The organism is Thermonema sp. (genome assembly GCF_026003375.1).
GTDB classification, from domain to species: domain Bacteria; phylum Bacteroidota; class Bacteroidia; order Cytophagales; family Thermonemataceae; genus Thermonema; species Thermonema rossianum.
This window is the reverse complement of record NZ_BPHD01000001.1, coordinates 987,818-1,045,488: the sequence shown is the minus strand read 5'-3', so window position 1 is coordinate 1,045,488 and position 57,671 is coordinate 987,818. Positions and strand designations below refer to the sequence as shown.

47 protein-coding genes and 1 tRNA gene (2 of these 48 running past the window's edge) are annotated in these 57,671 nt (G+C 49.2%); 19 read left to right on the top strand and 29 right to left on the bottom strand.

Going from position 1 to position 57,671, the window contains the following annotated elements; genetic code table 11:
• The 3 genes in view from QVE43_RS04405 to gldA are tightly spaced (at most 14 nt apart) and all read right to left on the bottom strand, a layout consistent with a single transcriptional unit that may run on beyond the window.
• Positions 1-295: the beginning of a VIT1/CCC1 transporter family protein gene (locus QVE43_RS04405; RefSeq protein WP_288004593.1), read on the bottom strand. 440 nt of this gene lie to the left of the window's left edge; 295 of the gene's 735 nt are visible here — the first part of the coding sequence; its start codon is at positions 293-295; its stop codon lies beyond the left edge, outside the window.
• Entirely contained in the window at positions 289-1,050 is a 762-nt protein-coding gene (gene gldF, locus QVE43_RS04400) for a gliding motility-associated ABC transporter permease subunit GldF (protein WP_288004591.1), read from the bottom strand. The genes QVE43_RS04405 and gldF overlap by 7 nt, the downstream gene beginning before the upstream one ends.
• Before the next feature lie 14 nt (positions 1,051-1,064).
• Positions 1,065-1,991 carry a gliding motility-associated ABC transporter ATP-binding subunit GldA gene (gldA, locus tag QVE43_RS04395; RefSeq protein ID WP_288004589.1) on the bottom strand — a complete coding sequence of 309 codons (927 nt, stop codon included), beginning with the start codon at positions 1,989-1,991 and terminating at the stop codon, positions 1,065-1,067.
• 147 nt (positions 1,992-2,138) lie between these two features.
• On the opposite strand from gldA, the gene mltG reads away from it, so the two are divergent.
• Positions 2,139-3,200: an endolytic transglycosylase MltG gene (gene mltG / locus QVE43_RS04390; RefSeq protein WP_288004587.1), complete on the top strand. Its 1,062-nt coding sequence runs from the start codon at positions 2,139-2,141 to the stop codon at positions 3,198-3,200.
• Positions 3,193-4,980, top strand: a complete 1,788-nt coding sequence (locus QVE43_RS04385; protein ID WP_288004586.1) for an OstA-like protein — start codon at positions 3,193-3,195, stop codon at positions 4,978-4,980. The genes mltG and QVE43_RS04385 overlap by 8 nt, the downstream gene beginning before the upstream one ends.
• Positions 4,981-5,051: 71 nt before the next feature.
• Here the strand turns inward: QVE43_RS04385 and QVE43_RS04380 are convergent, their stop codons facing one another.
• Positions 5,052-6,221, bottom strand: a complete 1,170-nt coding sequence (locus tag QVE43_RS04380; RefSeq protein WP_288004584.1) for an MFS transporter — start codon at positions 6,219-6,221, stop codon at positions 5,052-5,054.
• A gap of 188 nt (positions 6,222-6,409) precedes the next feature.
• On the opposite strand from QVE43_RS04380, the gene QVE43_RS04375 reads away from it, so the two are divergent.
• Positions 6,410-6,487 (top strand) — tRNA-Val (locus tag QVE43_RS04375).
• Positions 6,488-6,599: 112 nt separating this feature from the next.
• Here the strand turns inward: QVE43_RS04375 and QVE43_RS04370 are convergent.
• Together QVE43_RS04370 and QVE43_RS04365 are read right to left on the bottom strand one after the other, a co-directional pair.
• Entirely contained in the window at positions 6,600-7,088 is a 489-nt protein-coding gene (locus tag QVE43_RS04370) for a hypothetical protein (protein ID WP_288004582.1), read from the bottom strand.
• Between the two features lie 414 nt (positions 7,089-7,502).
• Positions 7,503-7,940, bottom strand: coding sequence for a hypothetical protein (locus tag QVE43_RS04365; protein WP_288004580.1), 438 nt, complete (start codon positions 7,938-7,940; stop codon positions 7,503-7,505).
• Positions 7,941-8,042: 102 nt separating this feature from the next.
• Between QVE43_RS04365 and QVE43_RS04360 the strand changes: the two genes are divergently transcribed.
• From QVE43_RS04360 to bioA, 3 genes are read left to right on the top strand one after another with little or no spacing between them, the layout of a single operon-like run.
• Positions 8,043-9,206, top strand: coding sequence for an 8-amino-7-oxononanoate synthase (locus QVE43_RS04360; protein WP_288004579.1), 1,164 nt, complete (start codon positions 8,043-8,045; stop codon positions 9,204-9,206).
• The gene (gene bioD, locus QVE43_RS04355) at positions 9,203-9,838 is read left to right on the top strand and encodes a dethiobiotin synthase (RefSeq protein ID WP_288004577.1); all 636 of its coding nucleotides are present in this window, start codon (positions 9,203-9,205) and stop codon (positions 9,836-9,838) included. The genes QVE43_RS04360 and bioD overlap by 4 nt, the downstream gene beginning before the upstream one ends.
• Complete coding sequence (bioA, locus tag QVE43_RS04350; RefSeq protein ID WP_288004575.1) at positions 9,816-11,183, top strand: adenosylmethionine--8-amino-7-oxononanoate transaminase; 1,368 nt, start codon at positions 9,816-9,818, stop codon at positions 11,181-11,183. The genes bioD and bioA overlap by 23 nt, the downstream gene beginning before the upstream one ends.
• Here the strand turns inward: bioA and QVE43_RS04345 are convergent.
• Positions 11,125-11,898, bottom strand: coding sequence for a sulfite exporter TauE/SafE family protein (locus QVE43_RS04345; RefSeq protein WP_288004574.1), 774 nt, complete (start codon positions 11,896-11,898; stop codon positions 11,125-11,127). The genes bioA and QVE43_RS04345 overlap by 59 nt on opposite strands.
• 38 nt (positions 11,899-11,936) lie before the next feature.
• On the bottom strand, positions 11,937-13,256 hold the full coding sequence (gene mtaB / locus QVE43_RS04340; RefSeq protein ID WP_288004573.1) for a tRNA (N(6)-L-threonylcarbamoyladenosine(37)-C(2))-methylthiotransferase MtaB: 1,320 nt from the start codon (positions 13,254-13,256) through the stop codon (positions 11,937-11,939).
• Positions 13,257-13,343: 87 nt separating this feature from the next.
• Here mtaB and gldG point away from each other — a divergent pair, with 87 nt between their 5' ends.
• Positions 13,344-15,047 carry a gliding motility-associated ABC transporter substrate-binding protein GldG gene (gene gldG, locus QVE43_RS04335; RefSeq protein ID WP_288004572.1) on the top strand — a complete coding sequence of 568 codons (1,704 nt, stop codon included), beginning with the start codon at positions 13,344-13,346 and terminating at the stop codon, positions 15,045-15,047.
• Positions 15,048-15,256: 209 nt separating this feature from the next.
• Positions 15,257-17,020, top strand: coding sequence for a 30S ribosomal protein S1 (rpsA, locus tag QVE43_RS04330; RefSeq protein ID WP_288004571.1), 1,764 nt, complete (start codon positions 15,257-15,259; stop codon positions 17,018-17,020).
• A gap of 685 nt (positions 17,021-17,705) precedes the next feature.
• On the opposite strand, the gene QVE43_RS04325 is transcribed toward rpsA, so the two are convergent.
• Both QVE43_RS04325 and QVE43_RS04320 read right to left on the bottom strand, forming a co-directional pair.
• Positions 17,706-18,164, bottom strand: a complete 459-nt coding sequence (locus tag QVE43_RS04325) for a DUF2141 domain-containing protein (protein WP_288004569.1) — start codon at positions 18,162-18,164, stop codon at positions 17,706-17,708.
• On the bottom strand, positions 18,161-18,589 hold the full coding sequence (locus QVE43_RS04320; protein ID WP_288004567.1) for a hypothetical protein: 429 nt from the start codon (positions 18,587-18,589) through the stop codon (positions 18,161-18,163). The genes QVE43_RS04325 and QVE43_RS04320 overlap by 4 nt, the downstream gene beginning before the upstream one ends.
• A gap of 121 nt (positions 18,590-18,710) precedes the next feature.
• Between QVE43_RS04320 and lysS the strand changes: the two genes are divergently transcribed.
• Positions 18,711-20,486 carry a lysine--tRNA ligase gene (gene lysS, locus QVE43_RS04315; protein ID WP_288004565.1) on the top strand — a complete coding sequence of 592 codons (1,776 nt, stop codon included), beginning with the start codon at positions 18,711-18,713 and terminating at the stop codon, positions 20,484-20,486.
• A gap of 79 nt (positions 20,487-20,565) precedes the next feature.
• Here the strand turns inward: lysS and QVE43_RS04310 are convergent, their stop codons facing one another.
• Genes QVE43_RS04310 through QVE43_RS04300 form a run of 3 tightly spaced genes read right to left on the bottom strand, consistent with a single transcriptional unit; the run spans position 20,566 to position 22,675 of the window.
• A complete protein-coding gene (locus tag QVE43_RS04310) occupies positions 20,566-21,504 on the bottom strand; it encodes a hypothetical protein (RefSeq protein WP_288004563.1) in 939 nt (312 codons plus the stop codon).
• Positions 21,505-21,561: 57 nt separating this feature from the next.
• A complete protein-coding gene (locus QVE43_RS04305) occupies positions 21,562-22,239 on the bottom strand; it encodes a DUF6048 family protein (RefSeq protein ID WP_288004561.1) in 678 nt (225 codons plus the stop codon).
• Positions 22,193-22,675 carry a hypothetical protein gene (locus QVE43_RS04300; protein ID WP_038032813.1) on the bottom strand — a complete coding sequence of 161 codons (483 nt, stop codon included), beginning with the start codon at positions 22,673-22,675 and terminating at the stop codon, positions 22,193-22,195. The genes QVE43_RS04305 and QVE43_RS04300 overlap by 47 nt, the downstream gene beginning before the upstream one ends.
• Positions 22,676-22,844: 169 nt before the next feature.
• Here QVE43_RS04300 and dnaK point away from each other — a divergent pair, with 169 nt between their 5' ends.
• Positions 22,845-24,743: a molecular chaperone DnaK gene (gene dnaK, locus QVE43_RS04295; RefSeq protein WP_288004559.1), complete on the top strand. Its 1,899-nt coding sequence runs from the start codon at positions 22,845-22,847 to the stop codon at positions 24,741-24,743.
• Positions 24,744-24,979: 236 nt separating this feature from the next.
• Here dnaK and carB read toward each other — a convergent pair whose 3' ends face one another.
• From carB to meaB, 9 genes are all read right to left on the bottom strand, one after another.
• The gene (gene carB, locus QVE43_RS04290; RefSeq protein WP_288004557.1) at positions 24,980-27,826 is read right to left on the bottom strand and encodes a carbamoyl-phosphate synthase large subunit; all 2,847 of its coding nucleotides are present in this window, start codon (positions 27,824-27,826) and stop codon (positions 24,980-24,982) included.
• A gap of 94 nt (positions 27,827-27,920) precedes the next feature.
• Positions 27,921-28,442 (bottom strand): YcxB family protein, encoded by a 522-nt coding sequence (locus QVE43_RS04285; protein WP_288004555.1) that lies wholly within the window; start codon positions 28,440-28,442, stop codon positions 27,921-27,923.
• 9 nt (positions 28,443-28,451) lie between these two features.
• Positions 28,452-29,315 (bottom strand): carboxylating nicotinate-nucleotide diphosphorylase, encoded by an 864-nt coding sequence (nadC, locus tag QVE43_RS04280; protein ID WP_288004553.1) that lies wholly within the window; start codon positions 29,313-29,315, stop codon positions 28,452-28,454.
• Between the two features lie 177 nt (positions 29,316-29,492).
• Positions 29,493-30,341, bottom strand: coding sequence for a mechanosensitive ion channel domain-containing protein (locus tag QVE43_RS04275; protein WP_288004551.1), 849 nt, complete (start codon positions 30,339-30,341; stop codon positions 29,493-29,495).
• A 66-nt stretch (positions 30,342-30,407) separates the two neighbouring features.
• Entirely contained in the window at positions 30,408-30,662 is a 255-nt protein-coding gene (locus QVE43_RS04270) for a hypothetical protein (protein ID WP_288004549.1), read from the bottom strand.
• The gene (locus QVE43_RS04265) at positions 30,634-31,224 is read right to left on the bottom strand and encodes an RNA polymerase sigma factor (RefSeq protein ID WP_288004547.1); all 591 of its coding nucleotides are present in this window, start codon (positions 31,222-31,224) and stop codon (positions 30,634-30,636) included. The genes QVE43_RS04270 and QVE43_RS04265 overlap by 29 nt, the downstream gene beginning before the upstream one ends.
• Positions 31,225-31,507: 283 nt before the next feature.
• Complete coding sequence (locus tag QVE43_RS04260) at positions 31,508-32,020, bottom strand: DUF4199 domain-containing protein (protein ID WP_288004545.1); 513 nt, start codon at positions 32,018-32,020, stop codon at positions 31,508-31,510.
• Positions 32,017-33,279, bottom strand: coding sequence for a dihydroorotase family protein (locus QVE43_RS04255; RefSeq protein WP_288004543.1), 1,263 nt, complete (start codon positions 33,277-33,279; stop codon positions 32,017-32,019). The genes QVE43_RS04260 and QVE43_RS04255 overlap by 4 nt, the downstream gene beginning before the upstream one ends.
• A 57-nt stretch (positions 33,280-33,336) precedes the next feature.
• Complete coding sequence (meaB, locus tag QVE43_RS04250; RefSeq protein WP_288004541.1) at positions 33,337-34,335, bottom strand: methylmalonyl Co-A mutase-associated GTPase MeaB; 999 nt, start codon at positions 34,333-34,335, stop codon at positions 33,337-33,339.
• 101 nt (positions 34,336-34,436) lie between these two features.
• Here meaB and QVE43_RS04245 point away from each other — a divergent pair, with 101 nt between their 5' ends.
• Together QVE43_RS04245 and QVE43_RS04240 are read left to right on the top strand one after the other, a co-directional pair.
• Positions 34,437-35,768: a CHASE2 domain-containing protein gene (locus QVE43_RS04245; protein WP_288004539.1), complete on the top strand. Its 1,332-nt coding sequence runs from the start codon at positions 34,437-34,439 to the stop codon at positions 35,766-35,768.
• A 115-nt stretch (positions 35,769-35,883) separates the two neighbouring features.
• Positions 35,884-36,885, top strand: a complete 1,002-nt coding sequence (locus QVE43_RS04240; protein ID WP_288004537.1) for a tetratricopeptide repeat protein — start codon at positions 35,884-35,886, stop codon at positions 36,883-36,885.
• Positions 36,886-37,273: 388 nt separating this feature from the next.
• On the opposite strand, the gene QVE43_RS04235 is transcribed toward QVE43_RS04240, so the two are convergent.
• The 5 genes from QVE43_RS04235 to gap form a co-directional block, all read right to left on the bottom strand.
• The gene (locus QVE43_RS04235; RefSeq protein WP_288004535.1) at positions 37,274-39,136 is read right to left on the bottom strand and encodes an amidophosphoribosyltransferase; all 1,863 of its coding nucleotides are present in this window, start codon (positions 39,134-39,136) and stop codon (positions 37,274-37,276) included.
• A gap of 76 nt (positions 39,137-39,212) precedes the next feature.
• Complete coding sequence (gene recQ, locus QVE43_RS04230; RefSeq protein ID WP_288004533.1) at positions 39,213-41,417, bottom strand: DNA helicase RecQ; 2,205 nt, start codon at positions 41,415-41,417, stop codon at positions 39,213-39,215.
• Positions 41,418-41,578: 161 nt separating this feature from the next.
• Positions 41,579-43,108 carry a 2-oxoglutarate dehydrogenase complex dihydrolipoyllysine-residue succinyltransferase gene (gene odhB, locus QVE43_RS04225; RefSeq protein ID WP_288004531.1) on the bottom strand — a complete coding sequence of 510 codons (1,530 nt, stop codon included), beginning with the start codon at positions 43,106-43,108 and terminating at the stop codon, positions 41,579-41,581.
• Between the two features lie 87 nt (positions 43,109-43,195).
• Complete coding sequence (locus QVE43_RS04220; RefSeq protein WP_288004529.1) at positions 43,196-45,922, bottom strand: 2-oxoglutarate dehydrogenase E1 component; 2,727 nt, start codon at positions 45,920-45,922, stop codon at positions 43,196-43,198.
• A gap of 212 nt (positions 45,923-46,134) precedes the next feature.
• Positions 46,135-47,163: a type I glyceraldehyde-3-phosphate dehydrogenase gene (gene gap / locus QVE43_RS04215; RefSeq protein WP_288004527.1), complete on the bottom strand. Its 1,029-nt coding sequence runs from the start codon at positions 47,161-47,163 to the stop codon at positions 46,135-46,137.
• Positions 47,164-47,394: 231 nt separating this feature from the next.
• Here gap and QVE43_RS04210 point away from each other — a divergent pair, with 231 nt between their 5' ends.
• From QVE43_RS04210 to QVE43_RS04185, 6 genes are all read left to right on the top strand, one after another.
• Complete coding sequence (locus tag QVE43_RS04210) at positions 47,395-48,915, top strand: hypothetical protein (RefSeq protein ID WP_288004525.1); 1,521 nt, start codon at positions 47,395-47,397, stop codon at positions 48,913-48,915.
• A gap of 154 nt (positions 48,916-49,069) precedes the next feature.
• A complete protein-coding gene (locus QVE43_RS04205) occupies positions 49,070-50,989 on the top strand; it encodes an ABC transporter ATP-binding protein (RefSeq protein WP_288004523.1) in 1,920 nt (639 codons plus the stop codon).
• A gap of 11 nt (positions 50,990-51,000) precedes the next feature.
• Complete coding sequence (locus QVE43_RS04200) at positions 51,001-51,123, top strand: hypothetical protein (protein ID WP_288004522.1); 123 nt, start codon at positions 51,001-51,003, stop codon at positions 51,121-51,123.
• Positions 51,104-53,296, top strand: coding sequence for a ribonuclease R (gene rnr, locus QVE43_RS04195; protein ID WP_288004521.1), 2,193 nt, complete (start codon positions 51,104-51,106; stop codon positions 53,294-53,296). The genes QVE43_RS04200 and rnr overlap by 20 nt, the downstream gene beginning before the upstream one ends.
• Positions 53,297-53,404: 108 nt before the next feature.
• Positions 53,405-54,889 (top strand): RNA polymerase factor sigma-54, encoded by a 1,485-nt coding sequence (gene rpoN / locus QVE43_RS04190; protein WP_288004519.1) that lies wholly within the window; start codon positions 53,405-53,407, stop codon positions 54,887-54,889.
• 5 nt (positions 54,890-54,894) lie between these two features.
• Positions 54,895-55,524: a hypothetical protein gene (locus QVE43_RS04185; protein ID WP_288004517.1), complete on the top strand. Its 630-nt coding sequence runs from the start codon at positions 54,895-54,897 to the stop codon at positions 55,522-55,524.
• A gap of 88 nt (positions 55,525-55,612) precedes the next feature.
• Here the strand turns inward: QVE43_RS04185 and QVE43_RS04180 are convergent, their stop codons facing one another.
• Both QVE43_RS04180 and QVE43_RS04175 read right to left on the bottom strand, forming a co-directional pair.
• Positions 55,613-56,629: an OmpA family protein gene (locus QVE43_RS04180; RefSeq protein WP_288004515.1), complete on the bottom strand. Its 1,017-nt coding sequence runs from the start codon at positions 56,627-56,629 to the stop codon at positions 55,613-55,615.
• 31 nt (positions 56,630-56,660) lie between these two features.
• Positions 56,661-57,473 carry a hypothetical protein gene (locus QVE43_RS04175; RefSeq protein ID WP_288004513.1) on the bottom strand — a complete coding sequence of 271 codons (813 nt, stop codon included), beginning with the start codon at positions 57,471-57,473 and terminating at the stop codon, positions 56,661-56,663.
• 69 nt (positions 57,474-57,542) lie between these two features.
• Between QVE43_RS04175 and QVE43_RS04170 the strand changes: the two genes are divergently transcribed.
• Positions 57,543-57,671, top strand: partial view of a CHAT domain-containing protein gene (locus tag QVE43_RS04170; RefSeq protein WP_288004511.1) — the start only. Its footprint extends 4,047 nt past the window's final position; the window shows 129 of its 4,176 coding nt (coding positions 1-129); the start codon lies at positions 57,543-57,545; the stop codon falls past the right edge of the window.

Here is a 57,671-nt window from a genome sequence, read left to right as displayed (position 1 = left end):
TATGTTCTACTTCCCAATATTCTATGCGTTCGTGCTTTTTATACTCTTCCTTTTCGGTTTTGGCAGACAAATAAGCGCCTACAGACATGGAAAAACCATCGGCGATGAGGTTGGCCAAGCCCAAGATAATGACCACGGAGCTGTCGAGGTGTGCCCCGGCGGCGCCGGCTACCACAGCAAAGGTAGTAATGCTGCCATCGATGCCCCCATAAACAAACTCGGCAATATAGTCACGCCACTTGCCATCGTTTTGATGCAGCCGGCGCTCTATGTGCTGTATTTTTTTATCTACCATTTTCTGCTGTTGATAATGAGTTTTGTAAAGAAAAGCATGAGTGCAGCCACCGACAAGAGGTAGGCAGCACTGCGCAGGTCTATGAGTCCTTTGCTCATGCCGTAGTAATGATAATCGATGCCCATCTGCATGACATAGAATGCCCAGTCGGCGGTTTCGCGTATTTTGGCAATAGAAGAGAAGCCGATAAAAAGGGTAAAGCAGAGAAACACCCCAATAACGAAGGCGGTGATTTGGTCACGGCTCAGCGAAGAGCTCAACAAACCGATGGCACAAAATACACCACCCAGCAACAACAATCCTATATAGGAAGCAAAGATGCCCGCTGCATCTATATTTTTCGACAACAACACTTCCCCCTGTGGCGAACGTATGGGGACGGTCCCCAGCACGTCCAGGCTGTAATAATACACCAAGGTAGGCAGCAGTGTAAGCCACACCAGAGCCCAGGCAGCAAAGAACTTGCCCAAAATGATTTCCCACTCGCGCAAGGGCTTGGTAAGCAACAATTCCAGTGTGCCGTTCTTTTTTTCTTCGGCAAAGGAACGCATTGTGATGGCCGGAATCAAAAACATAAACACATAGGGCGCAAAGTAAAAGAAAGTGCTCATGTCGGCAAAGCCGTAATCCAACACGTTGGTATCAGGAAAAACCCACAGCAACAAGCCCATGGCCGTAAGAAAAGCAGCCATGACGATATAGGCAATCAGGCTGTTGAGAAAAGCAGTTACTTCACGCAAAAAGATAGTGAACATGGCATCGAGTTTTTTTAAATCGCTTCGTTTGTGTTTTGAGTGAGTTGGCGAAAAATATCTTCCAGGCGGTTGCTTTCGTTTTGCAAGCTGAGCATGTTCCAGCCGTTTTGTTGAATGAGCGCAAGCAGAGCCGGCCGCAGCTTGTTGCTGTCTTCACAGCTGATTCGGTAGGCAAAACCGGCGCTTTGCTGCACCTGGTGCACCCCGGGCAGGGCTTCCAGCAGCGTGCTTTCAACAGCGTGCCCAAACTCTACACACACCACCCGGTGTTGCATCATGCGGCGCAGTTCGGTCATGGAAGCATCGGCGACCAGCCGCCCACGGTTAATGATAATGACGCGGTCGCAAAGCATTTCTACTTCTTGTAAAATATGCGTGGAAAAAATAATGGTTTTATTGGCAGCAGCTTCTTTAATCACCTGCCTTATTTCCGCTATCTGATTGGGGTCCAGCCCCGAAGTGGGCTCGTCTAAGATAAGTACCGGTGGGTCGTGAATGAGTGCCTGTGCCAAACCCACCCTTTGGCGGTACCCTTTCGAAAGTGCCCCTATCTTTTTGTGCTGTTCTCGTTCCAGACCACAAAGCGCCACCATCTCTTCGACACGCCGGCTCAAGCGCTGGTCCCTGATGCCGTGTATATGCCCTATGAAACGTAAGAACTCGCGCACATACATGTCGGTGTAGAGCGGATTGTGCTCGGGCAGGTAGCCGATACGCCGGCGCACTTCCATGCTTTGTGTGCCCACTTCATAGCCACACACACGCACATGGCCGGCATTGGGTGTCAAATAACCGCAAATCATTTTCATGGTTGTGGATTTTCCGGCACCGTTCGGACCCAAAAAACCTACGATTTGCCCGGTTTGTGCTTCAAAAGAAATATCATCTACGGCGCGTTGCGAGCCGTATAGCTTACTTAAATGCTCTACCACTACTGACATAAGCGTATGCTCTTGTTTTCAAGCGAAAATAACACAAATAAATGATATGAAAAGCTTGCAGGGGCACTGCCGGCAAACATTGAAATCCTATATTTTAACGTAAATTGCAAACCGGAAAGATATAAAGCTCTTTTTAAAGCGAAAACTATGAGAATGACGCGCACCAAAGTGGTAGTGTTTGTAACCGCGATGATTTTTCTTTCTACCTTTTCTTTTTACGGTTATCAAATGTTGAATGCGCCCAACATATTGAGCACGCACAACGGCAGAATCAGTCGTTCCATTGTTTACCTTTACATACCCAAAGGGGCTACTTTCAAAACGGTGCTCGACTCGCTCGAGCGTCACGATGCGCTCGAAGACAAACTGTCATTTGCTTTTTTGGCAAAATTGATGGGCTATCAGGAAAACGTGAAAACGGGGCGTTACAAGCTGCATCCCGACATGAGCAACAAAGAACTGCTGTATATGCTGCGCGCCGGACGGCAAGAGCCCATACAGCTGGTCGTTCCACCCCTGCGAAAGATTGACAACATATTGCGATGGCTCGACAAACAATTGATGATAAGTGCTGAAGAAATAGAGCAGGCCATGCAGCAGTGGCAAGATACTCTGCGGAGCGAAGGCTTGGATTCCACCTCTTACTGGTGCATCTTTTTGCCCAACACCTATGAAGTCTATTGGGATGTACCCGCCCCCCGCCTGATAGAACGCATGCTGCGCGAGTATCGTCGTTTTTGGAATGAAGAACGCCGCCAAAAAGCAAAAGCCATAGGCATGACCCCGCACGAAGTGATGACCTTGGCGTCGATAGTGCAGGCAGAAACCAACAAAGCCGACGAAATGCCCCGCATCGCCGGCGTGTATATTAACCGCCTGCGTCACAACATGTTTTTACAAGCCGACCCGACGGTGGTGCATGCCGTTGGAGACTATTCCATACGCCGTGTGTTGAAAGAGCACCTAACAGTAGATTCGCCCTACAATACCTATAAATACAAGGGCTTGCCCCCCGGACCTATCGGCATACCCACGCCGCAGGCCATCGATGCCGTTTTGAATTACGAGCTTCACGACTATTTGTATTTTTGCGCCAAAGATGACTTTTCCGGCTATCATCTTTTTGCCAAGAATTACAACGAGCATCTGCGCAATGCTCGACGCTATCAAAGAGCTGTGAGCCAATTACTAAGAAAAAAGAATGAATAGACACATCCTGTTTTTATTGTTTGCTTTTCTTTTCTTGGGCACGCCGGCTGCTACGGCACAGAAAGACAAGCGCCCAAAGCCCAAAGCCCGCAAGCTGCAGGTCATTGAAAATGACACGCTGCGCTATCAAAAGCTGCCTTATGACACCGTCACCTATGAAAAAGGGGGGAAAGTAGAGCTCTTGGGCGGTGCCGACAAGCTGGTGGCGCTGCGCACCGACAGCACCCAGCTCATTAAGCTTGTTGGGCGTGGCATCCGTTTCCGCCAAGACGAAGTGCTGCTGTGGTGCGATTCTGCCTATAAGTTCGAAGAAAAGAACATAGTGGAAGCCTTCGGCAATGTGCGCGTGGTGCAAAACGATACCATCACGCTCACTTGCCGCCATTTGATTTACGACGGCAACAGCCGCCTGTTGCAGGCACGTCAAGAAGTGGTGCTGCGCGACCCGCAAATGACCCTCAACACCGATTTCTTGGACTACAACCTCAACTCAAAAATAGGCTATTACTACAACGGCGGACAAATCCGCGACGCCCAAAACCGCCTCTACAGCCGTTCGGGTTCTTATGATGCCAACGCCCGCTTTTTCTTCTTCAAGGACTCTGTGCGGGTGCTTAGTTATCGCGAAGGCGACACCTACCGCATCGAGTCCGACACCTTGCAGTACAATACCGTATCCAAGGTGGCTTACTTCTTTGGTCCTACCTATGTGTATTCAAGCGATGGCTCGTTGTATGCCGAAAAGGGCGTGTATGAGACCCAAACCAAAATATCGCGTTTTTCGGGCAGGGCGCGTGCCGAAAACAAAGAGTACATACTCAAAGGCGACAGCCTTTATTTCGATGACGTGAAGAAAGAAGGCTTTGCCCAAGGCAATGCCGAAGTATATACCAAAAAAGACAGCACCTTCGTAAATGGCGATATTGGATATTTTTGGGGCAAAAAAGGGCTGACCCACATCTACCGGAATGCTTATATACGCAACATATCGTCGGGCGACACGCTTTTCATCAGTGCCGATACGCTCATTTCCTACAACCGCAAAATAGGGGTGAAGCCGGCAGAAGAGCCGGACAGTGCACGGCAGCATAAGATTTTGGCATTTCACAATATTAAAATCTATCGCAGCGACATTCAGGCAGTTTGTGATTCTTTGGTGTATCATTTCAGCGATTCGGCTATTTACTTTTACCGCCACCCCGTCTTGTGGAATGAAGGCAATCAGGTGCTGGCCGATTCCGTGCGTTTATGCTTGAAAAACAACAAGCCCTACAAGATGGAGCTGCGCGACAATTGCTTTTCCGCTTCGCGCGACAGCCTCGGTAATTTCAACCAAGTGAAGGGGCGGCGCATGGATGCTTACTTTAAAGATGGCAGTATAGAAAGGGTAGAAGTTGATGGAAACACCGAAATTATCTTTTTTCAGCTGGAAGGCGATACGTCCCTCGTAGGCATGTATTACGCCGAATCAGCGGCTTTAAAAGCCTTTTTCAATGAAGGAAAACTCAAGCGCATCCGTTTGGAAGGCGACATCAACGGCAAGATGATTCCCCCGCAGCTCTTACAAGAGTCCGACAAACGCCTGCCCGGTTTCCGTTGGCTCGAACACCTGCGCCCGACCCGCGAAAATGTATTGAGCCGGGAACCCAATCGCTCGGCTACGCCCGACGACCAAAGCCCCTTGCCGGATGCCAAATCCGGCACACCCAAAAAAAGCAAAGAAGAGCGTTTGCGCGAAAAGCTGAATGGTGCCGGGCGACAAAAAAATCCCCCGCCATAAATGATGACCGGGGAAGTACACATGCAGGAGGACGGCATTGTATAGGGAAAACGGTGCCGTCCTGTTATTTTTTAGCTCCAGTACAAGCCATTCATATAAGCCACCAGCAGAATGGCTGCCGATGCCAAAGCCACGCCGCCGAAGGCAAAGCCGATACCGCGCCCGCTATTGCCCCCGGGCGCCTTATGCAGGGCGCGTGTAAGCAAGGCAATATGCAGGGCAGCATAAGTAGCACCGCCCACTATCGCCAATACGAAGTATGCCCAGGCGGGTAGAGGCTTGCCTGCCAACAGTGCCCACAGCAGCGACAGCAAGAAGGCCACTATATAAGTCTTTTGCTCGCCATAGCGTTTTACCACTTGGGCTATGGGCAAAGAGGTCAGTGCTGCAAACAACAAAAGCAAGGACAGATAGACCTCACCGCTGTTGATGAAAGGAATGGCAGCTTGGATAGCGGCAATATCTACTTTATTGGGCACATAGTAGAACAGCAATGCCTGCCCGGTGCCCACCAGCACACCCACAGCAAAAAGATAAAACAGCGTGCCGGAAGATACCACCGCACTTTCCTGTTCGCTTTTGGTTTTCAGCGGAAAAGAAGCAATGCTTCGAATAGCCAATACCCCCACCATGACCAACACACCGCCCAAGACGAAAGTAGCCGTCAGCCCAATGGCATCTAAAATAGGAACCACCAGCGGTTCCAAGGCATAAATCAAACCGAAAGCAATGGTCAGCTTGGCGGCGGCTTGCGGGAAGCGCTCGACCGGCACAAAGTGGTCAATCAGGGAAACAGCCGGGCTATGAAACAAACTCATGGCAGCAAGCCATAAAATTACCATGAAAGGCAATGCCTTGGTAATGCCTGTGCCCGGTTGATTGAGCAGGATAATGGCGACGGTAAGAAACACCAGCGCTGCAAAGGTGCCACCGGCAAGGATGATTCCGAACTTAGAGGCGTTCTTACGCATGAGCCGGTCGGCTATAGTCCCCGATATGGGGTGCAATAGAGCACCCAGCACCCCTTGAGCAATAATAAGCACCGAGGCAAGCGTCGCAAAGCCATACTTCTGCAGAATGACCGGTTGGTATTCTTCGTATGCCAGCCATCCTACTGTAATGATGGCTTCGAACAAAGCAATGAGCAGCAGGGCTTTGCTTATCTCCGAACGTATGGATCCTTGACTTTTCTCAATAACTTCGGTAGAAGTTTTTTGCTTGGCAAACTTTGTCTCTTCCATAAGAATAAAGCTTTAATTTACAGTAAATAAATGAGGATGATTATTTAATGTGTGTAGTAAAATAAAAAAAATTGTTTTTGCAAACAAGTGTTTATCCACTTTTTTTGGACTCGACCTGCTTCTTAAAAAGTAAGAGCATCCCGTTGCCTGTTTATGGCACTTTTTATATATTTGCCATCGACATATAAGGAACGTTAGCTCAGTTGGTTTAGAGCGCCGTCTTGACAGGGCGGAGGTCACCGGTTCGAATCCGGTACGTTCCACCAAATCAACCCCCCGGCTTGGAAAGAAGCCGTTTTTTTATGACTAAGCTTTTGCCACGTAAGCGGCAGTTTGTATGAGTCGCTAAAGGAGCTTACCGAAGCATACAGGATACTTTCACGCTTGCCGGTCTCGGAGGACCGGAGGTGGCTCATTACGAAATATGATGCCTGCCATCTCTTCCAAAGACAAATCCGGCGGGTATCCCAAGCAGTGAGGCCAATAGACCAAGTCGGACAGGCTGTACGCATAGGGTGTGTTTTTGCTGAGCAGCTCCAAATAATATGAGCTATGCTCGATCTCCGTCTCTGTCATCTTTTTTAAGACGAGCAGTATTTCATCACGGCTCAGTTTGTCTATTTCCGGCGGGTGGGGCGTTAAAATCCTTTCAATCAGCTCTTTCTTGCTTATTGAACGCCAGTAGTTCCGGAAAGTATATTCGGTGAACTCGTTTACTTTTCCGGCCAATGCATGAATTTGAGCAATCTTATCGCTTGCATCTTCGCCATCGTCCAACTTGTTTTCAATGATGGAAATAAGCCTGTCCACTTCGTCATACTTTGAGGCATCGTAACCGGGAAATTCCAACAACTTGTTTCTGTCCATTGCGTTGGGGGGTATATCGCATACAGTAAGGCGTTATCTTTTGTGGAAACGGTTTGGCGGTTTTTATGAAATTGCAATTTTTTTCAAAAAAAAAACGGCTCTTTGCGCCTTGTCATGCCGGGCGGAACGAAGTGGGGTGAGACATTTCTTCAAGCCAAGCTTATCTTTTGTCATTTCGAACGGAGCGCAGCGCAGTGAGAAATCTCATCGAGCCAAGTGTATTGGTTTTGTCATGTCGAGCGAAGTGTAATGAAGCGAGACCTCTCGACAAGCCAAGCCTTTATTCCCTAAAGAGAGAAGGAGGGACGCTTGAAAGGACAAAAGGGGACGCAAAAGAACGAACCCGGGACAACAAAGCAAAGAAGCCGGGCTGCCCAAGCACCTGAAAGGCACGGGGCACCCGCGCATAAACGCCTACGTTTCCAAAAACCACCCTCGAGCTTCTGCCTCGCTTCCTACAATGCGATAGGCCACACCTATTTTTGCCATCTCTTCCACCGTTTGTTCCACAGACAAAGCTTCGATGTTCAGTTGTTCCTGAACAGCCGTGGGAATGACAACCGCTATTTTTTGAAGCCCCACTTTTTTGATGACCTCTTTAGTTTGCTCTGCTGCCCACTCCTGCAGGTCGGGCGGCACCATAAAACTAAATTGAGGAACAATGATTTCGTAGAACACTTTCATGCCCATGTTGGCCATGCGCTCGCCCTGCTCATTCACCTGCAGGATGGTTTGTTTGAATTTCTCTTCATCCAAACCGCCACCTTTCCAGCGTTGAATAATTAGAAAGTTGTCCGGCTCGTAAAACATTTCCATTACTTCGCTGCTGATGATGCTTAGTTGGTCACTCATAACTTTTTACAATTGGTTATTCCGATAAAGTTATGTGTTTTCTTCGGATAGTTATATTTTTCAACACTTTAAAACCGTGGTTTTCTCTATATATTTGCACATATGGCACAAAAAGAGACTACATTACAGGCCATCTTGCATGCAGCTCTGGAGCGGCGGCGTCAAGCGCACAGCCTCCGCACTATGGCGCCTGTGGCAGAAGGAATGGTCGATTTCTCTTCTAATGACTATTTGGGTTTGGCACGGGATGCCCATCTCTTGGAGCAAGCCCATGCCAAGGTGATGCAGTTGCGCCCTTTGCGGGGAGGGGCTACCGGCTCGCGCTTGCTTAGTGGCACCCATGCTTACATGTGTGAAGTAGAAGACAAATTGGCATCTGTTTTCGATGCCGAAGCCTGCTTGGTATTCAATTCGGGATACCAGGCAAATACGGCTCTTCTGGCTACCATACCCCAAAGGGGCGATACCATCCTGTGTGATGAGTTGATTCATGCCAGTTTGCGGGAGGGCGCCCGGCTCAGCTTTGCCGGCCGTCATTATTTCCGGCATAACGACCTCGAGGACCTGGCACAACGTCTCCGGAAGGCACGCGGCAATTGTTTTGTGGTGGTCGAAAGTGTGTATTCCATGGATGGCGACCGGGCACCTTTGAAAGAAATACTTGATTTATGTGGACAGTATGGTGCCCATGTGGTGGTAGATGAAGCGCACAGTACCGGCCTGTGGGGCGCGCGCGGCGAAGGGCTGCTGTGCGTGGAAGGCTTGCACCGTCACCCGGCTTTGCTTGCACGCGTCTATACTTTCGGCAAGGCAATAGGGGGGCATGGCGCTTGTGTGGCAGGCAGCCGCCTGCTTATTGACTACCTGCTAAACTTTGCGCGGGCTTTTATTTATACGACCGCTTTGCCACTGCACAGCTTCGCCTACATAGAGGCCGCTTTTGACAAGATTGCCACAACACCTGCCTTGCAACAACGTTTGTGGCAAATAGTGCATTATTACAAGCAAAAACAAAAACAAGTGCAGGCTGCGGCCGGCTTGCATTTTTGGGAGACACAAAGCCCCATACAGGTGGTAGAAGTGGGCGGAAACGAACGCACCCGCGCACTGTCCGCCTATTTGCAGCAACAGGGGCTGGATGTGCGGGCAGTGTTGGCGCCCACCGTGCCTGCCGGCAAAGAACGTTTGCGCATTTGTTTGCATGCCTTCAATACCTTTGACGAAGTGGATAAACTATTTGAATCTTTTCGCTCATGGAACTTATGAAAAAACAAGATGTTTTTGTAACTGCCATAGGAACAGACAGTGGCAAAACAGTGGTAAGTGCTATTGTGGCTCAAGCTTTGGGGGCTGCCTACTGGAAGCCCGTGCAGTCGGGCTTGCCACGTGATGCCGACACGGTGGCCGCCTGGGTTTCACATCCTGCTTTTGAGGTGTTTCCCTCGGCCTATGAACTGCAAATGCCGGCATCGCCACATGCTTCGGCAGCTGCCGAAGGGGTAGAAATACAACCGGAACGCATTGTGCGCCCCCAAACAGCCAAGCCTTTGGTTATAGAAGGGGCGGGAGGTGTGCTGGTGCCCTTGAACCGCCGGCATTTTGTTATCGACATAGCCTTGCAATTGCAAGTACCGGTCATTCTGGTATCAAACCTTTATCTGGGAAGCATCAACCACACTTTGCTTACTTATGAGGCGCTGAAAGCACGCCGGGTGCCGGTCTTGGGTATTGTATTTAATGGTGAACCCAACCCGCAAAGTGAAGACATTATTTTGCACCATACCGGTTATAAGAAGTTGCTTCATATATTGCCGGAGCAAAAAATAGACACTGCCACCATTGAACGCTATGCCGAAGAATTTAGAAAAAACATTTATGAGCTTACTGGAGAGAGATAAAAAGAGTATCTGGCATCCGTTTACCCCTTTGAAAGGAAGCCCCGAGCCCTTGCCGTTGGTGCGGGCAGAAGGGGTGTGGCTTTACACCGAAGACGGGCGCCGGATACTGGATGCCATCGCTTCTTGGTGGGTGAATTTGCATGGGCACAGCCACCCTTATATTGCAGAAGCCATTGCCCGACAAGCGCGCACCCTCGAACATGTGATTTTTGCCGGCTTCACACACGAGCCGGCAGTACAGCTGGCAGAGCGTCTGTTGCAGATTCTACCGAACGGCTTTTCCAAAGTCTTCTATTCCGACAACGGCTCCACGGCCGTAGAGGTGGCGCTTAAAATGGCTATGCAGTACTGGCATAACCAAGGAGTGCAACATAAAAAGAAAATTGTAGCTCTGGATGGCGCCTACCACGGCGACACCTTCGGTGCCATGTCGGTGGGCGAGCGCAGCCCTTTCAATGCTCCCTTCGACGACTATCTGTTTGACGTGGAATTTCTGGATTTTCCGGCTTGCTATCAACCTTTTTGTTGTGGCGGAAAAAAAGACAAGCCGCAGCGCTGCGGGCAAGTGGCAGCCACACTGCAGCGTTTCGAAGCGCTGGCACAAACCGGCGAAGTAGCCGCTTTCATTTATGAACCTTTGGTGCAGGGGGCATCGGGCATGCGTATGTACAGCCCGGAAATATTAGACCAGCTGCTTCATATTGCACAAAAGCACGACATCATTTGCATTGCCGATGAAGTGATGACCGGCTTTGGACGCACGGGGCGCCTGTTTGCTTCGGAGTACTGCCTGCATAAGCCGGATATTATTTGCTTGTCGAAGGGTTTGACCGGCGGCACCATGGCATTGGGCGTAACCGCCTGCACCGAACGCATCATAGAACCTTTCCGGCAGGAGGACATCATGAAAACCTTCTTCCATGGACACTCTTTCACTGCCAATCCTTTGGCTTGTGCTGCTGCCAATGCCAGTTTGGATTTGCTTTTACGTCCGGAATGCATGAGCCGGATTTCAGCCATTGCCCAGGCACACCTCGATTTTGAAGCGCGCATACGGGACCACCGGCGGGTGCGTGACGTGCGCTGTATGGGCACCATCTTCGCCTTAGAGATAGAGACTGAACAGCAGACGCACTATTTCAATGAAGCGCGCCACCATCTCTATAATTATTTTTTGGACAAGGGGGTGCTTCTACGCCCTTTGGGCAATGTGGTGTATGTACTGCCGCCTTATGTGATTACCGGTGAAGAGCTGCAAATGGCATACGCTGTAATAGAAGAAATGCTTAATGAGCCGGAAAAAACCAGCGATACAACTCATAATAACGCACCAGGACAGCAATAAGCATCACCACTACCAAGCCGTAAATCCATTGGTTGGCTTTGGGGTAGCGGGTGGCAAAACGGGCGCCGGCCACGGCGCCTATCATCTGTCCGGCAGCGCTGATGCTGCCATAGTGCCAATTGACCTGCCCTTGTGAAGCGAAAATGAATAGAACCGGTAAGCCAAAAGCCGCCATGCTCACCAGCTTGTAGGCATTGGCACGTTTCAGGTTGAACTTGAGCCCCATGACCATGACGATGATGAGGAAAATGCCCGAACCGGCTTGTATAAAACCGGCATAAACCCCTATGGCAAACAGCACCACTTGCCACAGCGGTGACTTATAGCGCTGCTCATATTCCTCACTTTCGCGCAGCCAGCGCTTGGGATTTAGTAAGGTCATGCCCAGCATGACCACAATTAAAACACCTATAGCCCCCTCTATAACTTTTGCCGACACCTGCGTGGCTATATAAGCCCCGCTCAGTGACCCCATAAGTACAGGTGTCAGCACCCATACCGCCTCCCGGTAATTTATATCGTAATTCTTGCCATATTGCCACAAGCCCACCAGTGACTGCAGAGCCACAGCCACACGGTTGGTGCCATTGGCGATGGGGGCAGGCAGTCCTATCCAAATCAACAGGGGCAACATAATGAGGCTGCCGCTGCCTGCCAAAGTGTTGATTACACCCACTATAAGCGAGGCAGAAAACAAAATCAACTCGTCAAGCATAATGAAGAAGGCGTATGTTTTTCAAAACAAAAAAGCTTTTAGTGAGAAAGCGCATGCACGGGCATTTCCACTTCTACGTGCCCTTGCGCATTGATGCGGTCAAGCACCACGGGCACAAACTCGTTCACCAAGAGCGGATCATAGTCTGCCTCTACGCGCACGTATTGCTCCGTGAAACCGATCATCTTTCCGGCTTTTACCTCCTCTTCAAAAAGCACGGTAGCCTGCTTGCCCAATTGTTGTTCGTAAAAATAGCGGCGCTTTTTCTCCGATAAGATACGCAGCATGTCGGCACGGCGCTTGCGTTCACGCTCGGGCAGGCGTCCGGGCATGGAAGCGGCCGGTGTGTTGGCGCGTTCCGAATAGGGGAACACGTGCAAATAACTTACCTCCAGCTCATTCAGGAACTGGTAGGTCTCTAAAAAATCCTCTTCGGTTTCGCCCGGGAAGCCTACAATCACATCCACACCGATGCAGGCATGAGGCATGTAACGGCGGATGGTGGCCACCCTGTCGGCGTAAAGTTCGCGCTGATACCGCCGGTACATCTGCTTCAATATCTTATTACTGCCCGATTGCAGGGGAATATGAAAGTGAGGGGCGAAGCGCTTCGACCCGGCAACAAAGGCAATGATTTCTTCGGTAAGCAAGTTGGGCTCTATCGAAGAAATGCGGTAACGCCCAATGCCTTCCACTTCGTCCAATGCTTTGATAAGGTCGATGAAATGCTCTTGGCGGCGCCCGTCTATAATGCCAAAGTCGCCAATATTTACACCCGTCAGCACCACTTCGCGCACATCGGTGGCTGCAATGCGGCGTGCTTCTTCTACAATATCGGCAATGCGGGGGCTGCGGCTCTTGCCACGTGCCATAGGTATGGTGCAAAAGCTGCAGTTGTAATTGCAACCATCTTGCACTTTCAAAAAGGTGCGTGTGCGGTCGCCGTAGGAATAGGCGTGCTCAAAAACAGTTTTTACCTCTTCTATGGGCGAAGCATACACTTCGGCTTGTGGCTTTTTTTCGAAAGTGTCTATCAGCTCCAGCAGGCGGAACTTTTCTGCGGCACCCAGCACCACATCCACCCCTTCGATTTCGGCAATTTCTTGTGGTTTGAGTTGCGCATAGCACCCAATGATGGCAATGAATGCATGAGGCGATATCTTTAGGGCCTGCTTGACCACCTTGCGGCATTTTCGGTCGGCATGGTCGGTCACCGAGCAAGTATTGATAATAAAAATATCGGGCTGTTCGGTAAAAGGCACTACCCGGTAACCTTTCTGCTCAAATTGCCTTGCAATGGTCGAACTCTCTGAAAAATTCAACTTACAACCCAGCGTGTAAAGAGCCACTCTTTTCATATTTCCCGGCGGTCAAGGTAAAGATTGTGCAAAATTACGAATTTCTGTTTTACTTTGTGTATAACCCACAAAAACTCAAAAACGTTTATGAAGAGGTCTCAAAAGCGCATGCATGCCTTGCGCGGATTTTTGATAGGCGTGGCGGCAATCATTGCCCTTAACCTGTTGGCGCAATATTTTGTAATACGCATTGACCTCACCGAAGACAAACGTTACTCGATAGCCCCCCAAACGCAAGAGCTGTTGCGTGGCTTGGAAGGTCCCGTTTTTATTCAAGTGTACCTGCACGGCGACGACTTGCCGGCAGACTTCCGCCGTTTGCGGCGCTCTATGGAAGAGCTGCTCGAAGAGTTTCGCGTATATGGTGGCAGCAATATTCAATACCGTTTTATCGACCCGCAAAGTATAGAACCGGCCGAAGCACGTGACTCGCTTATTCAATACTTGGCTATGCACGGCGTGAGCCCCACCAATGTGTTTGTGAAAGAAGAAGGCAAGCGGGTGGAAAAGCTTTTGTTTCCCGGTGCCATTCTCTCTTACGGCAACAAGTACACTTCCATTTCTTTGCTTCAAGGTGACCAGCGGGCAGCATTGGCCAACCCACAAGAAATTATCAACCACTCTATAGAAAACATGGAGTATGAACTGGCGTCGGCCATCTACCAGCTTACACTCAAGAAGAAGAAAAAAATAGCCTATGTGTATGGTCATAAAGAGCTGACACCCCCGGAGGTCGACGACTTGAACCAAAGCCTGTCGCGTTTCTTTCAAATCTATGGCATTCGTCTTTCGGAAGTGTCGCTGGACACACTCGACGCCCTGATAATCGCCAAGCCGCAGACCGCTTTTTCCGAAGAAGAAAAATATAAAATAGACCAGTACGTCATGAAGGGGGGCAACGTGCTCTTCTTTTTAGATGCGGTGGAAGTGCGCGAAGACAGCATCAACACCCCCGAGGGCGCCGTTTCCATAGGCTATGACCACCGTTTGATTGACCTGCTCTTTCGCTATGGTATCCGTTACAATTATGAACTGATTGAAGACCTGAATTGTGGTGTGTTGGGGCTTATCATAGGCGAGATGGCAGGCAAACCGCAAATGGAGTTTTTGCCTTGGCGGTACTATCCGATATTCTATAACTTCTTTCCGCATCCGGTCACCAAAAACTTGAATGCAGTCTTCGGGCGGTATGTGTGTACGCTCGACACGGTGAAAGCCGACGGCGTAAAGAAAATCCCTTTGATTGCCAGCTCGCCCAAAACAAAAGTGCTTGACATCCCCTTCGTGATTCATTACAACGAGGCACGCTTAGACCCCGACCCGGAGCTGTTTAATGATGGTGCGCGCACCGTGGCTTATCTTTTGGAAGGACGCTTCCGTTCCTTGTATCAAAACCGGATTTTGCCTTCAGACCCCCGTGCCCAAACCTTCCTTGCCGAAAGTGTGAAGCCCACGCGCATTTTCATATGTGCCGACGGTGACTTTATACGCAATGAGGTGAACTGGCAGAAAAAACAAGTGTTGCCCTTGGGCTATGACCGCAATACGGGCATTACCTTCGACAATAAACGCTTTGTGGTGAACCTGCTGCACTATATGCTCGATGACAACCAATTGATACTGGCACGTAACAAGGAAGTAAGGTTGCGTTACTTAGACAAAGACCGCGTGCAGCAAGAGCGCACCTTTTGGCAAGCTTTCAACCTTTACATGCCCCTGCTCATTACCCTGATGCTGGGGGGCGTTTATCATTTGGTGCGTTATTGGCGCTTTGGAAGACTCACGAAGTAGCCAAGCCGTGCCCGGTAAAAGAGCTGTTTGGAGACAGAGGACGCCCTTGGCTGCCCGCTGCTATTGGTTTGGTTTACAGACAACTAATTTATACGCTTGTTTGTTTGTTTATTTAAAATGAGAAGTTTATCTTTGCGTTCCAAATTTATGTTTCACCTTTAAAACCCTTTTCTTCAAAAACTTAAAGAAAGGAGGCAAAAAGAACCTGTATGAGTAACCAACCAATCGAAAATTTTAACTGGGAAGAACTCGAAAACGAAAAAAAATTCGCCGACGCTACCTTCTCAGGTGCCAAAGATGAGGAGTTGGCAAAGCTTTACGAGCAGTCGCTCGGCGAAATCAACGAAAGAGAAGTGGTAACCGGTACGGTGGTAAGCATTACCGACCGTGATGTGGTTATCAACGTAGGTTTCAAGTCTGACGGCTTGGTGCCTTTGACCGAATTCCGCGACATGCCCGACCTGAAGCCCGGCGACCAAGTGGAAGTATATGTGGAGAAAGTAGAAGACGCCAACGGGCAAGTGCAATTGTCGCGCAAAAAAGCCAAACTGGTACGCGCTTGGGAGAAAATCTCCGAGGCTTACGAGAATGACCTGGTAGTAGAGGGTGTTGTGAAGCGCCGTACCAAAGGTGGTTTGGTGGTTGACCTTTACGGCATTGAGTGTTTCTTGCCCGGTTCGCAAATCGACGTGAAGCCTATTCGCGACTTCGACGCCTTTGTGGGCAAGAAAATGGAACTGAAAGTAGTAAAAGTAAACTACTCGAACGACAACGTAGTAGTATCGCATAAAGTACTGATTGAAAAAGACCTCGAGGAGCAGCGCCAGCAAATCCTCAACAACCTGGAGCGTGGTCAGGTACTCGAAGGCGTTATCAAGAACATGACCAACTTCGGGGTGTTTATCGACTTGGGCGGTGTAGATGGTTTGTTGCACATCACCGACATCTCTTGGGGACGCATCAGCCATCCGTCGGAGCTGCTCGAACTCGACCAAAAAGTCAAAGTCGTTGTTTTGGACTTCGACGAAGAGAAAAAGCGTATCTCTTTGGGTATGAAGCAGCTGACCCCGCATCCGTGGGATTCGCTGCCTGAAGATATTCAAGTGGGTTCGCGCGTAAAAGGTAAAATCGTAAACGTAGCAGACTACGGCGCTTTCCTTGAAATCATGCCGGGTGTGGAAGGCTTGATTCACGTATCGGAAATGTCGTGGTCGCAGCACCTGCGCAATCCTCAAGACTTCCTGAAAGTAGGCGACGAAGTGGAAGCCGTTGTGCTTACGCTCGACCGCGAGGAGCGCAAAATGTCTTTGGGCATCAAGCAATTGACCGAAGATCCTTGGACTCGCCCCGACATCGCCACCAAATATGCCGTAGGCACCGTGCACAAAGGTATTGTGCGCAACATGACCAACTACGGTCTCTTCTTGGAATTGGAAGAGGGCATCGACGGTTTGGTGCACGTATCAGACCTCTCTTGGACTCAAAAAATCAAGCATCCTTCCGAGTTCATTCAAGTAGGTGAAGAGCTCGAAGTGAAAGTGCTGGAATTTGACCTCGAGAACCGTCGTATTGCTTTGGGGCATAAGCAGCTGCAGCCCGATCCTTGGGATGCCATCGAAGAGCGTTATGCCGTGGGCACTACCCATGAAGGCAAAGTGCTGAACGTAAATGAAAAAGGCGCCGTAGTAGAGCTCGAAGAAAACGTGGAAGGCTTCTGCCCGAAACGCGAAATGACCAAAGAAGACGGCTCATTGCCCAAAGAAGGTGATAAACTCAACTTCGTAGTTATCGAGTTCTCGAAAGGCGAGCGTCGCATCATTCTTTCCCATGTAAAAACCTATGTTCCGGACGACAAGGTAGTGGAAGAGAAGCTCAACAAGAAAGAAGACAGCAAGGTGACCTTGGGTGACCTGGAAGAGCTCTCTAACCTGAAGGAGCAAATGGAGAAAGACAAAGAAGAAGGAAAAGAGTAATCTTTTCAAATACGAACTTGGTATAAAGTTCATGGCTAATGTTTGTTGGTAGAGGGGGCACTTATTGTGCCTCCTTTACTTTTTTATAGTGCGGCTTGCTTGGGGGCGTGTTTATTTGTTTTGCTGTTTGAAATGAATCGACTCTGTAAGCCTGTTTTTGCTTTTTTAGCTGCATTATTCTTTTTGAGTATTTTCCCTTTGCCATTTTAAGTTTCCATCTTGCCCTTTCGAGCTTCCCTCTTGTCACTTCGAGCGCAAGCGAGAAATCTCTTTTGGGGAGGTAAAGGCTTGGCTTGCCGGGAGGTCTCGCTACACTTCGTTCCGCTCGACATGACAATACAAACGCACTTAGCTCGATGAGATTTCTCACTTCGCTAACGCTCCGTTCGAAATGACAAGCTATGCTTTTCTATATGTAAAGGTGGCTGCTTCCGGATGGCTGTTTTTGTCGTTTTGTTTCTTGCTTTTCCGCCTTCTTTTTTTCTTTCGGTTCTCCCTGTTTAGCATTCCGAATCCCCCTTTGTCATTTCGAGCGCAAGCGAGAAATCTCTTTTTTGCGTCTTGTTACTTGTTTCAATGTGCATGAGATTTCTCACTGTGCTAACGCGCCGTTCGAGATGACAGTTTGCGTTTGGTTCGAAATGACAAGCTTGCTTCGTGGAAAGTGCCTGCTTATGCTTGTGTTCTAAAAATAAAGCATCTTAATCAAGAGGGTTTTGCTGCGGCGGTTGAGCTCAAAGGCAGCTTTGTGAAAAGAAGGAGGACCAAACACCGGGCGCACATTGTTCGAAAAAGCAAAGCCTTCGGTGGGAATTCCCAAAAAGTTTTTATCCATCTTGCCGTTGTCGTTTTCATCATGCAAGACCGCAACGGCATAGGTTCCATGAGGCAAGTTTTCAAAATGCACCACCGCCTTTAAGTTTTCTATGGGCACTTTGGCTTTGCGATAGGCTTGTGCCGGCTCGTCGGGAAATCCTTTTTTACCTTCTTCGGCAAAAAGACTCACCAACACATGCCCCCGGTGGTTGCGCAAATTGGTGATTTCTATATGCAGGTTGCCGCGGTTTTGGGCCGGGCTTTCTTGTGCGTTTCCCATCATCAGAAAAAATAAAAATGCAAGCTTGCTTAGGATATAACGGTTCATGGGCGTTTTAGTTTGCCATCGAGCAACACGCTACGCGTGTCATCGGGGTTCTGTATTGTATCATTGACAAGCCCCGTGCCAAAAATCATTTTCAACTCCTTGACCTGCAGTTCTTGTCCGGAATATTGAAACACCGGACGAATGGCATAATAATAATCCAAGGCGCTGTTTTCGTCGGTGCGCACATACAGGATGGCACGATCAGGGCTGATGATAAAATAAAAGGACGGATAGCTGATGCTGCTTGAGTCGGGATAGGAGGCTGCCCGTATCTGCAAGTTATTGGCGCTGCTTTCTTCCTCCCATAAGTAATCCAATGAACCACTGTAATCGCCCGTAATGAATATCTTATTGGGGGGGGCGGCTTGTTCGCAGCTTATACAAGCCAAAAGAAAAGACACTACAAAGAGTAAATGTTTTTTCATAAGCATCTGTTTTATGAGACGAAATTGCACAATACAAAGGTATAAAAGAAATACCTGATGGCACTGAATACACTTAATTTGTATCTTTGTAACCCTTTGAAATCATAAACTTTTCGATGATATGCAAGTACTAAGCGAACAGGAAATTTTACGCCGTCAAAAACTTGAAGAGCTCAAGAAGCTGGGGATTGACCCGTACCCCGCAGAACCCTTCCCGGTGAATGTAACGGCAGAAGATATAAAGAAAAACTACGAGAAGCGAAAGACAGACTATAAGAACGTAAGCATAGCGGGGCGTATCATGAGCTTCCGCATTATGGGAAAAGCTTCGTTTGCCGAATTACAGGACTCGACCGGGCGTATTCAGCTATATGTGAACCGGGACGAAATATGTCCGGGCGAAGACAAGACATTGTACAATACCGTTTTTAAAAAACTGCTGGATATTGGTGACATCATCGGGGTGCAAGGCTATGTGTTTACAACACAGACCGGTGAAATATCGATTCATGTCAAAAGCTTTAAGCTATTGGCAAAGTCGTTGCGTCCCTTGCCAGTGGTAAAGGAGGTGCGCGATGAACAAGGCAATATTAAGACTTATGATGCCTTTACAGACCCCGAGCAGCGCTACCGCATGCGTTATGTAGATTTGATTGTAAACCCGCATGTGCGCGACATCTTCCGCAAGCGCACCAAACTGGTGAACGTCATGCGGGAATATTTCAACAGCAAGGGCTACCTTGAAGTAGAAACCCCCATCTTGCAACCTATTTATGGCGGAGCCAGTGCGCGCCCCTTCAAAACGCATCACAATGCGCTGGATATGACCCTCTATTTGCGCATTGCCAACGAACTTTATCTGAAACGCTTGATAGTGGGGGGCTTCGACGGTGTGTATGAGTTCTCAAAAGACTTCCGCAATGAAGGGATGAGCCGCTTCCACAACCCGGAATTCACCCAAGTGGAGTTGTACGTAGCCTACAAAGACTACTACTGGATGATGGACTTGGTGGAAGAGCTCATCGAAAAAATAGCTCTTGAGCTGCACGGCGACACCAAGGTGCAGGTAGGGGAGCATATCATCGATTTTGCCCGTCCTTGGAAGCGCTTCACCATGTACGAAGCCATAGAGCACTTTACCGGTATCGATATTTCGGAGATGGACGAGCAGCAGCTGCGTCAAACCGCAGAAAAGCTGGGCGTGGAAGTGGACGACACCATGGGCAAAGGCAAAATCATTGATGAAATATTCGGTGAGAAGTGCGAGCCTTTCTTGATTCAGCCCACCTTTATCATGGACTACCCCATCGAGATGTCGCCTTTGGCAAAGAAGCACCGCAGCAAGCCCGGCTTGGTAGAACGCTTCGAGCTGATTTGCAACGGCAAAGAAGTCTGCAACTCATTTACCGAATTGAATGACCCCATCGACCAACGCAAGCGCTTTGAAGAACAGCTGGAGTTGGGCAAACGCGGCGACGATGAAGCCATGGTTTTGGATGAGGACTTCTTACGCGCCTTGGAGTTTGGTATGCCGCCCACTGCCGGCTTAGGTATCGGCATTGACCGCCTCACCATGATTATGACCAACTCGCACTCTATACAAGAAGTGATTCTCTTCCCGCATATGCGCCCCGAAAAGCGCATACAGTATGCTACCAAAGAGGATTATTTGTCGGTAGGGGTGCCCGAAGCCTTGATTCCTGTATTGCAAAAAGCCGGCATCATGACTTTGGAGCAGCTGGCCGAAGCTTCGGTAAACAAACTACACAACGATGTGTGTGGGTTGCGCAAGAAAATGAAAATAGAAGCCGCCAACCCATCGAAGGAAGAAGTAGAAGCTTGGATCCGGCAGGCAAAGGAAAAAGTAGCGGGCTCGAAAGAAGAGGCTGCTTCATAAGCGAATACGAAAGGGAGAATAAAAAAACGGTGGCTTTTAAAAGCCACCGTTTACTTTTTGTGTAAAAGGCAAGTATTTCTTATTCCACTTTGCGGAAAACTATTTTGTTTTCTGCCAGGTAGTCTATGAGCGCCAAACGGAACAGTTCTACTTCCGGTGCCCGCTCAATAGCTTTCATGTAATACTTAATAGCGTCGGCTACAAAACCATGATTTTTGTAAATGTTGGCTCGAATGAAGGCACTCAGGGCACTACCGTCATCATTTAGCCCGGCAAGATCGTTTTGCACTTCTTTTAAACGCTCAGTATTTTCTTCAACGCCTACGTAAAACTCGTCTGCCACGATTTGTGGATTTTCTTTGGTGCTTATCTTCACTATAAAGCCCTGCTCGTCTTTGTAGGGTTCGAGCTTGCTAAGGTCCAACACAAAGGTAGTGTCTTGGGTGCTGTAGGTGCCTACTATCTGCTCTTGGTCGGGGTTCATGTTGCGCACCGTGATTTGGTAAGTATAGCGCACTACTTTATCGGGGCGCATCCAGGCAAGCAGCACTTCGTTGGCTTCTACTACACTCAGGGGGGCGTTGGGAACCAGCACTTTGAGTTTGACAGCCGCCCCACGACGTTGTACCGACCCTGTAATGGCCATATATTTCCTATGCGTGGCGTGCAGGTCTTCTTGTTCTACTTTCTTTACTTCCGATACTACCTGCCCGAAGTATTTTTTAGTGGTTCCTTGGCTACTGCCGGGTATCTGTTTGCGCAACTCTGCTACTTGATAAGTGCCCGGCTTTTTGATTTCGAGGGTATGACCGTTTTTATGCATCAGGCCTACATAGCCACCTACTGCCACCACAAAACGGTCTTGGGGGCGCAATTCGGTGCCGGCCCAAAGCCGCTCGCCTGTAGGCTCTTTTTGGTTGTTGCCATAAGAAGCAATGACTTTAAATTCGTAATTGCTTTGGGCACTTGCCACAAAGGCACCGAACAGGCACAATAAAAATAGTATCTGCTTTTTCATAGCTTTGATGTATTTGCTCTGTTTTAAAGTATGTACCAAAATAATACCAAACCCTATTTACTTGAAGGGGAGGTGAAATAGCAGCTGATAGGCGAAGCCGAAGCGGTTTTTGTCGCCGCGTCCGTAACCTGCTACATAATAGTTCGAAAAGCTGTCGGCACCGGACACTTTGAGTGCCATTTGGTAGCGTGCCGTAAAGCCCAGCATCAGAAAACGCCAGGCGCGCACGCGCAATGCCATGGACAATTCCCACCACCGGGCAACGCTTTGTTGTGTCAAGTCGAGTGGGGCATTGCCAAACACAGAGTTATTCAGCGTGCTTTGCAACTGCTCTTCCGTGGTGGCGCGTGCATAGCCTATCCCCAAACGGAGCATTTCGCCTGAAGAAAGCGTGCCTTCCAACAGATTGTAGGCCACTCCCAGCCTGCGGTAACTTCCTTGGGCTTGATACTGTCCAATGGACTGCTCGTCTTTTTTGGAACGAAACTGTTCCACGCCCCCCTCGGCATATACCACCCACGCCTGACGGTGGTACTCTGCTACCCCCTCGTAACGTTGCACTTGGCTGCCGGGCAGCTGCCCGCGGAGGATGCCGAAGAGATCGACCCCCACCGAAACACCCTGACTTTGGGCGTGGCCGCTGCCGGACTGCATCATAAAGCCAAGCAGCAAAAAGACAAAAGCATATTTAGTTTGCCGGAATAAAAAGGCGGATAACGAAGTTTTTGTTGGCATCTTGGCTGACATAGGCAGAGTCAAAATCGGTTTGAAGGATAGACAACTCACGGTAATTCATCTTTACCCCACACTCGGGCGATACCAATTCGGCACTGCGGCGGTAGTGTACTTGCAGCCTGCGCAGCCCCATGCCTTCTATGTCTATGCTATAAAGCAGCGTGTCGCGCTGAGGGTGTAAAGGAAGGGTGGCAGTGCTTGTGGTATCTTGTACGTAAAATAAGCTATCGCTTTGCTCAATAGCTATTTGGCGCACGATGAGGGCGGTGTCTTGAGTAACCAATGAGTCACGCCCTTGAAGGTCTTGCAGTACAAGCAGCCGCTGAAACTTTAGCTGCACATTTTGTTCGATGGCACCACTGCATACCACCGGCAGTTCGACGCAGGCGCTTAGTAGCAGCAGTCCGAAGGTGTATAGATAATAACGAAACGGCATAGGCTGTCATTCTGTGCTCAAAGATACGTTATTTTTTGGCATAAACTCAAACCTCTTTCTGTCATATATGGAAGGTTGTGTGTCAATTTGGCAGCTTTTTTTCCTTGGCATATTCATTGCTTCATGCATAGACAAAACAATAAAAACACACAAAAAGGAGGAAACAACTATGGGAAAAATTATTGGCATTGACTTAGGTACTACCAACTCTTGCGTAGCCGTAATGGAGGGCAACGAGCCCGTAGTAATTATAAATGACGAAGGAAAACGTACTACCCCTTCGGTAGTAGCTTTTCTTGACAATGGCGAACGTAAAGTAGGGGCACCTGCCAAGCGTCAGGCAATTACCAACCCGAAACGCACCATTACCGGTATCAAGCGTTTCATGGGTAAGCGCTATTCGGAAGTGTTGGACGAAGTGAAGCGTGTGCCTTATGAAGTAGTGCAGGGACCGAACGATACCCCCCGCGTGAAAATAGATGACCGCACCTATACGCCCCAAGAAATATCGGCTATGATTCTGCAAAAAATGAAGCAAATTGCTGAAGACTACTTGGGGCAAGAAGTAACCGAAGCCGTAATTACGGTGCCTGCTTACTTCAACGACGCCGAGCGTCAAGCTACCAAAGAAGCCGGTGAAATTGCCGGTTTGAAGGTGCGCCGTATTATCAACGAGCCTACTGCCGCTGCGCTGGCCTACGGTCTCGACAAGAAAGGCAAAGATATGACCGTGGCCGTATATGACCTGGGTGGCGGTACTTTCGATATTTCCATCCTGGAAATGGGCGACGGCGTATTTGAGGTAAAAGCAACACATGGCGATACCCACCTGGGTGGTGAAGACTTCGACCAACGCATTATTGACTGGTTGGCAGAAGAGTTCATGAAAGAGCATCCGGGTGTGGACCTGCGTAAAGACGCCATGGCTTTGCAGCGCCTGAAAGAAGCTGCCGAAAACGCAAAAATTGAACTTTCGTCTTCTACTCAGGCAGAAATCAACCTGCCTTATATTACCATCATCGACAATCAGCCGCAAAACCTGATTCGCACGCTTACCCGTGCCAAGTTTGAACAGCTGATTGACGACCTCGTCGAAAAAACCATGGAGCCTTGCCGCTTGGCATTGCAACAAGCCGGCTTGAAGCCTTCCGACATCGATGAGGTAATCTTGGTGGGTGGTTCTACCCGTATCCCCAAAATCCAAGAGGCAGTAGAGAAGTTCTTTGGTAAGAAGCCCAGCAAGGGCGTGAACCCCGACGAAGTGGTAGCTGTAGGGGCAGCCATTCAAGGTGGTGTGCTCACCGGTGAGGTGAAAGACGTGCTGCTGCTGGACGTAATCCCTTTGTCATTGGGTATAGAAACCGTAGGGGGCGTGTTCACCAAGCTGATTGAAGCCGGCACCACCATTCCTACCAAGAAAACGGAGGTGTTCTCTACGGCTTCCGACAACCAGACTTCCGTGGAAATCCACGTGTTGCAAGGGGAACGCCCATTGGCAAAAGACAACAAGACCATCGGTCGCTTCCACTTGGACGGCATCCCGCCGGCACCGCGTGGCGTGCCTCAAATTGAAGTTACCTTCGACGTGGACGCTGACGGTATCTTGCACGTGTCGGCAAAAGACAAAGCCACCGGCAAAGAGCAAAAAATACGCATCGAGGCTTCGAGTGGTTTGACACAGGAAGAAATCGAACGTATGAAGCGCGAAGCCGAAATGAATGCCGAAGCCGACCGTCGCGAAAAAGAGCGCATCGAGAAGCTGAATGCTGCCGACTCCATGATTTACCAAACCGAAAAGCAGTTGAAAGAGTTTGGTGACAAACTGTCGGAAGCAAACAAAAACAATATCAATGCAGCACTGCAAGAGCTGCGCACGGCTTATGAACAAAAAGACGTGGCTGCTATCGATGCCGCTTTGGCTAAACTGAACCAAGCATGGCAGGCTGCTTCTACCGAGATGTATCAAGGTGGACAGCAACAAGCCCAAGACGGCGCCGGTAGCCAACAAGGCAACCAACAAAGCGGTGCCGACGACGTAACCGATGTGGATTTCGAAGAAGTAAAATAAGGCGAAAAGAGAGAGTAGCTTACTCTAAAGAGGCTGACCGAAAAGAGGCTGACCGAAAGGTAGCCTCTTTTTTTGTTTTTGTGGGTTTGTTTGTATACTTTTTTATTCGTCTTTCTATCGGCCACAACCAGACTTCCCATAGCCGTTTCGCTTGGGTAGAAAATATTGCAAGGACACTTGCTCAATAAAAAAGCCCGCTTCCTGCGGAGAGGCGGGCTTGCAAAGAGCGAAATGCTTTACCGGCTCAAGTACAGATTACGCTCTTCATAAAGGCGCTGAAACACTTCATCTTGCAGGTTTTCGATGAAGTAGATGGCTTCACCGGTCGATTTCATTTCCGGTCCCAGCTCTTTGTTTACATTGGGGAACTTATCGAATGAGAACACCGGCATTTTAATGGCGTAGCCCTTGCGTTTGGGGTTGAAAGTGAAGTCTTTGAGCTTATTGACGCCCAACATGATTTTTGTGGCATAGTTTACATAAGGCTCTTGGTAGGCTTTGCAAATGAAAGGCACCGTGCGCGAAGCCCGTGGGTTGGCTTCTATGACATACACTTTGTTGTCCTTAATGGCAAATTGTATGTTGATGAGTCCCACTGTATTGAGCGCCAAAGCTATCTTTTTGGTATAGAGCTCTATTTGTTCAATCACCAGTGGTCCCAAGGAGAAAGCCGGCAGCACGGCATTGGAGTCGCCCGAGTGGATGCCGGCGGGTTCTATATGTTCCATGATGCCGATAATATAAACATCTTCGCCGTCGCAAATGGCATCGGCTTCGGCTTCGATGGCACCTTCCAGGAAATGGTCGAGCAAGATGCGGTTGTCGGGGATTTGATTGAGAATATCGACCACATGCTGCTCAAGCTCTTCTTCGTTGATGACGATTTTCATGCTTTGCCCGCCCAACACATAAGAAGGACGCACCAGCAGTGGAAAATCCAGCTGTTTGGCCAGTTCGCTTGCTTGGTTGGCATCTTCCACCACACCAAACTTAGGATAGGGTATGTTGAGCGAACGCAGCAGCTCGGAAAATTTGCCACGGTCTTCTGCCAGGTCAAGCGCTTCATAAGAGGTGCCCAAGATGGGGATGCCGTATCGGTTGAGCTTTTCGGCTAATTTGAGTGCGGTCTGTCCGCCCAACTGTACAATGACGCCTTCCGGCTTTTCGTGCTGAATGATGTCGTAGATGTGTTCCCAGAAGACAGGTTCAAAGTAGAGCTTATCGGCTACGTCGAAGTCGGTAGAAACCGTTTCGGGGTTACAGTTAATCATGATGGTTTCGTAACCACACTCTTTGGCAGCAAGCACGCCATGCACGCAGCAATAGTCAAATTCAATGCCTTGACCAATGCGGTTGGGACCGGAGCCCAAGATGACCACCTTCTTTCGATTGCTTACCTTCGATTCATTCACCTCTTGGCGCAGCTCTTCGCTGCCTTCGGGCTGTGTGGCAAAAGTAGAGTAGTAGTAGGGGGTTTGGGCTTCGAATTCGGCGGCGCAGGTGTCCACCAGTTTGAATATGCGCTCGATGCCCAACTCTTTGCGCCGTTTATACACCTCGCTCTCGAGGCATCGCAGCAGGTGTGCTATTTGGCGGTCGGCGTAGCCGCGCTTTTTGGCTTCGAGCAGCAGCTCACGGGGCAGCGTTTGCAGATCGTATTTTTGTATTTCTTTCTCCAGCTGCACCAGCTCTTCTATCTGATGCAAGAACCAGGGGTCTATTTTGGTCAGTTTCTGTATGGTCTTGAAGGGGATGCCCATTTTAAAGGCATCGTAGATATGGAAAAGACGTTTGGAGTTGGGGTTGGCCAGGCTGTGGAGGATGGCTTGTTGGTCGGTGAGCTCTTTGCCGTCGGCGCCCAAGCCGTTGCGTTTGATTTCGAGCGATTGACAGGCTTTTTGCAGGGCTTCCTGAAAGTTGCGCCCAATGCCCATGGCTTCGCCCACCGATTTCATCTGCAAGCCGAGGCTGTCTTTGGAGCCGTGAAACTTCTCGAAGTTCCAGCGTGGTATCTTCACAATCACATAGTCGATGGCAGGCTCAAAGTAAGCGGAGGTGGTTTTGGTGATTTGGTTTTTCAGTTCGTCCAGGTTGTAACCTATGGCAAGTTTGGCAGCTATTTTGGCGATGGGATAGCCCGTGGCTTTACTTGCCAGTGCCGAAGAGCGCGACACACGCGGGTTCACTTCTATACATATAAGCTCATCGGTGGCAGGGTTCACGGCAAACTGTATGTTACAGCCGCCGGCAAAGTGACCGATGCCATTCATTACTTTGATGGCTTGGTCGCGCATTTCCTGATACACCTTATCGGAGAGTGTCATGGCGGGAGCTACGGTGATGGAGTCGCCCGTATGCACGCCCATGGGGTCGAAGTTCTCGATGGAGCAAATGATGATGACATTGCCGTTGTTGTCGCGCAGCAACTCCAACTCATACTCTTTCCATCCCAAGATGCTTTGCTCTATGAGTACTTCGTGTACGGGCGAAGCTTTCAAGCCGCGGGTTAGGGCTTCGTTGAATTCTTCGGGGGTGTTGACAAAACCGCCACCACTACCGCCCAAGGTATAAGAAGGGCGAATCACCAGGGGAAAGCCTATCTTTTGTGCGATTTCTTTTCCGCGCAGGAAAGAATCAGCCGTTTCGCCTTGGCACACATGCACGCCCAGTTCGAGCATGCGCTTGCGGAAGGCTTCACGGTTTTCGGTGGTCTCTATGGCGTCGGTGTTCACGCCTATCATTTCCACGCCATATTTTTCCCAAATGCCCAGTTTGTGGCATTTCATGGCTAAGTTGAGTGCCGTTTGACCGCCCATGGTAGGCAGTATGGCATCTATCTTGTGGCGTTCAAGAATATGAATGATAGAATCTTTTTCAAGAGGAAGAAGATACACATGGTCTGCCGTCACGGGGTCAGTCATGATGGTGGCAGGGTTGGAGTTGATGAGGATGACCTCAATCCCTTCTTCGCGCAGCGAGCGGGCGGCTTGTGAGCCCGAGTAGTCAAATTCGCAGGCTTGCCCAATGACAATGGGACCGGAGCCAATGATGAGGACGGATTTGATGTCGTTGCGTTTTGGCATTGTTTTGTGTTTATTTTTTGTTTGGGGTGAGTCGTTTGTTTGTCCTTAAAACCGTAGATATAAAAAAAATCCTTTCCCGAAGGAAAGGAATAAGTTATTGAGCATTGACCGTTTGCGGATGTTCTTTTTCTTTCAAAAGCCCTTTTCTTTTCAATAATATTTCCATGAGTTTCATGTCTTTTTCCGATTGGAAGACCGAAAAAGGGAACCACAGAAACTGTACTTTGCCCATTAGCAGCAGGTAACCGTCTTTCAATTTTTCGGCGCCTTTTATCATATCCCATTTCAGCATCATGCCTTCTTTTTGGGTCTTTTTGATAAGAATGTGTTGGGGGCTTATTTCGTAGCTCAGGCGCTCGAACATGGGTTTGTTTTGTTCCATGTAAGGGATGCCCGTGAACTGCGCATACCAGAACAGCCACCACAACAAAACCCCCAAGGGTGCCAAGAAATAGATCCACACGTTGGGATAAATTAGGTTGAGCAGCAGGTTCAGCACGATGATGCCGGCAAAGATGCTTGCCGGTAGCCACCATTGGCTGCGGATGATGCGCCGCATGCCCACGCGGCGAAACTCTTTAGGGTCTAATTGATGCTTTTTGGTTTTTACTATCATAAAGTGCTATTACTTTACTGCTTTTAAACTGATGTCTAAACTTTGATAGGAGTGCGTGAGGGCACCCACCGATATATAGTCCACACCACATTCGGCAACGCTGCGGATGGTCTGTTCATTGATATTGCCGGATGCTTCTACTTTCATGCGCCCGTTGATAAGCTTGACTGCTTCACGCATGTCTGCCGGGCTCATGTTGTCGAGCATGATGATGTCGGCAATGCCGGTTGCCAGTACCTCTTTCACTTCTTCGAGGTTGCGGGTTTCTATTTCTATTTGAATGGGCTTGCCCAGCTGTTTGCGGTAAGCATCGGCGGCAAGAAGAGCCTGCCGTATGCCCCCGGCATAGTCGATATGATTGTCTTTGAGCATCATCATGTCGTAAAGCCCCATGCGGTGGTTTTGCCCGCCGCCGATATACACTGCCCATTTTTCGAAGAGGCGGAAGTTGGGCGTTGTTTTGCGTGTGTCCAGCAGTTGGGCACTCGTGCCTTCTATCAAGGATACCAGATGGCGGGTTTTGGTGGCAATGCCGCTCATGCGTTGCATGCAGTTGAGCACCAGCCGCTCGGCTTGCAAGATGGAGCGCGCCGCACCACTCACCTTCATGACTATATCGCCGCTTTTTACTTGGTCGCCGTCTTGTGCGTGGGCTTCCACTTGCAGTTGAGGGTCGATACGGTGAAAAATCCAGCCGGCAAGTTCCACACCGGCAATGACACCGTCGGCTTTCATTACTAAAATAGCTTCCTTTTGGGCATTTGCCGGCACGGAAGCTAAGGTAGAATGGTCACCTTCGCCGATATCTTCCTGTATTGCCAGGTCTATGAGGCGAAGAATTGTTTTTTTTTGGATGTAACCGGGTCTGTTCACCGCTTTTTGATATCGTCAGAAATGATATTGGCTGCAAATATACAAACAGAATTTGATATTCGTGCCCTTTCATTTATAAAGAGACAGCAAAAGGCAGGCATATAACAAACAGCCGTGCGTCTAACGGCAGCGATGAAGCAGCTACCGCACGCACGGCTATGCGGGAACAAGGTGCAATTAACGGGAGGTGTCGGACGGCAATATTTCCACTTCTTCTTGCAGGAGGCGGTGGGTAGGGATGACGATGCGCTTGCCTTCTTGTGTGCGGATGACGACCGCCACATTTTTAATTTCTTCTATCTCGCCCTCTTGCGTGCCAATGCGTATGCGGTCACCCTCTTTGTAAAGACGGCGCCCATAGAAGCTTGCCAGTATGTTTGCCAACAGGTCGCGGGAGGCAAAGCCGTAGGAGATGGTGAAAGCCAGCAAAATGGCACCAATGATTAAAGTCAAATTGGTGTTGATGAGTTGGGTGTCCACACCTGCCTGTTGCAGTACGGTCAAGACCAAGAGCGCATAAAGGAAATAATACACGAAGCCGCTGACCAAGCGCCCCGCCCCGATACCCAAGCCGGCAGTGGTACCCCGCAGGAAATCACGGACTGCACGTATAATGTAGCTGCCCAAAATGAAGATGATTACCGCAGACAAAAACTTGGGCAAATAACCGATGAGGCGCGCCAACTCTTGACTGACGGCCTTCCACCCTATGATGTCGGTAGCGGCGATGGCAGTCAGCAAGATAACAATCCAATATACAATGCGGGAGGTGAGTTTGGCGGGGGAGCCCTGCCAGCCGGCAGCTTTCAAGAAGCGTTGTGCACCATCTTTGGCAAAAAGGGCATCGAACTTTACGGCATTCAGAAACTTATAAGTAACAAAAGCCAGCAGCTTGGCAATCAGCCAGCCAATTAGCAAGGTGAGCAGCGCGCCTATGACAAAAGGAATGGAGGCAGCAATTTGATGGAGTAAGCCCGAGAGGCTTTCCATGATGACTTGATTCCAGGAAACAATATATTCTTTCATGACTGAAACAGATTTTAATAATCAATGTATTAATGTTAATACAAAGACAGACATCATACTTCCCGGTCACTCTTCCGGCGCCGGATCATCTGTCAGCTCTTGGTCATACCAGTCACCGGGCATAATCCAGTCTTCTTCTTCTGTGAGTATGCTCAGGTGGGTTTTTACCATCTTTTCGGTGAATAGTGAGCCTATGTCTTCCATGAGGAGCATGAGGTGGTAGGTGTTGAGCACCTCTTGTTCCAGTTTTTCCGGTGGCTGCTCTTCGGAAAGGATATTTTGAAACAGCGCTTTAAGTTTTTTTTCTGCTTGCCTGTCCATCTTGAATAATTTTTGTTAAGCGGTTGCGTGCACGCATCAAGCGCATTTTGGCTGCGCTTTCATTTAGCCCCAGCAGTTCCTGTATGGCTTTGATACTAAGCCCTTCGTAATAACGCATGACTAAAATGAGGCGATCGGCGTCACCTAAATGCTGCAAAGCTGCTTCAATTTGAGCCAGATTGAACTCTGTGTTTTGATACTCTTCGCTTTCTTCCATGTCTGTGACATTGGGCAATTGATTCTCCAGCTTTTGCCAGTCTTCTTCCAGCTGCAGGCGTTTTCGTGCCTTGAGGTAGTCTATGCAAGCATGATAGGCAATGCGGCTAAGCCATGCTTTAAAATGACTGCTTTTGCGCAGTTTTTTTAAGTGAAGAAAGGCTTTTACAAAAGCATCGTGGGTGAGGTCTTGGGCGGCGTCTTTATCCCAAATAATAGCCAAGCACTTCCGGTAAACCGCCTTGCTGTGCCGCCGGTACAGCTCTGACAAAATGCGTTGCTCACCGGTCCGGCGAAAGCGGTCTATCAGTGCCTCGTCGCTCAGTTCGTTTAAAGGTGTTGCCATATAGAAGTTACGTGTTGGCAAAAGATAATAAACTTGCATGAAATGCAAATGCAAAAGAGCAGTAAAACGGGATTGCAAAAATGTTTTTGGAAACGGAATCGAGGGGGGCTTGCTTTGTGGAAAGCTGCAAAGCTGTCTATCGCAAACTTAGAGGCGTGGAAGCAGATAACATGCCGCCGGGCGTGTGCTATTTTCTATGTGTGTACTTCAAAAAAGCCCCCTGCCCAAGCTTTGCCATTTGGACAGGGGGAGCCAAGAAAACGGTTGAGCACAAGAAGCACATTTATGAACGCAAGCCGGTAGCCCCTACCAGTGAAACAACGAAGCCTACAAGCAGACGGAAGCCCGTTTCTTGCCACAAAATAATGCCTGTGGTCAGCAGCTGTACCTGTTTCTTGAGCTTTGCAAAGTCGCTTGGCTTTTCCAAGCGGCTGATCCATTCTTCTTTCTCGGCTTCCAGCGTTGCCAGCCGCATTTGTTTGACAGTATCCAGTAAGCCGGGCGAAAGCTCCAGCGTCACATATAGCAAGAGCCCTTGCATAATTACCAGACTACTGTAGGTGAGCGTGAGCATTACCAAACCCTCTGAGAAAGACAGCTGCCCACCGGCAACCCGTAGCTTATAATAAACGGTGGTGCCGACGCTGATACCAATAAACAAGAGAACATCCATGGCTTTGGGGGTGCTGTCTATGGGGTTGTCGTAAATAAGCACAAGTAAAATCCAGAACAGGGTATATACACCACAGCCCAAGAGTATGCCGTACTTCAATGTTCGGAAGAAAGGATGTTTCATAGGAACCATTCTGTTTTTTGGTTGTTGACTACGCCCAGTACTTTGCCTTTCAGGCGCTGACCCAGTAAAGGGTGAGCAGGGGAGAGGGAACGGCTTTTTTCAAAGGTCCATTCTATGCTATCGTCAAATATAGTAAGATTGGCTGCTTGGTCCACCTCAAAAGGAGGTAAAGGCACACCTGCTATCTTGCGGGGAGCCACGCTCAGTTTTTCAACAACCAATTCTGTGGGTAGCTTGCTTGCCATGGTGCTCATGGCAAAGACGGTCTCTATACTACTCATGCCAAAAGCAGCCAAGTCAAGCTCCAGCTGTTTGGCTTCTATTTCATGTGGTTGGTGGTCCGACACGATAGCATCGAGGGTGCCGTCGCGAAGCCCTTGCCACAGGGCGGCACGGTCCTCGGCAGTGCGCAAAGGCGGATTCAGCTTGAAAACACTATCAAAGCCCTTGAGTGCCGTTTCATCAAAAAGCAGGTAGGGAGCTGCCACATCGGCGGTTACTGCCAAGCCGCGGGCTTTGGCTTGCCGTATCAGCTCTACCGAGCGGGCAGAGGAAATGCAGGAGAAATGGATGCGTCCGCCGGCGTATTCGAGCAATGCCAAATCGCGCTGAATCATCAGGTGCTCTGCCAGTGCAGGCATCCCTTTTAAGCCCAATTGAACGGCCGTAATGCCTTCGTTCATGACGCCGAAGCGCGTAATATGGGTGTCTTCGGGGCGTTGTATGAGTAGCCCGTTGAAAGGTTGCAAATAAAGAAGTGTCTTGAGCACCAGGTCGCTGTCTTGTATGGGGTGCAAGCCGTCGGAAAAGGCAAGAGCACCATGCCGGTGCAGGTCTATCATCTCGCTGAACTCTTTGCCTTCTGCTTTCTTGGTGACGGCGGCAATGGGGTGTAGCTGTACCAATTCGCGGGCATTGTCGCTTTGCAGATAACGCAAGGTGTCTTTGTCGTCCACAACAGGCTGCGTATTGGGCAGGAGTGCCACTTCGGTAAAGCCGCCTGCTGCCGCCGCACGCCGCCCGCTTTGCAGTGTTTCTTTTTGTTCAAAGCCGGGGTCAGGAAAGCAGGCGCGCAAATCGAACCATCCCCATGACACTTTGAGCGCCGGCGATTCAACATACAGGGCGCCGGATACTTGCAAGGGCGTATCTGAAATATTGACCAGTATGCCGGAACGCAAATGCAGGTGCTTTTTTTGCAGGTGCAGAGGGTGGCCCGGCAGCAAAAGCTGCGCATTGACTAATATGACGTCTTCCATGGGTTGCTTCGTTTGGCTGCAAATCTAATGATTAAATGCAGCATCCTAAAACCGTCTTTACGCTTCGGTTTGTTGTTTTAAAAACAGATCTACCAACATGTGGGCTGCATGCTGCGGCAAGAGCCGGTTATGCAGGACGGCTTCTTCGAGTGCGGACAACTTGTTTTTTACGGCTTCGTGCCGGTAGAAAGCTTCCAGCAGGTGCTCTTGTAAGGCAAAACGGAGCCACTCAAGGCGTTGGTTTTGACGGTTCTTTTCCCAGTAACCATTTTGCCGGGTTTGCTCACGAAAGCGCAGCAGTGTGTGCCAAATCTCTGCCATGCCTTGGTTGTAGAGTGCCGAGCAGGTGAGTACCGGCGGAAACCATCCGTTTTCAGGCGCGCGAAACAGGTGCAAGGCATTCTCATACGCACGCTTGGCTTGTTCGGCAGCTCTTTGGTTGTCGCCATCGGCTTTGTTAATCACCAGGGCGTCGGCCATTTCCATAATGCCCTTTTTGATGCCTTGCAGCTCATCGCCGGCGCCGGCAAGCATGAGTAGCAAAAAGAAATCGACCATGCTTTTGACCAATACTTCGGACTGCCCCACGCCCACCGTTTCTATGATGACCACATCGAAGCCTGCCGCTTCGCACAACAACATGGCTTCGCGCGTGGCATGTGCCACGCCGCCCAGCGAGCGCCCCGATGCCGAAGGGCGTATAAAGGCTTCTGCTTGCATGGAAAGCCGTTCCATACGGGTTTTGTCGCCCAGTATGCTGCCTTTGGTTTTCGGGCTGCTGGGGTCTATGGCCAATACGGCGGGGCGATGCCCTTGTTCAATCAAGTAAAGTCCGAAGGCTTCTATAAAAGTGCTTTTGCCCACACCGGGCACGCCCGTGATGCCGATGCGGTAACTCTTGCCCGTGTGAGGCAGCAGGCGTTCCAGCAGCTGCATGGCCAACAGGCGATCTGCCGGACGCCGGCTTTCTACCAAAGTAATGGCTTTGCTGAGTATGATGCGGTTGCCGCTAAGAACGCCTTCGGTATATTCTTCTATGCTTAGTCTGCGTTTCATGAAATTTATGGGCTTAAACTACAATACCAAATCCGCTTTTTCCGAAAGATTCTGCTAAATTTAATATCTTTCTCAGATGTAGCCATAAACTTAACAGAGCCATGCGTAAATTCAAATTTTTGCTGCGAGATACCTTCTTGATAGCCATTTTAACCGCTTTGGTGATTATTGGCATCATGCATATCCCCTTTGACTTCGATGCTTTTAACCCTATTGAGCAAACACTCAACGACTTCGATATTACCGATATTTACTACTCCCGCATCCGGGGCGTTGATATTGAAGCAGACACCAACATTGTATTGGTCAATATTGGTAACTTACCAAGAGAAGGCATTGCCGAACAGCTGCATATCATACGGCAATTTTCGCCGGCCGTAGTGGGCATCGATGCTTTCTTCTCGCATCTGAGGGGCGAACCCGGCGACACACTGCTTGCCGAAGCATTGGCACAAACGCCCCATGCGGTGTTGGTAACCAAAGTAGATTACACGCCCGAAACCATGCTAAAAGAATGGAAGCCCGGCGAGCTCGTGCCCTTCGATACCTTGATTACTTCTCATCCGTTTTTTGCACGGCATGCCTTGGGTGGCTTTGCCAATTTGATTACGCCTGCTACGCGTGAAAATGCGTTGATATCGGACCTGGCCGGCGGCTTGGAGACCTGTCGTTCTTTTTCGCCCAAAGAGACCACCAAAGACGGCAAACAACATATTGCCTTTGCCGTGAAGATGGCTGAAATCTTGGCGCCTGAAAAAGCCAAACGCTTCCTTGAACGGAACAAAGAGGTAGAATACATTCATTTCAGGGGCAACTTTCAAAAATTCACGGTAGTAGATTGGCCCCAACTCTTCGAAATGTACGATGCCGCCATGCAGGGCGATGAGGGCGCACAAGCCGCACTACAAAACATTTTCCGCAACAAGGCAGTACTGCTGGGCTTTATGGGCAATACCTTAAACGAAGTGTCGCCCTTGGATAAGTTTTATACGCCTATGAATCCCAATTATGTAGGCCGGGCAGAGCGGGATATGTACGGTGTGGTGGTGCATGCTAACATACTTTCCATGATTCTGCACGAAGAATATGTGGATGAAATGCCCACATGGCTGAACCTGACAATCGGCAGCTTGGTGCTGCTGTTTTCTATTATGGTGTTTTCAGTGCTCTACCATAAAGCTGACTTCTGGTATGACGGATTGAGCTTGCTTATACAAGCTATTTTGGTGCTTTTTCTTTTGTATATGATCATTATCGTATTCGATAAGTTTTCGATGAAGGTAGATTGGGGCTTGGCTTTCTTGGGCGTGATTTTATCGGCAAACCTGGTAGAAATATATTATGGTGTTGTGGCCAAAGTGGCAGAGCGCTTCAATAAGCGCAAACAGATGAAGGGGCAGGTCGTGGATGTTGATTCTTCCGGCAGTGATTGAGCTTTGCCTATTTTAGGCACGAATTTTGAAAGATAATTTAAATACGGAAAATGCTAACTTTTCCATGTTTAATAGTATAAATTATTGAAAATCAGTGTGTAAAATTTTGAAAGCCATGAAACCAATCAAGTATCTTATTGCAAGTGTCCTCTTCTTTTTGGGGGTGTGTGTGGTACAAGCCCAAGGTTATGAGTTTAAAGTAGTAGCATCACACGGGCAAGTGCACAAGGAAAGTTCGAACAGCCGCCTGTGGGCAGGCTCGCAGCTGTCAAGCAGAGACAAGGTGGTAGTAGGTAGTGCCAGCTATTTGGGCTTGGTGCATAAATCCGGTAAAACCATTGAAATCAAGTCGCCCGGCACTTATTCCATTGCCGAACTTAGCGCTAAGGTGAGCAATGGCAGGAGCAGTACCACCAGCAAATATGTGAACTATGTAGTAGGCGAAATGGCAAAAGCTGAAAAGCAGGACATCAATACCAACCACCGCCGCTATATGGCAATTACCGGGTCGGTACAGCGCGCTTTGCTGGGTAAAGTAGCTGCCCTGCTTCCCGAAGAGGTGGTACTCTACGAGCCCAAGCTCTATTTAGAACTTTTTGCCACCAATCCGGATACCAAGTACAAAGGTTACAAGGTAGAAATTAAAACTCTTTTTGACGCAGAAGCAGAAGGGGGAAATGCGCTCAAAACATTTGTGATAGAAGGCGATAAAGGCGAAATCGACCTTTCTTTCTTGCAAGATGCCGGCTTGCGTGAAAAGCTGGGATTGTATGAAGACGAGCCCTTCATGATGGTGATTACGCCCATAGAAGATAATAATGAAGAAGCAAATGTGAATATGGGGGGCGCTTCCATGTATTCGCTTCGTTTGTTAGCTCCCGGTGACGGGAAATATCAAGAGATAAGCCAAGAGTTGGGCGATGAACCGGCCGAAACCGCCATCGACTATATACTGAAGGCGGCTTACTTTGAAGAAAAAGGCTTGTTTGCCGATGCGCTGCGTTGCTATAACAAAGCCATTGAGCTGGCGCCCGAAGTGGAAGCTTTCCAAGCAGCCAAGATGGACTTTGTAGAGCGCCATCAAAAAGCCATTATGAGAGAAAGCGCACAAAAGTAAAGGACAGCCCTGCTTAAAAAGGCAGATTAGATTTCTTGCCAAAATCATATAGATGCCGGCTGTCATCTCGAATGAGCGAGCTGTAAGCTTGCCATTTCGAACGGAGCGCAGCGCAGTGAGAAATCGCATCGAGCCAAGCACGTTTGTTTTGTCATGTCGAGCGGAACGAAGTGAAGCGAGACATCTCAACAAGCCAAGCCTTTAGTCCCCAAAGAGATTTTTCGCTAACGCTCGAAAGGACGAGAGGGGTACTTGAAGTGACAAAGAGGAAAATGCTCGAAACGACAAAGAAGGGAAGCAGGAAAGACAGAACGCTACTTCATACAACATGAAAAAGGGATGCTATCAAGCATCCCTTTTTGCTATTATACTTCGATAGAAGTGCCTGTCAGTACGCTCTTTCCAGCTTGCCTTCCATGTAGTTGACCAGTGCCCGGTTGGCTACCATATTGCCGCCCGGGGTGGGGTAGTTACCGGTGAAGTACCAGTCGCCTTGATGGTTGGGGCAGGCTTTGTGCAGCCCTTCCACGCTTTGATACACCACTGACAGCCGGGCTTTCATGGATGCCGGCCGTACAATTTCGGCTATCTTCTCTGAAATTTCTTCATCACTAAACGGCTCGTAAAGACGTTTTACGTAGTTCTCATGTACGCCGCCTTGGGCAATGGCTTCTTTGCACTGCCGGTAAACTTCTTCGAGAAGGTCCTCCATATTGCGCTCATGTAACAAAGCCCACACGGCACGGAAAGCCACAAATTCACCAAAGCGGGACATATCGATGCCATAGCAGTCGGGGAAACGTATTTGTGGTGCCGATGAAACGATAATGATGTGTTTGGGGACGTGCTTATCGAGCATGCGCAACAGGCTTTGTTCCAAGGTGGTGCCACGCACTATGGAGTCGTCCATAACCACGAGGGTATCCACGCCCGGGCGAACAATACCGAAAGTGGTGTCGTAAGCACTGCTTACAAATTCGTTACGGCTATGGTCATCCACAATGAAAGTGCGCAATTTGGCGTCTTTTATCACCAGTTTTTCTACACGGGCATACTGCGACTCCAGCTTTTGAAGACGCTCCATATCCTGCTGTTTGACGGCTTCGATGCGCTCTTGTGACAAACGGCGCTCAATGCCTTCTATCATGCCCAAAAATGCGCTTTCGGCACTGTTGGGCACATAGGAAAAGATGGTATCTTCCAAGTTGTAGTTTATTTTTTCCAGTATTTTAGGCACCAGCTGCATGCCCAATTGTTTGCGTTCGCGGTAGATGTCGGGGTCGTTGCCGCGTGAGAAATAAATACGTTCGAAGCTGCAGGCGGTCAAGGCTTGTGGCTCAATAAATGGCTTTTGTTCAAAGCGCCCATCTTTTGTGATGATAAGGGCATGAGCCGGCTTGATTTCTTCTATTTCGTCATAGCCGATACCGAAGGCTTGTTGAATGGCCGGGCGTTCCGAAGCAACCGCTATTACTTCATCGTTGGCATAAAAATAGGCGGGGCGTATGCCGTTGGGGTCGCGGGCTATGAAAGAGGCACCGTAGCCCGTAATGCCTGCAATGGCATAGCCGCCGTCGAAGTCTTTGCAAGCACGCTGCAGTACGCGTTGCAGGTCAATGTTTTCCTCTATGATATGACTCATTTCTTGCTTGCTGTACTGCCCCTTGTACAGCCGGTAAATGCGTTCGTTTTCTTCGTCGAGGAAGTGCCCTATTTTTTCGAGCACCGTGACCGTATCTATTTTTTCTTTGGGGTGCTGCCCCAGTGAAATTAGTTTATTGAACAACTCCTCCACATTGGTCATGTTGAAGTTGCCGGCAAGAATCAGGTTGCGGCTGCGCCAGTTGTTTTGCCGCAATTGGGGGTGGCAGTTTTCCAGCGCATTGACACCATGCGTGCCATAGCGCAGGTGGCCGAGCAGTATTTCACCGGTAAAAGGAACGTATTGCTTGAGCCATTGGGCATTGAGTGCGTAATCTTCGTAGCCTTCCAGCGCTTTTTTAATACGCTTATGTATTTTCTTGAATATTTTCTCCGTGGGGTTCGGGTCTATGGAGCGGTACCGGCTAATATATCGATAACCGGGGGGTACATCGAGTTTCACCACAGCCACACCGGCGCCGTCTTGCCCACGGTTGCGCTGCTTCTCCATCATCCAATAAAGCTTGTTCAAGCCATAAAGGGGGGTGCCATACTTCTCGATGTAGTACTCGTAAGGCTTTCTGAGGCGAACAAATGCAATTCCACACATAGGAATAAAAGGTCTTATGAGGTTTGGTTTATAATAAAAACAAAAGAGCGCAACAAGGCGCTCCTTTATGATGAAATTAGTTGCCTAATTCCGAAATGAACTTGATACGCATGAGTCGCAACTCTTCTTCGGTGTATTCATCTTCAAATTCGGCCAGGGCATCTTCAAAGGCTTCGTCTATGTTGTCGGTTTCGCTGCTGCGGAAGAAATCGTAAATCTCTTCCTGACGCTCGGGTTCCAGCAGCTGGTTGATGTAGTAGTCGAGATTGAGCCGCACGCCGGAGTAGCAAATGCTTTCTATTTCGTCGAGCAGTTCGCTGAACTCCATATCCAGATTGTCGGCTATCTCTTCAAGGTCCATCTTGCGGTCTATCTGTTGTATGATATAAATTTTTGTTTTAGAGCGCGAAGGGGTGGATTTGACAACAACCTCGCTGGCCGTTTCTATGTCGTGCTCTTCTACGTAGTTGCGTATGGCTTCGAGGAAGGGGCGCCCAAACTTCACTACCTTACCGCGTCCTACGCCGTTGATTTGCTCGAGCTCTTGTTCGGTCGTAGGGTAGGTGGTAGCCATTTCTTCCAGCGAAATGTCTTGAAAGATTACATAAGGTGGCAAGCCTTTTTCTTTGGCTATGCGCTTGCGCAGGTTGCGCAGGAGGTCATAAAGCACTTCGTCGTAGGCTTTGGCTTGGGTAGCCACGCTGTTTTCTTGCTTTTCAAGCTCCTCGAGCGTTGCTTTAGAATAATCGTGGTCTTCGTGCAGGGTCACCATGTAGGGGTGCGCTATGAACTTCTTGCCTTTTTCCGTGAGTTTATAGATGACCTGTTGTTCTACTTCTTTTGACAAGAAGCCCATGATAAGAATTTGACGATACAAAGAGCGCCAGAACTTGGCATCGCGCTTTTTGCCTTTACCATACACCGGCAGTTTGTTGTGTTCGTAGCTTTTGATGTAGTCGTTGGATTCGCCCATGAGCACATCGATGAGGTGGTCCACACCAAAGCGCTCGCCGGTTGCTTCTACTGCCTCCAATGCCCACTGAATCTCTTTATCTACTTTGAATTGTGGAGTAGGATTGGTGCAGTTGTCACACATTTCGCAATTCTCCTCTTCGTAGTACTCGCCGAAATAATGAAGCAACTGCCGGCGGCGGCAAACGCCCGATTCGGCATAATCGGCCATTTCGGAAAGCAGGTATTTGGCATTGTCGCGTTCAGTGACGGGCTTGTCTTTATTGAACTTGTCGAGCTTCTGAATATCGTCATAGCTATAAAGCAACAGGCAGTGCCCTTCCAAGCCGTCCCGCCCGGCGCGCCCGGTTTCTTGATAGTAGCCTTCCAGAGACTTGGGTGCATCGTAATGAACGACAAAGCGCACGTCGGGTTTATCGATGCCCATGCCAAAGGCAATGGTGGCTACGATGACATCTACCTCTTCATTGAGGAAGGCGTCTTGGTTGCGCATGCGCACTTCGGAGTCGAGGCCGGCATGGTAAGGCAGCGCTTTAATGTCGTTGACGTTGAGCAGCTCGGCTATTTCTTCTACGGTTTTGCGGCTCAGGCAATACACAATGCCGGATTTGCCTTTGTGTTTTTTGATGAAGCGAATCAGTTGCTTTTCGCTTTCTATTTTGGGGCGTACTTCGTAATAAAGGTTGGGGCGGTTGAATGATGACTTAAATACGGTGGCATCTTCAATGCCCAGGTTTTTGATAATGTCTTGCTGTACTTTAGGGGTAGCGGTGGCAGTCAGTGCAATAATGGGCAGTTCGCCAATTTGGTCTATCACGCTTCTTATCTTGCGGTATTCGGGGCGGAAATCATGCCCCCATTCTGAGATACAGTGCGCTTCATCTACTGCAATAAAGGATATTTTGGCTTGCTTGAAAAGCTCCAGGTTTTCTTCCTTACCTAAGGACTCAGGCGCTACGTACAACAGCTTGGTAGTGCCGGCCAATACGCTTTCTCTTACTTGTTGTACTTCCGATTTGGAAAGGGTTGAGTTTAAGAAATGAGCTTCTACGCCTACCGCATTGAGCTGGTCCACTTGGTTTTTCATGAGTGCAATGAGCGGTGAAATAACCAGGGCCGTGCCTTCCATGATAACCGCAGGCAGCTGATAACAGAGCGATTTACCGGCACCTGTGGGCATAATTACGAAAGTATGCTTGCCTGCCAGGAGGTTTTCGATGATTTGCTCTTGGTTGCCGCGGAATTGATTATAACCAAAAATTTCCTTGAGTTTGCTTTTCAGCTGAGTGTTTTTCTGTCCTACCGACATAGTCCCATCTATCCGTTTAATAAGTCCTTATTACAAAGATAAACAAAAAGAAGAGAAGCAGTTGACTGCTTCTCTCTTAGGAATCACGAAACTATAAAAATTTAAAAAAACAGCTTTGTAAGATGTAATTTTTTGCTTAAAAGTAGCTTTGTATGCTGCACTTATACACCAATAAGCATACGTGCGGGGTCTTCAAGCAACTCTTTTACTCTATACAAGAAGCTTACCGATTCGCGGCCGTCGATGATACGGTGGTCATAAGACAGAGCCACGTACATAACCGGTGCTATTTTGACTTCGCCGTTTACTGCAATAGGACGTTCTACGATATTGTGCATTCCCAAAATGGCCGACTGTGGTGCATTGATGATGGGTGTGGACAGCATAGAGCCAAACACGCCGCCATTGGTGATGGTAAAGGTGCCCCCTTGCATTTCTTCTATGCTCAATTTGCCTTCGCGGGCTTTTGTTGCCAAACGTATGATTTCTTTTTCAATTTCATCAAAAGTCATTTGTTCGGCATTCCGTATGACAGGCACCACCAAGCCACGGTCGGTAGAAACGGCAATGGAAATGTCGCAATAGTCGTGATATACGATTTCGTCGCCGTCGATGCGGGCATTCACGGCGGGCCACTCTTGAAGAGCAATGCAGCAAGCCTTGGTAAAGAAGGACATGAAGCCCAAGCCTACGCCGTACTTTTCTTTAAACTTGTCTTTGTATTGCTTGCGCAAGTCCATGATAGGCTGCATGTTCACCTCATTGAAGGTGGTGAGCATGGCTGTTTCGTTTTTCACAGCCACCAAGCGGCGGGCAATGGTTTTGCGCAGCGAAGACATGCGCTGGCGGCGTTCGTTGCGGCTGCCGGCTGCCGGCTTGGCAGGAGCTTCCTCTTGTGCTTTGTTGGCGGCAGTGGGTTTGCTTTCTGCCTTTTTCTCTGCCTTAAGCGCGTCTTCTTTGGTGATGCGTCCGCCCGGTCCGCTACCTTTCACCTGATCGTAGGGGATTCCTTTTTCATCCAATATCTTTTTGGCTGCGGGCGAGGGGTGGCCCTTAGCATAATCGTTGCCTTGTCCGGCGGTCTCTTGTGCCGGTGCTGAAGTCTTTTCCTCGCTTTGCGGGGCGCCCTCCATCACCTCTATTTTGCAAATCAGGTCGCCTACCTTCAAGGTGTCACCTGCCTTAGCCACATGGCGCAGGATACCGGTAGCTTCGGCCGGCAGTTCGAAAGTGGCTTTGTCGGACTCTATTTCAGCAATAATTTCATCAGTTTGCACAAAGGCGCCGTCTTCTTTGAGCCAGCTGCCCAGTACCACTTCGTTGATGGATTCGCCCAGGGGTTGTACTTTCATTTCCACTACTTGCCCGGTGGGTTTGGGGGCATCGGTTGCGCTTTCTTTGGCTGCGCTTTCTTGCTTGGCATCACCGGCGGGTTTGTTGCCGCTGCCGGCGGCTTGGGGGTCTATTTTACAAATCACGCCGCCGATGGGTACCGTTTCGCCTTCTTGAGCTACGATATGCAGGATGCCGGAGGCTTCTGCCACTACTTCAAAAGACGCTTTATCTGATTCAAGCTCGCAAATGAGCTCGTCGGCTTCTACGTAGTCGCCATCTTTTTTATGCCATTGTCCGATGGTTACTTCTGTGATGGACTCACCAAGAGTGGGGACTTTTTGCTCAATCATGCTCATGGTTTTCTGTTGTTTTTATTGTGTATATGCTGTTTGACAGTTGAATAGAAGACTGCCTGTGTTTGATGGCACAGGCAGCCGGATATGCTACTTCACGGGGGCAAAAGCCTTTTCTACAATTTCTTGTTGTTCTTTCACGTGCACTTTGTAGTAGCCGGTTGCCGGTGAGGCGCTGGCTTTACGGCTGATGCCTTCCACGGGTTTGTAGTTGGTAACAATGTAGGTGTAGGCGCCCATGTTGCGGGGTTCTTCTTGCACCCAGCGCAAATGCGCTTTGGGATACTTGGCAAGCACGGTCTCCAGCTGTTTGTGCGGGAAGGGGTAGAGCTGCTCCAGTCGCACAATGGCTACGTCTTTACGCTCGTGTTCCTGCTGATAGGCTTGCAAGTCGAGGGCTACCTTGCCGCTACACAACAATACGGTTGTTACCTTTTTGGGATCGGCATAGGGGTCATCAAGTACTTCAAGGAAGCGGCCGTTTACAAAGTCTTCCACCGGTGAGGCTACCTCTTGACGACGCAAGAGTGATTTGGGTGTCATGATAATCAATGGCTTGCGGAATTCCCAAGCCAGCTGACGGCGCAACACATGGAAGAAATTGGCTGCTTTGGTAATGTTGCATACCACCATATTCAGCTCGGCACAGAGCTGCAAGAAACGCTCGAGACGGGCAGAAGAGTGTTCCGGTCCTTGCCCTTCGTAACCATGAGGCAGCAGCATCACCAGTCCGTTCATTTGCTGCCATTTGCTTTCGGTGGCAGATATGAACTGGTCTATCATCACTTGGGCGCCGTTGGCAAAGTCGCCAAATTGGGCTTCCCAAAGCACCAAAGCATTGGGGTTGGCCATGGAATAGCCAAACTCAAAGCCCAGTACGCCGTATTCCGACAACAAGGAGTTGTAAATACGCAGCTGCTGCTTTTGGTCAGGTACAATATGGTTGAGACTGAAGTAAGGTTCGTTGGTTTGTGAATCGTAGAGAACGGCATGACGGTGCGAGAAGGTGCCGCGCCGTACGTCTTGCCCGGTAAGGCGCACAATCTTTTCTTCCAACAGAATAGAACCATAGGCCAACAGTTCGGCAGAAGCCCAATCAAGCACTTTGTCTTGGAAGAACATGCGCTCGCGCTCGGCAAGCAGTTTTTTGATTTGCTTTAAAGGTTTAAATCCTTCGGGCACCGTGCAAAGTGCTTTGCCTACCTTTTCGATGACTTCGGGCGATACGCCGGTTTCGGGCGACTGCTCAAAGTCTTTTTCGGTGGCTTTGCGCAGCTTCATCCAGTCTTTTTCAAGCTGGAGGTAGGTGTAAGGCAACGGCTTTTGTTTTACTTCGTTGAAGCGGTCGTCGAGCAGCTGCCTGAACTCTTTTTCCATTTGTTCGGCCAACTGCGCATCCAGCTCGCCACGTTGCCGCAGCTTTTCTATATACACTTCCCGTGGGTTGGGGTGTTTGGCAATGAGGTTGTAGAGCTTGGGTTGGGTAAATTTCGGCTCGTCGGTTTCGTTGTGCCCATGGCGGCGGTAGCACACCATATCGATGAAGATATCGCGGTGGAACTTCTGACGGAATTCGGCCGCAATTTGGGCACAGAATACCACGGCTTCGGGGTCGTCGCCGTTGACGTGCAACACAGGGGCGTCGATTACCTTGGCTACGTCGGTACAGTAAATACTTGAGCGGGCATCGTCGAAGTCGGTGGTGAAGCCCACTTGGTTGTTGATGACAAAGTGGATGGTGCCGCCGGTGGTAAAGCCTTCAAGTTGCGACATTTGAGCCACTTCGTAAACAATGCCTTGCCCGGCAATGGCTGCATCGCCATGAATGAGGATAGGCACTACATATTTCTTATCGAAAAACTCTTCGTCGATTTGTGCGCGTGTGTAGCCTTCCACCACGGGGTCCACGGCTTCGAGGTGCGAAGGGTTGGGTGCCAAGCGCAGGTTTACTTCCTTGCCGGCGGGCGTTTTGATTTGGCTGGCAAAGCCCATGTGGTATTTTACGTCGCCGTCGCCCATGGTAGAGTCAGGGATAACCGCGCCTTCGAACTCGCTGAATATTTGCTCATAGGTCTTGCCCATGATGTTGGCAAGCACGTTGAGGCGCCCACGGTGTGCCATGCCAATGATGATTTCCTTGGCTTCTAAGTCAGCCAGGCGGTTAATGATGGCATCGAGTGCGGGAATGGTGGTTTCGCCCCCTTCCAGCGAGAAGCGTTTTTGTCCGAGGTATTTTGTATGCAAAAAGTTTTCGAATACGACGGCTTCATTCAGCTTTTGAAGAATGCGCTTCTTGTATTCGATATCGGGGTTGAAGTGAATGGACTCGTATTCGACTTTTTCCTTGAACCACTGCAGGATTTCCGGCTCCCTGATGTACATATATTCGAAGCCGATGCTTGAAGTGTAGATTTTCTGCAGGGCGGCAATGATATCGCGCAGTTTGGCGCGCCCGATGCCTAACTCAGCGCCAATATTGAACTCTTTGTCGAGGTCTTCTTCGGTCAGGTTAAAATACTCAAGCTCCAGGATGGCGCGGCGGTCTTTGCGCTCCCGGACCGGGTTGGTTTTGGCTTTCAGGTGCCCACGGCTCCGGTAGGCATGAATCAGCTGATATACATTGAGTTCTTTGCTGCTCAGCACGCTTTCGGTGTCGGTGCTTGCCATGCCGTTGCTGTGATACTGCAGGGCAAACTCGAAACCTTCGAAAAAGCGCTGCCAGCTTGTGTCAACAGATTGCGGGTCTTGTTTGTATGACTGATACAAAGACTCGATGTAGTTGCCGTGTGCATTGGCTACATAAGAAAAAGTCTCCATGGGGTTCTCTAATCAGGTTTGGTTTACTAAATACAAAGGTAAGGCTTTGTGTTTAATATGAAAAATCCTTATTCGTTTTAGCAAATATTGTTGATAGCGAGAGTGTTGTGCTTAGGTGGACAACCTTTAAAAAAGGATCTTCTGAAAAAACAAGAAGCCCCCCTGCAGTGTTGCAAGAGAGCTTTTGTATGGTGACTATGTGTTTGTTTTGCTTAGGCGTTGACTTTGTTGCGCATCAGAATGCCTACTTTCTCGATGAGGTCAGCAATGCGGTTGGAGTAACCGAACTCATTATCATACCAACCTACAACCTTTACCAGGCGTCCGTTTACGCTGGTCAAATCGGCATCGAAGATGCAGGAGTGCGGGTTGCCTACAATGTCAATAGACACGATGGGGTCTTCGGTATATGCCAAGATGCCTTTCAGTGCACCTTCGGCTGCCTCTTTCATCGCTTTATTGATGCTTTCTTTGTCGGCATCTTTTTTCAATACTACGGTCAGGTCGGTTACCGAGCCATCAGGAATGGGCACCCGCATGGCGATGCCATCCAGCTTGCCTTTCAGCTGAGGCAATACCAAGCCTACGGCTTTGGCGGCACCGGTGCTGGTAGGTACTATAGAGTAAGCAGCAGCACGTGCACGGCGCAGGTCTTTGTGCGGCGCATCTTGCAGGCGCTGGTCGGCAGTATAGGCGTGTACGGTGGTCATGTAACCACTTTCGATGCCGAACACTTCGTCGAGTACCTTGGCCATGGGTGCCAGGCAGTTGGTGGTGCAAGATGCATTGGATACGATGAGTTCATCGCCGGTCAGGATATCGTCATTTACGCCCAGCACGACAGTAGGCACTTTGTCGGGCGACTTGGTGGGGGCTGAAAGAATCACGCGCTTGGCACCGGCAGCAATGTGACCATGTGCGCTGTCGTAATCCAAGAAGCGGCCGGTAGATTCCAGCACTACGTCTATGCCCAGCTCGCCCCAAGGCAGCTTGGCAGGTTCTTTTTCAGCATATACTTTAATGAGGGTGCCGTTTACAACGATTCCTTCGGCATGGGCTTCTACTGTGCCGGGAAACTGGCCATGCACAGAGTCATATTTGAGCAGATGCGCCAATGTTGCGCTGTCTGTTAGGTCGTTGATGGCTACAACCTCTACGTTCTCTTTTTGCAGCATGGCACGGAACGACAGACGCCCGATGCGCCCAAAACCGTTGATGGCTACTTTTAGTTTTGTTGACATGGCAACGCTTAGGTTTGGTAAGTGAAACTTATGGTGTTGTACCTTTGGTACGGTGCTGCAATATTACAAAATATATATCGATATATGAAGCCCGGCACTTTGCCGGCAGCAGCAAAAAATGAATGAAAAAAATAAAAATAGAAATAAAAAAAGCGCATTTTTTGTTATACTTAAAATCATCCTTGTATTTTTGCCAATTAGAAGTTGCTTGTCTTAATAAATCCCTTTATTATGAAAGATATTGTAAAGCTTTATGAAATCGTAGAGAAGAAAACCTTGCAGAATCTGCCGGTATTGAACTTTGAAAAACAAAATAAAGAAGAAGAACTGCTTTTGCACATAAAACAAGGAATGTTTCGCACCGATGACGAAGCAGCAGCCGGCATGTATGGCACCGACGGAAAAGATGTGCGCTATAAATCCTTGAAGTACAGGCTCAAGCAAAAGCTTCTGAATCACCTGTACTTTGTTGATTTAGAAAGGATAGGCGTAAAGCCCCGCTGGAAAAACGAGCTTTCTCTTTGGGAAACGCTTTTAAAGGCGCGTGTGCTTATGGAAGAGGGCTATGCCAAAATGGGGGAAAAGATGTTGCGCAAAGCGCTGCAGCAGGCAGAAGAGCATGCATTTACGGATATTGCCTATTTGGTTGCCAACTTTTTGATAGACTATTACATTCAAGAGCATAACTTCCCGGCTTATCGCCAGATGCAAGCTTTGATTGAGCGTTTGAGAGAGCAGCGAAACATAGAAGAAGAAGCCAAGGATGCCTATCGCTTGGCTATGGCTACTTTGGGAAAATCTTATTTTTCCCGCACTCGCTTTATGGACGAAGCCCGGGGGATAGCCGCTTCTTTGCGCAGCATATGGAAACAAACCGGCAATTACAACGTATTTGAGCTTTACTACAACCTTCAGGTAGCCATTTTCCGCTACAAGGGCGAGTATGAAGCGCTGTCCGCTTTCTTGAAAGAGGTGGATGCCATACAAGGTGAGCATATTCTCTTTTCTTCCCGTTTCGACCTGTGGTATCATCGCACATTGGAGATAGAAGCATGCTTGCACACCTTCCAAATTGAGGAAGGTTTGAACCTGGCGAAGCGTTATGCGCCCTTATTCCCGGCGGCTTCCGAAAGCTGGTTCGATTTTCATGCGGTATATGTGCGCTTGGCTTGCTTTGCAGGAGATTATGAGTTGGCCGAAAAACTGATTTATGCCAGTTTCAATAATGAATACAGGCATCAGTTGCCCGACGAAACCAAACGTTTATGGGGGCTTTTGGCCGCTTACTTGGCATACATTACCAACGACAAACGACTCTGCCACCTGTTCGATGAAGAAATGTATTACCGGCAATTACCGCCCTATGACCGCCATCAGCTGAGCTTTCATATACCGCTTTTAATTTTGCAGATAGCCTATGCGGTTCGCATGCAAAACCATGAAGCAGTGCATGAGCGGGTAGCTATGTTGCAGAAATATACCAATCAGAATTTGCGCGCCAACATATCGCCGCGCACACGCCTTTTCTTCCGTGCACTTAAAATCATGCTTGAGAATGACTTCAAACAGAAAAGCAGTCGTAACAAAGGAAGATACACGCAAAAGCAGTTGTCGGAGTGGAAGGGCGAGCCGGGCGAAGATTATTTTGGCGAATGGGAAATTATTCCTTACCAGACGCTTTGGGAAAGTATGACCATGGACCTGGTGCGCGAGCCATTGGGGAAAAGAGGTAGACCCAAAAAAGCAAAATAATAACTTTTTGTTGAAGGCCACTTTCCTGTATTTTGCCTATCTTCCACGCCTGAATGCTTGCAAGCCACTGCGGGATCCATAATAGCTTTATTTGATGATTTGAAATAAATTCTGAAATTTACGCTACATACCTGTTAAATATTTTGTTTATTCTATGAATAGAGATGCTAATCTTTTGCTTTCGGTCAAGAACCTTACCATCGAGTTTGTTTCCGATAAAGGCAACTTCTTGGCTGTTGACAATATATCTTTTGACCTGTACAAAGGCAATACCTTGAGCATTGTGGGGGAGTCCGGCTCGGGTAAGTCAGTAACCTCGCTGGCTATCATGGGGCTGTTGGCGTCGAATGCCAAAGTAAGTGGCGAAATATGGTTCAACTCGAACTCTTTGGGTTGGGTCAATCTGCTGGAGCTAAGTCCCAAGCAGATGCGCGGCATCCGGGGAGGCGAAATAGCCATGGTATTTCAGGAGCCTATGACTTCGCTTAATCCCGTGATGACCTGTGGCGAGCAAGTGATGGAAGCCATCCGTTTGCATCGTCCCGAGCTGAGCAAAGAAGAGGCGCGGCAACTGGTGTTTCGCAAGTTTAGGGATGTGCACCTCGACAGCCGGGATGAGGGCGATTCCGAAGAGAGTGCCATGGCCCAGCTCGAAAAAATATACCACTCGTTTCCGCATCAACTGTCCGGTGGGCAAAAACAAAGAGTGATGATTGCCATGGCTTTGGCTTGCGACCCGGAACTCATCATTGCCGATGAACCTACCACCGCCTTGGATGTGAGCACACAAAGAGCCATTCTTGATATTTTTCAGGCGCTGACCTGCCGCGATGATATATCGGTGCTTTTTATCAGCCATGACTTAGGCGTGGTTGCCGAAGTGTCTGACCATGTAATGGTGATGTACCGGGGCAAGCAGCGGGAGTTTGAAGAAGTGCTCACCATTTTCGATAACCCTAAAGACCCCTATACGCGCGGGCTCTTCTCTTGCCGTCCACGCGTGGACCTGAGCTTTTTGGATACTTCTATTACGCGCCTTTCGCGCTTGCCCACCATTTCGGATTTTATAGAAGTGGACGCAGAAGGAAACGTAAAGTCCAAAAAGGTTGACAACATAGGCATAGGCGAGACCATCTTCTCTATGATAGACATTGAAGAAGCACCGCCCCAAGGCAAGCAAGCCGAGGCGCCCATGCCCATACTTAAGGTGGAGGGGTTGAGCAAGTCGTTTTGGGTGAAAAAGCAGGGGCAGCGCCGCAAAGAGCGCTTCGTGGCGGTGGACGACGTGAGCTTCGAAGTATTCAAAGGCGAGACCGTGGGTTTGGTCGGCGAGTCGGGTTCCGGCAAGTCTACCTTGGGGCGCCTGATTCTGCGCCTGCTGGAGGCAGACAGCGGCCGTGTGTCCTTTGGCGTGCGCAGCGATGACGGGCAGGTGCAGTATCACGATATATTTTCCATGAGCGAGCGTGCCATACGCCCCTTGCGCCGTTACATGCAAATTGTTTTTCAAGATCCTTTTGCCTCTCTCAACCCGCGCATGAGCATTGGCGAAATACTGACCGAGCCCATGCGTTTGTTTAAACTGTACGGCAGCGCGAAGGAACAAAAAGAGCGTGCCTTCCGCCTGTTGGAAGATGTAGGTTTGGAGCCCAAGCATGTGTTCCACCGCTATCCGCATGAGTTTTCCGGCGGGCAACGTCAACGTATTTGTATTGCCCGGGCGTTGGCTTCCGACCCGCAGTTTATTATCTTTGATGAATCGGTATCGGCTTTGGATGTGTCGGTGCAAGCCGAAGTGCTGAATCTGATTAATGAGTTGAAAGAACAATATCAGTTCTCTTCCATCTTTATTTCGCACGACCTGGCTGTGATTCGTTTCATTGCCGATCGTGTCATGGTGATGAAAGATGGCAGGATTGTTGAGCAAGGAGATAACCATCAGATTTTTGAGAACCCGTCGCACCCTTACACCCAATCCCTTTTAGATGCCATTCCCAAAGGCGATATCATAGCCATCAGGAAAAACATTGAAGAACGGGCAGCCATTCGCAACAGCCGCGTGCATGCTTCATGAGACAATAATATATGACAAACCAAACCCTAAGCAAAAAGACAGCCCTGCCATTTCCGGCACATGCCATGGTGGCGGCTATTCTTTTTACTTTGTATTTTAAAATGAATGAAATGAATGACTATGACCAGAAATAAGAAAAAAATAAAAGCAAAACTTGTTACAAAACGAAAAAGCAAAAATAAAAATACCATTGACCTCAAGCGCTTGAAAGAGCAGATTTTGAAAGTAATGGAAGAGCCATTAAAGCATGGCTATTCCATACGTACCATCATGCGCAAGCTGCATGCCGAAGGTAAGAAAACCAAGCGGGCGGTGATGCAGGCCGTAGAAGAACTGCTTGATGAAGGACATATTTATTTCACCTCCGATGGACGCATGCGCTCAGCTCTTGAGCGTCAGAATGTGCTTGTTGGCGTGGTGGACCAGTCCAGTCCTTATTATGCTTTTGTCGTGCCCAAAGACCCGGCTTTGCCCGATGTGTGGGTATCGGTCGAAGACCTGAATACCGCCTTCGACGGCGATGTGGTCAAGGTGGCTTACTTTGATTCAGAAAAGGGCTTGAATCCCGAAGGCAAGGTAATAGAGATTATAGAGCGCAAGCATAACCGCATTGTAGGACGCCTGACCATTGACCGCTCGGGCGAGTTCGCCTTTGTAGAGCCCGACAGCCGGCGCTATTACATGGACATATTTGTGCCCAAAGAGGCACTGCATGGTGCCCAAACCGATGATAAGGTGATTGTAGAGATTGTCAAATGGCCTAAAAACGGGAAAAGGCCCGTGGGCAAGGTGGTGAGCATCTTGGGCAAAGCCGGTGACCACAATACCGAAATGCATGCCATCATGGCAGAGTATAACTTGCCTTACGAGTTCCCCAAAAAAGTGGAGCAGGCAGCGGAAAAGATACCTGCCCAAATACCCAAAGCCGAAATTGCACGGCGGCGTGACTTTCGCGGCGTGACCACCTTCACCATAGACCCCGAAGATGCCAAGGATTTCGACGATGCGCTTTCCATACGCAAGCTGGAAAACGGGAACTGGGAAGTGGGCGTGCATATTGCCGATGTGACCTATTATGTGAAGCCCGGCTCTGTCTTGGACAAAGAAGCCTTCCAACGTGCTACTTCCGTTTATTTGGTGGACCGCGTGGTGCCCATGTTGCCCGAGCGCCTTTCCAATGAACTGTGCTCGTTGCGCCCTCATGAAGACCGTCTGACTTTTTCGGCTGTCTTCGAAGTGGATAACAACGCCCGTGTATTGCATAGCTGGTTTGGAAGAACCATTATCCATTCGCAGCGCCGCTTTACCTACGAAGAAGCGCAAGAACGCATAGAAACAGGGCGGGGCGACTTTGCCAAGAGCATCCGTACCTTGAACCGCCTGGCAAAGATTTTACGCAAACGCCGCTTTCAGCACGGTGCCATCAGCTTCGAAACCGTGGAGGTGCGCTTCCGCTTGGCACAAGACGGCACTCCCTTGGAAGTAGTGCCCAAGATCCGCAAAGATGCCCACAAGATGATTGAAGAGTGGATGCTGCTTGCAAACCGTAAGGTGGCCGAGTTTGTCTATAACCTGAAAAAGAAAGAGCCGCGCCTTACGATGGTGTACCGGGTGCACGAGCCGCCTGTGGAAGACCGTCTCGAAACCTTTGCAAAGTTTATCGCCAAATTTGGCTACAAGCTCGACACCAGCGACCCCAAACGCCTGGCACAGTCATACAACGCTTTGACAGAAGCCGTGGAAGGGAAGCCGGAACAAAACTTCATCGAGTCATTGGCGATTCGCACCATGTCGAAAGCCCGTTACACCACCGAGCCTTTGGGACATTTCGGACTGGCTTTCGATCATTACACCCACTTTACTTCGCCTATCCGGCGCTATCCCGATATGATGGTGCACCGCCTGCTATGGCACTACCTGCACAAAGGGCAGTCGGTCAACAAAGAGGAGTATGAGTCGTATTGTGAGCATGCTTCTGAAATGGAGCGACGCGCCGAAGAAGCCGAACGCGCCTCTATCAAATACAAGCAGGTGGAATTCATGCAGAACCGCACAGACGAAGTCTTTGATGGCATTGTTACGGGCGTCACCGAGCACGGTGTGTACGTGGAAATTGTGCAAACCAAGTGTGAAGGGCGTGTGGCCATGAGTGATTTACAAGGTGATTATTACGAGCTGGACCACGAGAACTATCGCCTGGTAGGACGCAAGACCAAACGCATCATTGCTTTTGGCGATAAGGTGAAAGTGAAGGTAAAAGCAACCAGTTTGGCTGCCCGCACCATAGATTTGGTTTTTGCCGAGTAGTTACAAGCAAAAAATGTGCCTTTGGTTAAAAAATGTGAGTCTTCCGTAAGGAAGTATTCACATTTTTTTTTAACTTTAACTACTTCAATCTTAAAGCGGAGTAGGGGCATGCAAAAGTTAGACCTGAAACAAATACAGACGCAGAAACTATCACCTCAGCAGATACAGTATATCAAGCTGCTGCAAATTCCCAGCGTGGAGCTGGAGGCAAGGGTGCAAGAAGAGTTGGCGTCGAACCCTTTGTTGGAAGAAGGACCGCCCGAAGAAGAGCCTTATAGCCTGGAAGCGGAGGAGGACAACTACGAGTCGGAAGAGCTGGAAGATGTGCAGGAAGAAATCAGCATAGAGGAATACCTGGAGCATGAAGATGTGAAAAACGGCTATAGCTCGGATTATTCGAACTATTCTTCCGACGATGACGATGATAAAGAAGTGCCCATTGTAAGCAGTGCGTCTTTGCTGGAAAGCCTGGAACGACAAATAGGCTTTCTGGACCTGGACGAAAAGCAGCAGATCATCGCGCGCCAAATCATCGGGAGTCTTGACAACGACGGTTACCTGCGCCGCGACTTGAAAGGTCTGCGCTATGACCTTATGCTTACACAAAATATGGCAGTGACGGAGCAGGAAATAGAAGAAGTGCTCAAGAAAGTGCAGAGCTGTGACCCGCCCGGTATTGCTGCGCGTGATTTGAAGGAGTGCTTGATGATTCAGCTCGAACGCAAGCTGGAAGAAGAGTTCCTTACCGAGGAAGAAGAGCGTCATATACAAAATGCGCTTTTGGTGTTGCGCAAGTGTTTCAATGAGTTTAAGAAAAAGCACTATGACAAGATTCAGGCTAAACTGCACATGAGCGAAGAGGAATTGCGCGAAGCCATTCATTTGATTACCAAGCTCAACCCCAAGCCGGGCGAGGTGTCGGGCAATTCATTTGTGCGTAACCAATACATCATCCCCGACTTTATTGTGAAAAACCGGAACGGACAACTGGAAGTAAGCCTGAATTCCAAAAATGCGCCGGAGTTACGCATCAACCGTGTATATGCCGAGATGCTGCAACAATATGAACACAGCGACAAGAAAGACAAGAAGCTGAAAGAGACCATTTCGTTCGTGAAACAAAAACTTGACTCGGCCAAGTGGTTCATCGATGCCATCAAACAGCGTCAAGATACGCTGCTGCGCACGATGAATGCCATTGTAGAGCACCAAAAAGAGTTTTTTCTGGAGGGTGATGAGTCGAAGCTCAAGCCCATGATTTTGAAAGACATTGCCGACAAAATAGGCATGGATATATCTACGGTGTCACGGGTGGCAAGCAGCAAAACCGTGCAAACCGACTTCGGCATTTATCCTTTGAAGTACTTCTTTTCGGAGGGTATTGGAACACAAGGGGGCGGTGAAGCCAGCAGCCGGGAAGTGAAGCATGTGTTGAAAGAACTGGTGGACAACGAAGACAAGAGCGCCCCTTATTCCGACGAAAAGCTTGAGGAATTGCTCAGGGAGCGCGGTTACAAAATTGCGCGCCGTACGGTAGCCAAGTACCGTGAGCAGCTGGGCATTCCCGTAGCCCGCCTGCGCAAAGAGCTGTAGCGTTTATGAAACGACCCTGTTGGGCTTGGATACTGTCCTTGCTTTTTCATCCTTTATGGCTGCCTTGGGGCATACTTTATGTAGCGTTGCATTTTTATGATTCCCTGTTTTTTCTTTGGAGCAGCCATTTACCGGCAGCGCTTTTGAAGATGGCAGCCGTGCTGTGGTTATTGTTGCCTTCCGGTGTGCTTTTTTTGTTGAAACAAGCCCGCCTCATACGCAGCTGGGAAATGGAAGAAGCCCACGAACGTCGCTTGCCGCTGCTTAGTCTGCTGCCGGTCTATATTTTTTCGGCTTGGGCTATGCACTTTTGGGAGCTGGACGAGCGGCTGCAAGCGCTGCCGGCCGGGGTGGCGCTGAGTCTTTTGTTGGCTTTGCTTATCAACGAGTATTCTAAAATAAGCCTGCACACCTTGGCAATGGGGGGCGCCACTGCCTTTTTTGCCGCTTTGGCTTATCATACACACCACATCATGCTGCTGTTCCCTTTGATTGCTTCCATTTGGGCAAGCGGCTGGGTATATGCCGCCCGCTTGATGCTGAATGCCCATTCGCAAGCACAGCTGTTGGGGGGCTATCTGCTTGGCAGCGCCACCATGTGGGGCGCTTATTGGTATATGGCAGGAGGGGGGTGAAGGAAGCCCGCTGTTGAATGGCAAGCATCAAGCCCCGAAATACATGTGAAAGACGAGTAAATTTCCACTTCGTGACCGGCACGAAGACCTACATACTCAACACAATCAACTCAAAGCGCCGGTTTTTGGCACGCCCTTCTTCGGTTTGGTTGTCGGCAATAGGGCGTGATTCGCCATATCCTTTGGTTACGAAGCGGTCCGGCGCCATGCCTTTCTGCAGCAGGTACTCTTTCACGGCATTGGCCCGCTTACGCGACAACTCCAGATTGTAAGCTGCCGAGCCGCGGTCATCGGTATGCCCGGCAATTTCTACTATTACCGTGGGGTTGTCTTTAAGCAGCTTGTAAATACGGTCTATTTCGCGTTTGGCATCCTCGTTCAGTTCCCAGCTGTTATAATCGAAGGTGATGTTGTGCAGCGGTATTTTGGCACCTACCTTCAAGCCGGTCATTTTTACATCCAGCTTACTTTTGGAGGCTGTGGGGGCTTCTGTGAAGTCTTTGGCTGCCGAAGCAACAAATTTACGGGCGTAGAAGAGGTAGTTATTCGGGTTTTTAACTTCTATTTCATACTCATCCCCTTCGCGCAACCTGACCAAATAACGCCCATTTTGCGCATCTTCGGGGCTAAGCTCTATCACTTCGTCGCGGTTGCGGTTGGTGAGCACCACGCCAAAATCCAATCCCTCGCCGGAGGCTATGTCTTGAATGTTGATTTCATATTCCACTTTTTTGGGAGCAAGCGGAATGCGATACACCAGCCTGAAGGTATCAAGGCGGTTGGCATCGATGGTGAGCGTGGTGTCCTCGAATTGCGGGTCTGTGATGTGTATGTTGTACAGTTTTTTTACGGGTAAATCCAACACCAGACGCCCGCCCACAGCTTTTGGGCTGGCGATGGTTTGGCTTGCTATCACGTCACGTATATCGACACGCGCCTCTACCGGGCTGCCCAGCTCTTTATCTTCAATAATGAATTCCGTAGAAAACGTGCTGATGCCCAAATCAGGAATCACGGGAGAAGAGTCTTCCAGCTCTTGGGCATGCCCGTTGAATATTGCCAAAGCGAAGAAGAAACCCAAGTATATATATCGAACTGCTTTCATTTGGATGAAAATTTTCAAAGGTTAGGATTCATTAAAAACGCACACTAAGACGCAATGCAGGTACAAACTGCCGCAGATAAGTGGCTTGCGGCACAATGCCGGCTTCAATATCCATTGCTTCGTTGAGCTCTTTCAAATAATGCTTATCTACCCGGTTGCGCAGCCCACGGAAGAAAACACGGACCACATCGCCCCCCCAAATGACGGCACTTGCTACTGCCAAGCCACTGGCGAGCAACAGTTGTTCGTTGGCTTGGTTATAGAGCGTTTGGGCTTGGTCGGGGCGGTTGCTTTGCAAATAAAGGTCGTAGCTTTTATTGGCTTCGCCGTATTGCCAGATGGCTGCCCCCGCAGTGCCGTAGGCTAAGAGCGTGGTTACTACCCAGCGGTATTTCCACTTCCACCATCTGTAATAGCGCACCTTGGGGTTGCCCAAGCCGGGTACTACCAGAGAGTAAAGGGCTGCCCCCTCATTTTTTAGGTTCAATACACTTGGCTCATATTTTGCCTTTATCTTGAATTGTATGTTTTTACCATCGAAGTCGGGCATTTCTTTTTCATAATGCCAGATGACTCGTTTGTCGCCGGCAAGCACGCGTCGCCCGATATGCCCGCGCACTTCTTTCAATGGTCCTTGAAATGTTCTACCGCTGTCGTTAGAGTAGTACAATTCGGTGTGAAATTCATAGCGAATGCTGCCGTCTTCCAAGGTGTAAGGCAAAATCACCTTCCCCTCCTTACGGTTCACTACAATTTGTTCATCCCGTAAATCCAGCTTTTGCCCAAGCAGCACATATGGCAGGCATAAGAGTACCGGAAATGACAGTTTTATGAGCGTTTTCATAAGTCGCGATGAAAATAAGTTGAAAAATATATACTAAATTCAAGCATAAATTTAACAAAATGCAACTGAATGATGACGGACGGTGTACGTTTTATGCGCACTTTCTTTATGAAACGGCAAGGATGGATATTGCTTTTTAGCTTTTTATGTTTTGCACAGCTTGTAAAAGCACAGCAAGATTTTCCCCGGCTCTATGAG

Bases quoted from the DNA above. Each gene is read 5' to 3' on its own strand.
- QVE43_RS04220 (WP_288004529.1), bottom strand. From the start codon at position 45,922: ATGGAGACTTTTTCTTATGTAGCCAATGCACACGGCAACTACATCGAG.
- rpsA (WP_288004571.1), top strand. From the start codon at position 15,257: ATGAGTAACCAACCAATCGAAAATTTTAACTGGGAAGAACTCGAAAAC.
- QVE43_RS04265 (WP_288004547.1), bottom strand. From the start codon at position 31,224: ATGGCAACACCTTTAAACGAACTGAGCGACGAGGCACTGATAGACCGC.
- rpoN (WP_288004519.1), top strand. From the start codon at position 53,405: ATGCAAAAGTTAGACCTGAAACAAATACAGACGCAGAAACTATCACCT.
- gldG (WP_288004572.1), top strand. From the start codon at position 13,344: ATGAAGAGGTCTCAAAAGCGCATGCATGCCTTGCGCGGATTTTTGATA.
- QVE43_RS04205 (WP_288004523.1), top strand. From the start codon at position 49,070: ATGAATAGAGATGCTAATCTTTTGCTTTCGGTCAAGAACCTTACCATC.
- QVE43_RS04175 (WP_288004513.1), bottom strand. From the start codon at position 57,473: ATGAAAACGCTCATAAAACTGTCATTTCCGGTACTCTTATGCCTGCCA.
- dnaK (WP_288004559.1), top strand. From the start codon at position 22,845: ATGGGAAAAATTATTGGCATTGACTTAGGTACTACCAACTCTTGCGTA.
- QVE43_RS04200 (WP_288004522.1), top strand. From the start codon at position 51,001: ATGACAAACCAAACCCTAAGCAAAAAGACAGCCCTGCCATTTCCGGCA.
- QVE43_RS04260 (WP_288004545.1), bottom strand. From the start codon at position 32,020: ATGAAACATCCTTTCTTCCGAACATTGAAGTACGGCATACTCTTGGGC.
- gap (WP_288004527.1), bottom strand. From the start codon at position 47,163: ATGTCAACAAAACTAAAAGTAGCCATCAACGGTTTTGGGCGCATCGGG.
- QVE43_RS04365 (WP_288004580.1), bottom strand. From the start codon at position 7,940: ATGAGTGACCAACTAAGCATCATCAGCAGCGAAGTAATGGAAATGTTT.
- recQ (WP_288004533.1), bottom strand. From the start codon at position 41,417: ATGTCGGTAGGACAGAAAAACACTCAGCTGAAAAGCAAACTCAAGGAA.
- QVE43_RS04180 (WP_288004515.1), bottom strand. From the start codon at position 56,629: ATGAAAGCAGTTCGATATATATACTTGGGTTTCTTCTTCGCTTTGGCA.
- QVE43_RS04185 (WP_288004517.1), top strand. From the start codon at position 54,895: ATGAAACGACCCTGTTGGGCTTGGATACTGTCCTTGCTTTTTCATCCT.
- bioA (WP_288004575.1), top strand. From the start codon at position 9,816: ATGAGCTTACTGGAGAGAGATAAAAAGAGTATCTGGCATCCGTTTACC.
- QVE43_RS04235 (WP_288004535.1), bottom strand. From the start codon at position 39,136: ATGTGTGGAATTGCATTTGTTCGCCTCAGAAAGCCTTACGAGTACTAC.
- carB (WP_288004557.1), bottom strand. From the start codon at position 27,826: ATGCCAAAACGCAACGACATCAAATCCGTCCTCATCATTGGCTCCGGT.
- odhB (WP_288004531.1), bottom strand. From the start codon at position 43,108: ATGAGCATGATTGAGCAAAAAGTCCCCACTCTTGGTGAGTCCATCACA.
- QVE43_RS04360 (WP_288004579.1), top strand. From the start codon at position 8,043: ATGGCACAAAAAGAGACTACATTACAGGCCATCTTGCATGCAGCTCTG.
- QVE43_RS04255 (WP_288004543.1), bottom strand. From the start codon at position 33,279: ATGGAAGACGTCATATTAGTCAATGCGCAGCTTTTGCTGCCGGGCCAC.
- QVE43_RS04370 (WP_288004582.1), bottom strand. From the start codon at position 7,088: ATGGACAGAAACAAGTTGTTGGAATTTCCCGGTTACGATGCCTCAAAG.
- mtaB (WP_288004573.1), bottom strand. From the start codon at position 13,256: ATGAAAAGAGTGGCTCTTTACACGCTGGGTTGTAAGTTGAATTTTTCA.
- QVE43_RS04270 (WP_288004549.1), bottom strand. From the start codon at position 30,662: ATGGACAGGCAAGCAGAAAAAAAACTTAAAGCGCTGTTTCAAAATATC.
- QVE43_RS04310 (WP_288004563.1), bottom strand. From the start codon at position 21,504: ATGAAAAAGCAGATACTATTTTTATTGTGCCTGTTCGGTGCCTTTGTG.
- gldF (WP_288004591.1), bottom strand. From the start codon at position 1,050: ATGTTCACTATCTTTTTGCGTGAAGTAACTGCTTTTCTCAACAGCCTG.
- bioD (WP_288004577.1), top strand. From the start codon at position 9,203: ATGAAAAAACAAGATGTTTTTGTAACTGCCATAGGAACAGACAGTGGC.
- gldA (WP_288004589.1), bottom strand. From the start codon at position 1,991: ATGTCAGTAGTGGTAGAGCATTTAAGTAAGCTATACGGCTCGCAACGC.
- QVE43_RS04285 (WP_288004555.1), bottom strand. From the start codon at position 28,442: ATGATAGTAAAAACCAAAAAGCATCAATTAGACCCTAAAGAGTTTCGC.
- QVE43_RS04325 (WP_288004569.1), bottom strand. From the start codon at position 18,164: ATGAACCGTTATATCCTAAGCAAGCTTGCATTTTTATTTTTTCTGATG.
- meaB (WP_288004541.1), bottom strand. From the start codon at position 34,335: ATGAAACGCAGACTAAGCATAGAAGAATATACCGAAGGCGTTCTTAGC.
- mltG (WP_288004587.1), top strand. From the start codon at position 2,139: ATGAGAATGACGCGCACCAAAGTGGTAGTGTTTGTAACCGCGATGATT.
- QVE43_RS04385 (WP_288004586.1), top strand. From the start codon at position 3,193: ATGAATAGACACATCCTGTTTTTATTGTTTGCTTTTCTTTTCTTGGGC.
- QVE43_RS04345 (WP_288004574.1), bottom strand. From the start codon at position 11,898: ATGCTTGACGAGTTGATTTTGTTTTCTGCCTCGCTTATAGTGGGTGTA.
- QVE43_RS04300 (WP_038032813.1), bottom strand. From the start codon at position 22,675: ATGCCGTTTCGTTATTATCTATACACCTTCGGACTGCTGCTACTAAGC.
- QVE43_RS04380 (WP_288004584.1), bottom strand. From the start codon at position 6,221: ATGGAAGAGACAAAGTTTGCCAAGCAAAAAACTTCTACCGAAGTTATT.
- rnr (WP_288004521.1), top strand. From the start codon at position 51,104: ATGACTATGACCAGAAATAAGAAAAAAATAAAAGCAAAACTTGTTACA.
- QVE43_RS04320 (WP_288004567.1), bottom strand. From the start codon at position 18,589: ATGAAAAAACATTTACTCTTTGTAGTGTCTTTTCTTTTGGCTTGTATA.
- QVE43_RS04240 (WP_288004537.1), top strand. From the start codon at position 35,884: ATGAAACCAATCAAGTATCTTATTGCAAGTGTCCTCTTCTTTTTGGGG.
- QVE43_RS04305 (WP_288004561.1), bottom strand. From the start codon at position 22,239: ATGCCAACAAAAACTTCGTTATCCGCCTTTTTATTCCGGCAAACTAAA.
- QVE43_RS04275 (WP_288004551.1), bottom strand. From the start codon at position 30,341: ATGAAAGAATATATTGTTTCCTGGAATCAAGTCATCATGGAAAGCCTC.
- QVE43_RS04210 (WP_288004525.1), top strand. From the start codon at position 47,395: ATGAAAGATATTGTAAAGCTTTATGAAATCGTAGAGAAGAAAACCTTG.
- lysS (WP_288004565.1), top strand. From the start codon at position 18,711: ATGCAAGTACTAAGCGAACAGGAAATTTTACGCCGTCAAAAACTTGAA.
- QVE43_RS04245 (WP_288004539.1), top strand. From the start codon at position 34,437: ATGCGTAAATTCAAATTTTTGCTGCGAGATACCTTCTTGATAGCCATT.